The sequence below is a fragment of the Bifidobacterium simiiventris genome, assembly GCF_019331715.1.
GTDB lineage: Bacteria > Actinomycetota > Actinomycetes > Actinomycetales > Bifidobacteriaceae > Bifidobacterium > Bifidobacterium simiiventris.
Window position 1 is genome coordinate 1 of the sequence record NZ_JAHBBG010000018.1, and the last position, 42075, is coordinate 42075.

General features: G+C 62.6%; 26 protein-coding genes. 18 read left to right on the forward strand and 8 right to left on the reverse strand.

Annotation, left to right across the window (positions count from 1 at the left end; genetic code table 11):
* Window positions 1–582: 582 nt before the first annotated feature.
* A complete protein-coding gene (locus KIH76_RS10955) occupies window positions 583–2142 on the forward strand; it encodes an MFS transporter (protein ID WP_219070707.1) in 1560 nt (519 codons plus the stop codon).
* A 235-nt stretch (window positions 2143–2377) separates the two neighbouring features.
* Here the strand turns inward: KIH76_RS10955 and KIH76_RS10960 are convergent, their stop codons facing one another.
* Entirely contained in the window at window positions 2378–3016 is a 639-nt protein-coding gene (locus tag KIH76_RS10960) for an SGNH/GDSL hydrolase family protein (RefSeq protein WP_219070709.1), read from the reverse strand.
* Window positions 3017–3297: 281 nt separating this feature from the next.
* Between KIH76_RS10960 and KIH76_RS10965 the strand changes: the two genes are divergently transcribed.
* Entirely contained in the window at window positions 3298–4860 is a 1563-nt protein-coding gene (locus KIH76_RS10965; RefSeq protein WP_219070711.1) for an MFS transporter, read from the forward strand.
* 192 nt (window positions 4861–5052) lie between these two features.
* Here KIH76_RS10965 and KIH76_RS10970 read toward each other — a convergent pair whose 3' ends face one another.
* Entirely contained in the window at window positions 5053–5892 is an 840-nt protein-coding gene (locus tag KIH76_RS10970) for an alpha/beta hydrolase (RefSeq protein ID WP_219070713.1), read from the reverse strand.
* 53 nt (window positions 5893–5945) lie between these two features.
* Window positions 5946–8882 carry a glycosyl hydrolase 115 family protein gene (locus tag KIH76_RS10975; RefSeq protein WP_219070715.1) on the reverse strand — a complete coding sequence of 979 codons (2937 nt, stop codon included), beginning with the start codon at window positions 8880–8882 and terminating at the stop codon, window positions 5946–5948.
* Window positions 8883–9144: 262 nt separating this feature from the next.
* On the opposite strand from KIH76_RS10975, the gene KIH76_RS10980 reads away from it, so the two are divergent.
* The 7 genes from KIH76_RS10980 to KIH76_RS11655 all read left to right on the forward strand — a co-directional run bounded on the left by KIH76_RS10980 (window position 9145) and on the right by KIH76_RS11655 (window position 20774).
* Window positions 9145–9837 (forward strand): SGNH/GDSL hydrolase family protein, encoded by a 693-nt coding sequence (locus KIH76_RS10980; protein ID WP_219070717.1) that lies wholly within the window; start codon window positions 9145–9147, stop codon window positions 9835–9837.
* Between the two features lie 107 nt (window positions 9838–9944).
* Window positions 9945–10958, forward strand: coding sequence for a LacI family DNA-binding transcriptional regulator (locus tag KIH76_RS10985; RefSeq protein ID WP_236037004.1), 1014 nt, complete (start codon window positions 9945–9947; stop codon window positions 10956–10958).
* 328 nt (window positions 10959–11286) lie between these two features.
* On the forward strand, window positions 11287–12849 hold the full coding sequence (locus KIH76_RS10990) for an MFS transporter (protein ID WP_219070719.1): 1563 nt from the start codon (window positions 11287–11289) through the stop codon (window positions 12847–12849).
* A 247-nt stretch (window positions 12850–13096) separates the two neighbouring features.
* Window positions 13097–18190 (forward strand): Ig-like domain-containing protein, encoded by a 5094-nt coding sequence (locus tag KIH76_RS10995; protein ID WP_219070721.1) that lies wholly within the window; start codon window positions 13097–13099, stop codon window positions 18188–18190.
* Window positions 18191–18325: 135 nt separating this feature from the next.
* Window positions 18326–19330: a LacI family DNA-binding transcriptional regulator gene (locus KIH76_RS11000; RefSeq protein ID WP_219070723.1), complete on the forward strand. Its 1005-nt coding sequence runs from the start codon at window positions 18326–18328 to the stop codon at window positions 19328–19330.
* 113 nt (window positions 19331–19443) lie between these two features.
* Window positions 19444–20130 (forward strand): AlbA family DNA-binding domain-containing protein, encoded by a 687-nt coding sequence (locus tag KIH76_RS11005; protein WP_219070725.1) that lies wholly within the window; start codon window positions 19444–19446, stop codon window positions 20128–20130.
* Entirely contained in the window at window positions 20031–20774 is a 744-nt protein-coding gene (locus KIH76_RS11655) for an ATP-binding protein (protein WP_219070727.1), read from the forward strand. The genes KIH76_RS11005 and KIH76_RS11655 overlap by 100 nt, the downstream gene beginning before the upstream one ends.
* Window positions 20775–21011: 237 nt before the next feature.
* On the opposite strand, the gene KIH76_RS11015 is transcribed toward KIH76_RS11655, so the two are convergent.
* Window positions 21012–23765, reverse strand: coding sequence for a phosphoenolpyruvate carboxylase (locus KIH76_RS11015; protein WP_214374880.1), 2754 nt, complete (start codon window positions 23763–23765; stop codon window positions 21012–21014).
* A 351-nt stretch (window positions 23766–24116) separates the two neighbouring features.
* Between KIH76_RS11015 and KIH76_RS11020 the strand changes: the two genes are divergently transcribed.
* Window positions 24117–26036 carry a threonine/serine exporter family protein gene (locus KIH76_RS11020; RefSeq protein WP_214374893.1) on the forward strand — a complete coding sequence of 640 codons (1920 nt, stop codon included), beginning with the start codon at window positions 24117–24119 and terminating at the stop codon, window positions 26034–26036.
* Between the two features lie 397 nt (window positions 26037–26433).
* Entirely contained in the window at window positions 26434–28044 is a 1611-nt protein-coding gene (locus tag KIH76_RS11025; RefSeq protein WP_214374881.1) for a sodium/proline symporter, read from the forward strand.
* A 304-nt stretch (window positions 28045–28348) separates the two neighbouring features.
* Here KIH76_RS11025 and trpS read toward each other — a convergent pair whose 3' ends face one another.
* The gene (gene trpS / locus KIH76_RS11030) at window positions 28349–29449 is read right to left on the reverse strand and encodes a tryptophan--tRNA ligase (protein ID WP_214374882.1); all 1101 of its coding nucleotides are present in this window, start codon (window positions 29447–29449) and stop codon (window positions 28349–28351) included.
* Window positions 29450–29590: 141 nt separating this feature from the next.
* Between trpS and KIH76_RS11035 the strand changes: the two genes are divergently transcribed.
* Entirely contained in the window at window positions 29591–29977 is a 387-nt protein-coding gene (locus KIH76_RS11035) for a DUF3073 domain-containing protein (RefSeq protein ID WP_214374883.1), read from the forward strand.
* A 205-nt stretch (window positions 29978–30182) separates the two neighbouring features.
* Here the strand turns inward: KIH76_RS11035 and KIH76_RS11040 are convergent, their stop codons facing one another.
* Window positions 30183–30722, reverse strand: coding sequence for a sterol carrier family protein (locus KIH76_RS11040; RefSeq protein ID WP_214374884.1), 540 nt, complete (start codon window positions 30720–30722; stop codon window positions 30183–30185).
* A gap of 454 nt (window positions 30723–31176) precedes the next feature.
* On the opposite strand from KIH76_RS11040, the gene KIH76_RS11045 reads away from it, so the two are divergent.
* Window positions 31177–33624, forward strand: coding sequence for a glycogen/starch/alpha-glucan phosphorylase (locus KIH76_RS11045; protein ID WP_214374885.1), 2448 nt, complete (start codon window positions 31177–31179; stop codon window positions 33622–33624).
* A 1126-nt stretch (window positions 33625–34750) separates the two neighbouring features.
* Here KIH76_RS11045 and KIH76_RS11050 read toward each other — a convergent pair.
* Window positions 34751–34987 (reverse strand): hypothetical protein, encoded by a 237-nt coding sequence (locus KIH76_RS11050; protein ID WP_214374886.1) that lies wholly within the window; start codon window positions 34985–34987, stop codon window positions 34751–34753.
* Window positions 34988–35139: 152 nt separating this feature from the next.
* Between KIH76_RS11050 and KIH76_RS11055 the strand changes: the two genes are divergently transcribed.
* From KIH76_RS11055 to ilvA, 5 genes are all read left to right on the forward strand, one after another.
* Window positions 35140–35934, forward strand: a complete 795-nt coding sequence (locus tag KIH76_RS11055) for a rhomboid family intramembrane serine protease (RefSeq protein ID WP_214374887.1) — start codon at window positions 35140–35142, stop codon at window positions 35932–35934.
* An 824-nt stretch (window positions 35935–36758) separates the two neighbouring features.
* Complete coding sequence (locus KIH76_RS11060; RefSeq protein ID WP_214374888.1) at window positions 36759–37880, forward strand: hypothetical protein; 1122 nt, start codon at window positions 36759–36761, stop codon at window positions 37878–37880.
* 100 nt (window positions 37881–37980) lie between these two features.
* Complete coding sequence (locus tag KIH76_RS11065; protein WP_338023679.1) at window positions 37981–38277, forward strand: transcriptional regulator; 297 nt, start codon at window positions 37981–37983, stop codon at window positions 38275–38277.
* A 112-nt stretch (window positions 38278–38389) separates the two neighbouring features.
* Complete coding sequence (locus KIH76_RS11070; RefSeq protein WP_214374889.1) at window positions 38390–39355, forward strand: CPBP family intramembrane glutamic endopeptidase; 966 nt, start codon at window positions 38390–38392, stop codon at window positions 39353–39355.
* A 169-nt stretch (window positions 39356–39524) separates the two neighbouring features.
* A complete protein-coding gene (gene ilvA / locus KIH76_RS11075) occupies window positions 39525–40790 on the forward strand; it encodes a threonine ammonia-lyase (RefSeq protein ID WP_214374890.1) in 1266 nt (421 codons plus the stop codon).
* 86 nt (window positions 40791–40876) lie between these two features.
* Here ilvA and KIH76_RS11080 read toward each other — a convergent pair whose 3' ends face one another.
* On the reverse strand, window positions 40877–41632 hold the full coding sequence (locus KIH76_RS11080; RefSeq protein WP_214374895.1) for an SIR2 family NAD-dependent protein deacylase: 756 nt from the start codon (window positions 41630–41632) through the stop codon (window positions 40877–40879).
* Between the last annotated feature and the right edge of the window lie 443 nt (window positions 41633–42075).

The window sequence follows — 42075 nt, forward strand, 5'->3', positions numbered from 1 at the left end:
CACACTAACACTGCTACCCTTGACCACGGAGGCTCCTTCGCTAGAACGGTTAGGTTTAAGGCACCACCCATTCTGCCTAGAAGCCTCTCGTCATACCAACCCATCCATCAAAACAACAAACACGGTCGCGGTCGGTTGCGCATGTGAAAAATGGGAGGAACTGTGTCATAATAAGAGCGGTGACAGGCTGTACCACCACGGGTATTTATGGTGCGCAACATAGACTTTTTCTCGTGGAGCATGTCGCCGGGGTATTCACTGCCCTGATTTTTGATGAATGAGGCTCGGCGTCATAAGGCGTCGAGCCTCATTGTGTAGAAGCGACTTCTGCAGCTGCAGACGTATCGGTAACGTTTGCGACACGCCGAAATCGTAAAAATAATCTTATCGATGAGATTTGTGGTAAGGTAGGTTTTGCAAACATCAAGTAAGGGAAATCGAACCGTAGAATCTCAACGATAAGACTCTGCGGGGAACGTGGAAACGGACGGAGCAGTCTTCCACCCGCAACCAAGATCACACCGCAAACAGTGACCTTGCCGCGCGATTTCGATCTTCCATAGAGAAACAGGAGAACACGAAATGTCCAGCTCGACTCCCGCGGTCGGCCGCAAACTGTCGTGGGTGACCAAGTTCACCTACGCGCTGCTGCCGCTGTCGTTCACCATGAGCACCATGGTCATGACCTGGCAGATGATCTACTACACCCAGCCGCTCGCCATCTCCATCGGCATCGTCACCACGATGCTTGCGGTCGGCAAAGCCATCGGCGGCTTCATCACGCCGATCTGGGGCTACATCTCCGACCGTATGTACTCCACCTCCTTCGGTCGCAAGGTCGGCCGCCGCAAGGGCACGCTGCTCATCGCCGCACCGCTGAACCTCATCTTCTACGTGCTGCTGTGGGTGCCGAACATGCCGGTGTGGTACTACCTGCTCATCAACGTCATCTACTACGGCGTCTACCCGGGCATCAACACCGTCGTCTACTCCCTGCCGTCCGAAATGACCGATGATTCCAAGGATCGCGCCCAGCTCGTGGCCGTCCAGCAGATCGGTGGCGGCGTCGGCGGCTTCGCCCTCTCCATGGTCAACGCCTACCTGTTCAAGATCTGGGGTGCCGACGGTTGGCAGCCGTACTTCAAGATCGCCATGATCTACGCCGTGCTCGGCACCGTGCTGCTCGTCATCGGCGCGCTGTGCATCAAGGAACGCCCGTACGACGAGACCACCGACATCTCCTCCGCCGATAAGGGCAACGCCGAGAAGGTCGGCTTCTTCGGCCGCCTCGTCTCCGTCTTCTGGAACTTCCTGTCCGTGCTGCGCATCAAGACCTTCCGCAACTACCTCGGCATCTTCCTGTCGCAGATGACCTTCCGTACTGTCCGCGGCCAGATCAACGCCTACTTCATCATGTTCGTGCTGCTGCTGACCCCGGCCGAGGTCTCCCTGTCCACCGGCTTCAGCTTCCTGTTCGGCATGGTCTGCGTCGTCATCTGGGCGACGATCATCACCAAGCTCGGCGGCATGCGCGCCTACCGCATCGGCTCCTGGTTCACCATCGCGCTGTTCATCGGCATCTACATCCTCGCGCTGAACGTCTCCTCCCTGCCGAAGGGCACCGTCACCCTGGTCTTCACCGTCCTGATCACGCTGTTCACGCTCGGCAACTCCGGCATCGTGAACGCGCAGACCTACGTGCAGTCCTTCGTGCCGGACGTCGACGAGCTGGTCACCGGCAAGCGTCGTGAAGGCCAGTACGCCGGCATCCAGTCCACGCTCGAGGTCATCGTCAACACCGTGGTCACCATCCTCGTGGGCGTCATCCTGCAGGCCGTCGGCTTCCAGTCTGGCGCCGACGTCAAGACCCAGTCCGCGACCGTCGTCAACGTGCTGCTCTACATGTACTGCGGCACCGTGGTCGTGCTCGCCCTCGTCGGCATCCTGCTGACCTACCGCATGCACCTCAACGAGAAGACCCACGACATCCTCGTCGCCGAGTCCGCCCGCCTGCGCAACGGCGGCAAGATGTCCGACGTGACCGAGGAGACCCGCAAGGTCGTCGAGGATCTCGCCGGCATCCCGTACGAGCAGTGCTGGGGCCACAACAACGTGATCAACGCCATGCATAAGGCGGCGTGACACAGACCCGCTGCGTGGCTCGGGTTCTCCTTTCCCGGGCCACGCAGCACCACCGACTTGCTGCGGGAGTGGTCTTTCTTCCATCACATCTCTCCTGCTTCCGCAGCTCCTTTCATAACTGAACAACCAAACAACGCACAAGGCCTCGTTCCGGGAAAACGCCCGTCCGGAACGAGGCCTTGTGCGTTGCGCTGTTGTCTGGTTGTTCGCCGTGCGGTACGAGGTGTGATGCGGCTCAGTGCCGGGCCGCCCAGTCGTCGCGCAGCAGCGCGGCCATCGCGTCGGCGAATTTGGCGTGGTTCTCGCCGTCCATGTGCAGACTATCGAGGTCGCTCGGCTCGGCGACCTGCGCGGCGTCGAAGAACAGGCATCCCTGCCGTTCGGCCACGCGCCGGTACTCCCCCGCCAGCTGGTGCGACAGTTCGACCGCGCCCTCGTCGAACCCGATGAACCCGCTGGTCGAGATGCCTGGCTTGATATAAATCGGCGAGACGACGACGATGCGCGGCGCCGGTGCCCCGCGGTTGTCGGTGATCTTCACCTCGTGCACGAGCATGTCGAGTCCGGCGGCGATCACGCGCGCGTCCGCATGGAACATGGCCTTCATGTCGTTCGTGCCGAGACTGATGATGACGTAGTCGAGCGGCCGGTGCGTGATGAGCGCGCCCGGCAACGCCGCAAGTCCGTTGCGATGCGGTTCGATCGGATTGTCGAACACGGTGGTGCGCCCGCCGAGCCCCTCCTCGATCACGTACCAGTCGTCGCCGAGCAGCCGCTGCAGCCGGCCGGTCCAGCGCACGTCGCGCGGGTGACGTCCGCCCGCGGGGTTCGAACCGTTGGTATTGGAATCGCCGAAGCACAGCACGTTGATCATGACCGTTTTGCCTCCTTGTACGCTCGTCCATCGAGCTTATGGCCGTGGTGATCGCCCCGCGTCGCCATGCCATGTTTTGCCGCCGGTGCGAGCACTGTAATGTGACCGGCGATGACATGGATATGACGGCTGATATATATCGGAACGTTCCTGATTGAAATACAGATTACCATAGTTTTTGCGGTATGAAAGTTCGTTAATTAACTGGAATGTAGACGATTTGTAAATCCGGAACGAACCGGATATTGTGGAGTGTATCGAGTATTCAGGAAAGGACAAGGATGTCTCAACGCAGTCATCGGCAGGATGCGCTGCCGCCACTGTCGTGGAAAGCCAAGCTCGGCTACTCCACGTTCTCGCTGTCATACGTCATGCAGACCATGATCGGTACGTGGCAGCTGTTCTACTTCACCACATTCCTCGGCATCCCGGTCGCCGCCACCACGGCGCTCATCGCCGCTGGCAAGATCATCGCCTCGGTGATCGGCCCGGTCTGGGGATATCTGTCCGACCGCATGTACGCCACCAGGATTGGCCGCCGCATCGGCCGCCGCCGGTCCATCATGCTGATCGCCGTGCCGCTCAACGCGCTGTTCTACGCCATCATGTGGATTCCGGGGCTGCCGGTCGCCGCATACTTCACCTCCAGTCTGCTGTACTGGGTCTTCCTCGCCGGCCTGACTACGATCCAGTACGGTCTGCCGTCCGAAATGACCGAGGACTCCGGTCAACGCGCGCAGCTCGTCGGCATCAACCAGATCGCCGGCGCGATCGGCAGCACGTTCCTGTCGTTGTTCAACGTGTACCTGTTCATCCTCTGGGGCAAGGACACGTGGACCTCGTACTTCAAGATGGCCATGATCTACGGTGCTATCGGTGTGGGCGTGCTCGTCGTCGGCTTCTTCACCATCAAGGAGCGGCCATACGACGAGTCGACCGACGTGTCCGAAGCCGATGGCGGGACGACGGGTGACAAACTGCCGATCTGGCAGCGCATCGTCTCGATGATCTGGAATTTCGTGTCCGTGATGCGGGTGCGGGAATTCCGCAACTATCTCGGCCTGTATCTGTCCGAACAGTGTTTTCGCGCCATCCGTGGCACCATCAACACGTATTTCGTGATCTTCGTGCTGCTGCTCGATCCGCAGACCGTCTCGCTCGCCACCGGCGTGAACACCATGTTCGGCATCGCGTGCCTCACGTTCTTCATGTGGCTTACCGCGAAAGTCGGCGGCCCGCGCGCCTACCGGATCGGCGGCTTCGAGGTGATCGGCGTGTTCCTGTCGCTGTTCGTGCTGGCCATGTTCTCGTCCCAACTGTCGTCCGGCGCCAAGGCCGTCGCGTTCATCGTGCTCGGCCTGTTCATGAACTTCGGCATCACCGGCGTGGTGAACGCTACGCAGTACACGTACACGTTCATCCCCGACGTGGATGAAATCATCACATCCAAGCGGCGTGAAGGACAGTACGCGTCCGTCAACGCAACCATTGACGACATCTTCGCCGCGGTCGAGACGGTGCTCATCGGCTGGGTCTTGCAGGCGACCGGTTTCATCGAGGGCGCACAGACACAGCCGGCCGGCACGATGACGGCCATCGCGGTCATGTACTGCCTTGCTCCGATCATGCTGTGTCTGCTCGGCATATTCTTCACCTACCGGCTCAAGCTCAACAAGGAGAACCACGGGCTGCTGCTGGCCGAGATCGCGCGGTTGCGCGAGGGCGGTTCGATGGCCGACGTGACGGACGAGACGCGCGCCTTGGTCGAGAGCCTGACCGGCATGCCCTATGAGCAGTGCTGGGGCCACAACAACGTGATCAATGCCCTGCACAAGGCGGCGTGACCGCATCCGGACACCGTGTGAGAGCAGTGCGAGACCGTGTTTCGGCAAACGATTGTCCGGAACGCGGCTCACGCTGCTCCGATGGACGGGATGTCCCAATGTCGCTGAGTGCGCGCTCGTGATCGCGCGCACATGGTGACGGTTTGCGGTTTGCGGCAGGGGCGGCGGAAAGTATTCGTGGTGGCTCGACGGCTACCGCAGGTGACGGTCGCAGAAGTCGATGAACCGGTCGGTGGCTTCCGGTGCGCGCCAGACGCGCGGATCGCCGTGGCCGCCGGTGTGCGGATACCAGGTCTCGATACGGTCCGCAAGTCCGGCCTCGTGGATCGCGGCCTCCAGCCAATGTGTCTGGTCGCACGGCACGAGCGCATCGTCGTCGGCGTGTGCGAGCAGCATCGGCGCCATGCCGGCGTGCACGTGGTCGATCGGACTGGCGTCGTGCGCGGCCTCCTGCGTATACCCGGCGCCGAGCAGCTTCGTCTTGTAGTCCTCGACCTCGTCATAACGCGGCCCGGGCAGCACCCACCGGTTGATATCACTGATGCCGAACGCCGCGATCACGAGATTCACGGTGCTGGACACGCCGGATGCGGCCGATGCCGGGTCGTCGTACCGCGCATCGCCGTTCGTGAATCCGAGGAACTGTGCGAGATGCGCTCCAGCCGACGCGCCCCACGCCACGATCCGATCTGGATCGATGCCGTACTCCCCCGCGTGCGCTCGCAGGAAGCGCACCGCGGCCTTGCAGTCATGGATCTGCGCCGGCCATCGCGCCTCGGTCGAGAGTCGATAGTTGATGACCGCGACCGCATATCCGGCTTCGAGGAACGCGTTCGTGTCGTCGCGGCCGGTCGCCAGTCCGGTGGAACCGGGTGCGAAGGTGCCGCCGATCCAGCCTCCGCCATGGATGTAGATCACGACGGGAACGGGATGGGCGGCTGACGCGCCGGCCGGTACGGCAAGATACAGTTTCTGTGATTGCCGGCCGTTGCCGGCGTAGTCCTGATCGATATATTCGGTGATGTCAGTCATGATTGGTTCGTCCTTGAACGAGACGGGATGGAATCGTTGTGATGTAGTGTATCTCATCGATAAGATACGGAGATGCGACGGGATTCGTCAGGACCGTAGAAGGATCGCGGCAGCGGTTTGGCGGCGAGCACGATGCGGTCGATGACGACGGATGCGTCGACGCGTTCGATAGCGAACGTGTTCCAGCCGGCATGCACCGTGGCTTCGAACTGCAGCGGCTCGTAGCCACGGATGATGTTGCGCTCCCACACGGTGGTCAGCGAATGGCGGTTGCGCGACTCGCCCCACGCATTGTTGCCAGCCAGCATGATCGGGTCGTCACCGTTGACGCGCACGGCCAGACGGCAACCGCGCGGCGTGCCGTCGTCCTCGACTCCCTCGTTGAACGTAGGCAGACGGTTGATGGTGCCGCGCACGGTGCCGGACCGCTCGAACCATACCTGATATTCGAGCGTCGCGCCTTCGCCGGGGCGGCTGATGCCACGGTCCGGGAACGCCTTCATCGTGTCGCCATGCTGGCCCTCGTTCGCAATCGGCGCCCAATACGAGCCGTCCATGCCGGGGATGATGCGGGTCGGATGCTCGGCCTCGCATGCGACGATGCCGTCGGTCGCGACGAATCCGAGCGGTGCGGATTCGGACGGTGCCGCGCCGCCTGGCTCGGTCGGGATACCGGCTGGCCTGGCTGAGTCGTTGCTTGTCGCAGTGATCCCGCCGATGGTGTCCTCGGCACCGTCGGAATCACCGTCGTCCATCTCGGCATTCGGATACTGGTCATCCTCGATCAGATCATGATCGTCGCCCAAGTGCGTGTCGTACTTGATGAATCCCGCCCATTTGCCATCGTTGATCGCATCCAGCTCGTCGTTGCGCGCGACGATCGCATCGCGGGCCGCCTTCGACAATGCGATGTACCGCCGTGCATCGCCAATTCGTCCGTCGTGGAACGCGGCCCACGCCTCCCAAAAGTTCACGTACTCGGCTGCTGTATCGGACTGCGACAGCACCGCGTAATACCACTGCTCGAAGAACGCCGTGCGTCGCGCGTCCGGCAGCGCGTCGGCCACGCGTCGCACGCGCGAGGTCAGCGCGGCACACCGATCGAGCCAGCGTTGCGCCTCGTCACCGAAGGCGGACGGATTGAACGCGAACTCGTCCAGATCGATTCCGGCGGCCACGCCTTCCGGATTCAGACTGGCGAGATTGAACCCGGGCTGTCGAATCGCGATCAGTCGGCTGAACTCGTCGAAGCAGTCGGCCAGTTCCGCCGCGGTCGCCTCGTCCATGCCCCAGTCGCGCCGCGCGAACGTTCGCACGAAATCGGAACCGATCGACTCGGCCGTGCATGCGTCCGGATTCCAGCCGAGCCGCAGAAAATACTCGGTCGACATGTCGCTCAGCTTGGTGTCGCCCACGTTGATGACCCACTGCCTGCGCATGCCGGTGTTCCACGCGCGGCGCATCTGCTCGGCCATCAGCGGCAGCTGCGAACTGTTGAGCCAGGTGTTGTTCGTCGGCCGGCCCACATACGAATTGTGGTAGTACACGCCCGCGCCGCCCTCGCGCGCCGCCTCCGCAACGGTCGGCACCTGCCGCAGAAACCCGTAGTCGTCGTCCGGCCACATCAGCGTGATGTTGCGGTATTCCGGCTGTTCCAGCACCCGACTCAGACCGTGGTTGTACACGTCGTTCATCTCCTTGTAGGTGATGAGCACTTGCGGGATGCGCGCGGCCTCAGCCGGCCCGTACACCTCCTCGATGAGCGCGCGTTGGGCCGCGATCACGTCCTTCATGAACGCGACCTCCTTCTCCTCGGTCGTATCTCCCGGGTAGCGGTCGAGCTCGGCCACGTTGAAGCGGCCGTCGTGCACGCCGCGGATGCCCACGGTCAGTGAGCACTCGCATGACTTGTTCGTCTCCAGCCGCTCGCGCCAGTAGGCGAGCAGCGCCTCGCGGTTGAGCGTGAAATCGTACGATTCGCGCACGGACGCGCCGCGCATGTGGTACTGCTCGTGGTGCTCGGCGTACCACTGGTCCCACTCGCCCTCGTTGTTGCGCAGCAGGATCTCGCAGTGGTGCGTGCCCATGATGACGCCGTACCGTTCCGCTTCGCGCGCGTTGACCGGCACGCCGTCTTCTCCTGTTGCCGTGTTGAACGCGACCGATTCGGGGTGCATGGCCGGCCACAGCAGGTTGCCGCGCAGCCGTAGCAGCAGTTCGAAGACGTGGCGGTAGTAGTTGACTTCGGGCGCGATCTGCGGGTTCGGGAACTTCTTGCGGTTCCAGCGGACCATTGACCAGTCCTCGTCGTTGATGAAGAATCCGCGGTACGGTACGGCCGGGCCGAGTTCAACGCAGGCGTGCGTGTAGTTCGCGTCGATGATCGGGCGTACGTCGACCGGTACGTCGCCCCACCAGAACCACGGGGAGATGCCGATGCGTTCGGACAGTGCGTAGATGCCGTAGATCGTGCCGCGGGCGTCGCTGCCGGCGATGACGATCGCGTGCGCGACGCCGGGGATCGGATCATCGATTTCCTTGAGCGCGAACGCTTCCTGCCGGTCGGCGATCTGTTCGGATTCGTCGAGTCGACCGTTGGCGGTGATCGTGTCGATGATCGCGCTGCGGCCGATGGTGCCGACGATGATGGCGCGGTCGATCGGGGCGTCGCCTCCGAATTGGCGCAGTGCCGATTCTGGCGAGTCGAGCCGGATCAGGGCCGGTGTCGCGGACGGATCGGCTGCGGTGAGACGATCGGCTTGGGCCTGTGGATCGTCGGCGAACAGCTGCTGCACCGTATGCCAGTCGATTGAGCCGGTGGTCATGGCGATGTCCTGCCGCAGATCCTGTACGGCTCGGGTGACCTGCCGCCAGGTGCGTTCGGCGTGCGGGTCGCGTTCGGACGGCCGGTAGGCGCTGTCGACGATGACGGGCGCGGCGGGCGTGATCGCGCGATGGCCTGGTGTGTTCAGATTTGCGTAGATCTTCATTGATGCTGTTCCTTCATTGGATGAGGTGTTTTGGTTGATTGAGAATCATACGAAACGCGGAACGTTCCGGATAGATTTTGAAAACAATAATACTTCGTTTTACAATGATTTACGCATCGGCGTGTATGGAAATCATCACAGATTATCCGTCACGTTCCGAATCGCTTGGGATCGCACTGCCCGCAGCTGGCGTTCCACAGACGGGACGTTGGCTGTCGGCCGTCGATCATCGATCGGTCACCAATCATCAGAAAGGTCGGCAATGGACAACGACATCAGCGAAGGCGCATTCAGGGGCAAACTCATGTTCTCTTTCGGAGACAGCATCTGTCACGGCCACTACTATCCCAAGTTCACGTTCCCCAAGCGCGTGGCCGAGCTGGAGGGCATGGACTACGTGTGTCATGCGGTCAACGGATCGACCATCATCGACTTCACCGAACCGGACTCCCCCCACCATGACACCACGCACCACATCCTGCGCCAGGTCAAGAACGCCGCAGCCGGGCACGTCGATCCGGACGTGATCATCTTCGACGGCGGCGTCAACGACGCGGTGCATACTGACATCGATCTCGCCGAGTTCGGTCGCATGTTCCGTATGACCGCAGAGCTGCTGCGCAAGCGTTGGCCGGACGCGCTGGTCGTGTACGTGACCGTGCACCGCCTGTGGAAGCGCGACTGGGACGTGCAGGTCGCCGTCTACGGCACGGCCGTGCGTATCTGCGGCGAACTCGGCATCCCGGTGGCGAACATGTTCGAGGATTCGCCGCTCGATACGCGCGACCGCGAGATCGGCAAGACGCTGAGCTTTGACGAGGTGGACGCCGACGGCGAGCCGATCGTTGCCGGCAACGGCACGCATCCCAGCCCGCAGGCCGTGGAACGGTACTACGTGCCGCTCGTGCGCGAGACGCTGCACCATCCCGCCGCGCACATCCCGGCTGTGCGCTGACGCCGTCGCCGGCCGGCTGCGCAGGTCCGTCGCCGGCCTTGTCCGATTGGCGCCCGGAACGATTCGAACATATGCGTTGCACCGGGTAATATGCGAGGAAGATCGTGATGTACAGGAAAGGTGTGTATGCGATGGTGACGATCAAGGATGTGGCCGCCAAGGCCGGTGTGTCGAAAACGACCGCGTCCGACGCGTTGCGCGGCGGAGGCGACGTGAGTGCCAAGACCATGCAGCGCGTGCGCGCCATCGCCGAGCAGATGGGCTACAAGCCCAATGTGTCCGCGCGCTCGTTGCGTTCAGGGCGCAGCAACACCATCACGTTTCTGACGTCGGGCATCCAGGGCAGCTACTTTGCGGAAGTCGCCACATACTTCGCCGAGGAGATCAACCGTCGCGGCATGTACATGTTGATCGAGCTGACGAAGTTCGTGCGCGACGACGCGAAGCAGAAGATCCCGTTCCCGATGTCGGACGGCATCATCGCCACCAACGCGCTGCACGTCGACCGGCTGTTGCGCGAGCATCCCACCGTAGTGTTGGAAAATTACGACGATGAGTGCCCGTACGACACCGTGAACGCGTCCAGCGCCGCCGGTTCGCGTGCTGCGATCCGGCATTTGGCCGAACGCGGCTGCACGCGCATCGCCGTGGTCGGTGACAACAGCGGACCGGGGGTGTACCCCGGTTCGCGCGACTTACGCTACGAATCGGCTCGGGACGAGTGCCGCAAGCTCGGATTGCGGTTCGATGACGACTCGTTTGTGCGGTCACAGTGGTCGCGGCAGGGAGGCATCGAGACCGGGCATGCGCTGGCCGATGCCGGTATGCCGTTCGATGGCCTGTACTGCTTGAGCGACGGCATCGCGCTCGGCGTGATCCGCGGGCTGAACGAGCGTGGCGTGCGGGTGCCGGACGACGTGGCGGTGATGGGTTTCGACGGTGTGCTGGAAGGCCGGTACTACAGCCCGTCGCTTACGTCGGTGCGTACCGACTTCTCGACGATGGCGCGTGTGGCGATGGATCTGCTCATGCGCCGCATCGAGCATCCCGACGACAAGGCTGCGCGTCAGTGCATGACCGTCGGGTATGAGCTTGTGGAGGGCGAGTCCACCGCCCGCTGACGATCTAATCGTCTCGGTACCTGATCGTAGGGCCTGCGATACCACGGTATCGCGGGCCTTTTTCGTGTCTCGTCGTCTTTCGGGCCTTGTCATCTTATCGATGAGACACGCCGAACGATCCGGATGATTTCCGGAAGGTTCCGGATTGTGCTACATTAAGTCTTGCAACAATTCAAACCGTCTCAATCGAATTACTTATTCGGAACGATACGGGCAGTGATGCCGGCATCGTTCGGTCACCGGCGCAACGCCTGCACTCGTCATACGGGCGAAGCCATGCCGGTTTCCATTGGATGGAAAGCAACGGAGAAAAAGAAAGAGGTCAGCAATGACTAGCACCTCAATAGCGAGCGGTGCGACCAAGACCGGTCGCCTGTCCTCGTGGGCGAAAATCGCATACGCGTTCTTCGGCCTGTCGTTCACTATGTCCACGATGGTCAACACGTGGCAGATGTTCTACTACACGTCCTTCATGGCCATCGGCGTCGGCGTCGTGACCACCATGCTCGCGTTCGGCAAGTGGGCCGGCGCGGTCATCTCCCCGATCTGGGGATGGCTGTCCGACCGCATGTACTCCACCGCCATCGGCCGCAAGCTTGGCCGCCGCCGCGCCATGCTGCTCATCCTCGCCCCGCTGAACCTCGTGTTCTACATCCTGCTGTGGCTGCCGAACATGCCGGTGTGGGCCTACATCCTGTTCAACGTCGGCTACTTCGCCGTCTGGCCGGGCGTCACCACCATCGACTACGCCCTGCCGTCCGAAATGACCGATGATTCCAAGGATCGCGCCCAGCTCGTCGTCGGCGGCCAGATCGGCGGCGCCATCGGCTCCTTCGGCCTGTCCATGCTCAACGCCTACCTGTTCCAGATCTGGGGCACCAAGACCTGGGATCCGTACTTCAAGATCGCCATGATCTACGCGGTCGCCGGCACCATCCTGCTCATCCTCGCCGCGTTCGCCATCAAGGAACGCCCGTACGACCCGTCCACTGACGTCGCCGCCGCCGACAAGGACGCCAAGGGCAAGACGAACTTCTTCAAGCAGATCGTCTCCGTCTTCTGGAACTTCGTCTCCGTCGTCCGCATCCGTACGTTCCGCAACTACCTGTGGATCTTCCTCACCCAGATCATCTTCCGCAACGTGCGCGGCGTTCTGAACTCCTACTTCATCATCTTCGTGCTGCTGCTCAACCCGCAGGCCGTGTCCGTCTCCACCGGCATCAGCTTCGTCTTCGGCATCGCGTTCGTCACCTTCTGGGGCTGGGCCACCAGCAAGGTCGGCGGCCTGAAGACCTACCGCGCCGGCGGCTATATCACCACCATAATCTTCGGTGCCATCCTCGTGATGGGCCTGACCAAGGGCAACTTCAACGCCACCCAGCTGGCCATCGGCTTCACCGTGCTCATCACCGCGTTCGGTCTGGGCAACTCCGGCATCGTCAACGCGCAGCAGTACATCCAGGCCTTCGTGCCGGACGTCGACGAGATCGTCACCGGCAAGCGCCGCGAAGGCCAGTACGCCGGCATCACCGAGACGCTGTCCACCGTCGTCCAGGCCCTCGCCGTGGCCGGTACCGGCATCGTCCTGCAGCTCGTCGGCTTCCAGTCCAACGCCGACAGCCAGCCCGCCGGCGCCGTGAACGCCCTGCTGTACATGTACTGCCTCACCCCGATGGCACTCGCCCTGCTCGGCAACTTCCTCACCTACCGCATGCACCTCAACGACGAGAACCATAAGGTGCTCGTGGCCGAGGCCAAGCGACTGCGCGAAGGCGGCTCGATGGCGGACGTCACCCCGGAGGCCCGCAAGGTCGTCGAGGATCTCGCCGGCATGAAGTACGAGGAGTGCTGGGGCCACAACAACATCATCAACATCTCCAACCGCGGCTGAACCGCTTCACCTTGGACTTCGGTTCGATGATGTGATCTAATTTTCCGTCAGGTGCAACTCCTGTTTCTCGCTTGACGGATGTTTGCAGCCGGCGGTTTCCGATCCGATTGCCGGGTCGGAAACCGCCGGTTTTTCTATACCTGTTTTCTGGTGCGCCGGCGTTCTCTTTGCGGCGCACGGTATTGGTTCCCTCTACCCTTCCCTACTCGCTTTTTCATTCGTGTCCATACGCAAAGGAGCATTTCCCATGCAATTCACCACCTACGAACCGCCCGTCAGCAAGCCGCAGACGACGTTGACCGAGGCTGCGGACGGCCGCCAGATCATCGACTTCGACGGTGACTGGCGCTTCTTCCGCGGCTCGCCGTCCGGCGCGGAACGCCCCGATTTCGATGACTCGGCCTGGCGCGAAGTCACCGTGCCCCACGACTTCGGCGTGGAGGGGCGGTTCTCGCGCAACGCCCGCGCCACCGTCGGCTACCTTAAGGTCGGCGAGGGCTGGTACCGCAAGACCTTCACCGTGCCCGCGGCGCTCGCCGGCAAACGGTTCGTGCTCGACTTCGACGGCGTGATGGACCGTTCGGAGATCTGGCTCAACGGAGTCAAGGCCGGTGAACATCACTACGGCTACACCGCGTTCCAGATCGACGTGACCGACCATCTGTACCTCGGCGACGAACCCAACACCATCACCGTGCGCGCCGTCAACGAGGAGCCAAGCTCGCGCTGGTACGCGGGCGCCGGCCTGTACCGCGACATAACGCTCGTCGTCACCGATCCGATCCACGTCGCGCAGTACGGCACGCAGATCACCACGCCGACGTTGGCCGACGACGTTGCGCGCGGCGTCGCCGAAGTCCACGTCGCGACCACTATCGCCAACGAAACGACGTCCGCGGCGGCTGTCACGTTGCGCACGACCATCGTTGATGCGGATGGCAGCGTCGTCGCCGAAGACACGACAGACGTCACGGCGGTGCCGACTGACATGACTGGTCGTATCGTTGCCGCGCCGGCCAACGAATCCGTTGCGTCGGCCGACTTGCAGTACGCGCCCGCACCGACCGCCGAACAGATGCTCACCATTGCCGAGCCGCACCTGTGGAATACCGCCGACCCGTACCAATACCTCGCGCGCACCGCACTGCTTGCCGCCGACGGCACCGTGCTCGACACGTACGAGACACGCTTCGGACTGCGCTGGATCACGCTCGACCCGCAGCACGGCCTGTTCCTCAACGGCGTGAACATGCGCGCGCTCGGCATGTGCATGCACCACGACCAAGGTGCGCTCGGTGCGGCCGCATACCATCGTGCCGTCACGCGTCAGCTCGAAATCATGAAGGAAGGTGGGGTCAACGCGATCCGCACCAGCCACAATCCGGCATGCAAGACGCAGGTCGCCGAATGCAGCCGACTCGGACTGCTCGTGCTCGAGGAGCTGACCGACATGTGGACCGCGCCGAAGAACCGCAACGACTACTCCAACTATTTCGCCGCCGACTATCCGGAAGACCTCAAGGCCATGATCCTGCGCGATCGCAACGAGCCGTGCGTGTTCATGTGGGGCATGGGCAACGAAATCGCCTGGCAGGAATCCGAGCTGCCGATCGCGGCCGACCTCACGCGCCGCTGCCACCTGCTCGACCCGACCCGTCCGAACTCCGTCAACGACGCGTCGTATCTGTCCAAGGGCATCGACGGCATCGGCAACGACATCCATCACCGCATGGACGTGCGCGGCTACTCGTACATCAGCAAGGACAAGATGCTCGAAGTCCACGAGAAGAACCCGAACGATGTGATCGTCAACTCGGAAAGTGCGAACATCTGCTCCAACCGCGGCTACTATGTCTACCCCACCGAAGTGAGCGAGTGCCCGGCCGTGCTGCCGCCGATCGACACCAGCAAGTACGAGTTCGAGCCGGGCCGCAAGCCGTGGGATGACACGACCTATGAGCTGAGCGCCTACAACATCCGCGGCAAGCGAGGCAATTACATCGACGTCGCGTTCGAGCGACTCATCCACATCCCGTTCAACGTGGGCGAGTTCGGCTGGACCGGCTTCGACTACATCGGCGAACCTGCGCCGTACATCTCCAACTCATACTGGACCAAGCCCGACATGGCCGAATCCGACGGCACGGTACTTGCGCCGCTGCGCTCCTACTACGGCATGGTCGACACGGCCGGCATCCCGAAGGATCAGTGGTACATCTACAAATCGCTGTGGACCGACCCGGACGATGCGCCGATGGTGCATCTGCTGCCGCACTGGAACTGGAGCGTCGGCGAGGCGGTGAGCGTGTGGGCGTACACGAACGCGGCGTCGGCCGAGCTGTTCCTCAACGGGCGATCGCTCGGCGTGCGCGAATTCGACAGCTTCGATACGGACTTCCATCTGGATGCGTCCCATGCGGACAAGCCGTTCCAGTACCGCTACGCGAAGGCGAATCCGAGTCGCCGCAAGCTCAGCCTCGACTGGGAAGTGCCGTTCGAGCCGGGCGTGATCGAGGTCGTGGCGCGCGATGCCGCGGGCCGTATCGTAGCGCGTGACAGCAAGGCCACGCCGGGTTCGCCGGCGGCTCTGCGGCTATCCGCCGACCGTCACGTGATCGCCGGTGACGGCAAGGATCTGAGCTACGTCACTGCCGCCGTGACCGACGACATCGGCGTGACCGTGCCGCGTGCCGACGACGAGGTGACGTTCAGCGTGGAGCATGGCCGGCTGCTCGGTACCGACAACGGCAGCCAGACGAACACCGAGCCGCTGCAATCCGCCACGCATCGCGCGTACAGCGGTCTGGTGGTGGCGATCGTCGCATCCGACGGGTCCGGGTTGCCGATTCGCGTGACCGCGCGTGGCAAGGGATTGAAGAAGGCGTCGTGCGTGATTGCGGTTGCCGGAAACGTGGCGGCCGGTGACGTGGTCGATGTCGAGCCGGTGGCCGTGCGTACGGTTGCGGGCGTCGCGCCGACGTTGCCGGAGACTGTGACCGTGCGGTTCGGTGACGGATCGCGGCGGGCGGTGCCGGTGACGTGGGATGCGGTCGATGATGGTTGCGGTTCGGCGACCGGTGCGTTCCGCGTGTGCGGTGTGATCGACTGCGGCGATGGCGTTTCACGTGAAACCTTCGCTGATGTGGTCGTGGTGACCGTGGATGACGTAGTGCCGGTCGCGTTGACCGTTGCCGGCGATGGTGGCGCTGATCGCCCGGTGGAGTTGCCGGATGCCGTAACCGCGATCGCCAGTGATGGCGGATTCGTGCGGTTGCCGGTGACGTGGGATGCGTTGCCCAATGGTGTCGATGCTGCGAGCGGTGGCGTTGTCGCGGTATCCGGAACCGTTGCAGTGCCCGGCGGCGTGTCCGGCCCGTCGCGCTCGCTGACCGCGCATGCGTCCGTTCGCATCCTTGCCGACGGCGAGCGGCCGATCAACGAACCTGCGCTTCGCTCGCTGCGCATCAACGGCAAGCCGGTTGCCGATTTCGATCCCGAACGCACCGAATACACGCTCGCCCAGCGTTACGACCAGCCCAAGCCGGTCATCGAGGCGGAAGCCGAAGGCAACGACCTCGTCTACGTGCTGCCGCCGGCCAACTGGCCGAACGGCGCGTACCGCGTACACGTCACTTCCGAAGACGGCAAGCGAGGCCGCACGTACACGATCGGTCTCGATATCGCCCCCGCTCCGGTCGGCAACGTGAGCATCGCTGCGACCGTTGCCAATCCGGTCGAAGACACGATCGTGCCGGTCGTCGTTTCCGCGACCGATACCAACGGCCTGCCGATCGACCTCGATGACGCACACGTTGTCATCGACAGCTCCAATCATGCCGTGCTCGCCGCCGATGATCCTGCCTACGGTCGGACCGAGTCCGCGACCGGCGGGGCTGATCATGCCCTCGTCGCAGTGCTCGCCGGAACCGCGAACGTCACCGCGACCGTCGCCTACGGCGGCGCAGTAGTCGCCAGCGCTCCCCTGCCGCTCACCGTGACGCACGGTACGCATGCCAAGCGACCGACTGCCGTGCGTGACGTCACGTTGCGTACCATCGTGGGTGAGACACCCGAACTGCCGTCCGCGGCGACCGTCTCGTTCGACCACGGATTCGATGCCGAGATTCCGGTCGACTGGCAGCCGGTCCCGGGCGATGCGTTGGCCAAACCTGGTCGCGTGACCGTCACCGGAACCGTCGGCGACACCGGACTGGCCGCACACGCCACGATCGTCGTCGTTGCGGTATCCGCGGTGGCCAACGTATCCATCGCGACCATCACGCATATCGTGCCCGATCTGGCCGAGACCTTCCCGACCGTCGCGGTCTACTGGAGCGACGGACTCAAGGAAGACCTGCCGGTCGTGTGGGATGCGATCGACGCGACGGCTGTCGCCGCACCGGGCGAGTTCACGGTCGAAGGCGCGGTCGCCGGGGTGACCGGTCGCCGTGCCGTCGCGCATGTTCGCGTGACCGACGAGCATGTGCAGAACCGCGACCTGTTCTCGTTCCGCAACGACGTGTACCCGCAGGTACGCGCCTCCTACACCAACACCGACCCGAAGGCGCAGGAGGACGTGGCTGACCTGATGGACGGTACCGTCTCGTACACCGCCCGCCTTGGCTACAACCTGAAAAACCGTTGGTCGACGGCCGGAGATCCGTCGAACACGGCGTGGCTGGAATACCGCTTCGGCTACGGCGAGGAGACGCCGTTCATCCTCGGCGCGTTCACGGTGTACTACTGCCTTGACGGCGAGAACGTGGTGCTGCCGGAGCGCGTGGATGTCGAGTATCTCGATGTGGACGGTTCCGTGGGTGCGGGGTCGGATGACGCGGTTTCATGGAAGCCGGTGCGTGATCTGTCCGTGACCCATCATCCGGTCGAGCAGAAAAACGACGCGGCGTGGGCGTACGCGACCGTCGGCGACAAGCCGGGCAACGAGATGGTCTCGAACGGCGACGAAACGACGTACTCGTTCGAGATGGTGCGCACCTCGCGCATTCGTATCACCTTCCATACGGATGACGGCGAAGTCGTGGCGATCACCGAGGTACGGGGCGACGCGCAGATTCCGGCGGCGCATGGCGACGCCGATCTGGCGGGGATTCTCGTCGACGGCGAGCCGGTCGCGTTCGATCCGGACGTGGAGACGTATACGTCGGGGGCATCCGGCATGTCTGGTGACGGTTCGCAACCGGCCGTCGAACCGGTGCCGGTGGCTGGCTCCAATGTCGCGATCACCGTGGTGCCGCCGGCTGTGGGATCGGATGAGACGCGCATCATCGTCACGTCCGAGGACCGCGTCACCACGCGTACCTACCTGGTGGCGAGCCGGTAATCCGGCGGTTCCGTCCCAAGTGTCGTGGGGCGAAACGTCGTTGTAGGCCCGGTATCCGCGAGTCGCCGCGGATACCGGGCCTACAATCAATCTTAACGATAAAGCGCTGTAATCGCAGGGAAAGAAAGGGATCGTATGGCAACGCTCAAGGATGTCGGCAAACTGGCAGGGGTCACGGCCACGACCGCATCCGCCGCGCTGCGCGGCAAGGACTACGTGCGCCCCGAAACCATCCAGCGCGTGCGCGAGGCCGCCAAAAAACTCGGCTACAAAACCAACCTGTCCGGCCGTTCCCTGCGCTCCGGCCGCAGCGACACGATCACGTTCCTCACGTCCGGTCTCGAAGGCGACTACTTCTCCCATCTGTCGATGTGCGTCGCCGACGAAGTCAACCGCCGTGGCTCGCACATGCTCATCGAACTGTCACGCTACCTCAACGGCAGCAACGATCTGTCGTACACGTTCTCGGACGGCATCATCGCGATCAATGCACCGCGCGCGCTCGACATCCTGCACGAGCACCCGTCCGTCATGCTCGAAAACTACGACACCGGCACCGGCATCGACACCGTGAACGCGCCGAGTGCGGAAGGCTCGCGCGCCGCCATCGAACATCTCGTCGCGCGCGGCTGCACGCGCATCGGCATCGTGGGCGACAACCGCGACCCCGGCAACCCGAACGTCATCCCCGGTTCTCGCGACCTGCGCATGCACTCCGCGAAAGCCGCGATCCTGGCCGCCGGACTGCCGTTCGACGAGACGCGCGACTTCATCAAGTCCGCATGGTCGATCGACGGCGGCATCGAATCCGGCCGTGCGATCGCACAGACGTTGCGCGAGACCGGCTACGACGGACTGTATTGCCTGAACGACGGCATCGCGATCGGCGTGCTGCGCGGCCTGGCCGACGCCGGCGTGAAGGTGCCGGACGACGTGATGGTGATCGGCTTCGACGGCATCACGTCCGGCCAGTACACCGTGCCGTCGCTGACGACCGTCGCCACGGATTTCAAGGGCATGGCGAACACGGCCGTCTCGCTGCTCATGCGCCGCATCGAGCACCCGGACGAGGAGTATTTCCCGCAGACCGTGAACGTGGGGTACAAGCTCATCGAGCGCGAGTCCACCGCGCGGCGGTAGAGGGCGTTCGCGCAACGGCGTGGTGATCTTTTGATCTTACTGTTATCTTACATAAGGTATAAGATGACATGTAAGATCAAGTGTAAGATATGCATGCAGGGGGTGCCATAACCATGCTTGCAGAAGGCTCGTCAGTTGAATTCAAACGTGATTGGGTGGACGGCGCCAAACGGACCGCGGTGGCATTTGCCAACACCGGTGGTGGCGTCATCTACCTAGGCATAGAAGACGATGGTCTTATCGTGGGCGTGAACGATGCGGATGCGTCCATGCGTAAGGCGACTCAGGCGATATCGGATGGCATCCGGCCTGATCTTATGAGCTTCGTCAGCGTGGAATTAGAGATGCGTGACGAGAAAACCGTGGTGGCCGTACGGATCCAGCGGGGCGCAAACAGGCCGTATTACCTAACGGATAAAGGCATTCGTCCGTCCGGTGTGTATGTTCGATCGGGTGCCGCATCCATCCCCGCGTCGGAATCTGCGATTTTGGACATGATCCGGCAGAGTTCGGGCGACGCATATGAAGATGCGCTGTCGTTACGGCAGGATCTGACATTTATCGCAACTTCGACGGCATTTCAAGACGCCGGCGTGGAATTTACGGACGCATCACGCAGAACGCTCGGCATGGTCAACGCAGACGGCCAATATACGAATCTTGCTGGTTGCTGTCGGATCAGTGCGAGGCAACGACCAAAGTGGCGGTATTCGCCGATCCGGATAAGGAAGTATTCCTTAATCGTCAGGAATTCTCCGGTTCGCTGCTGCTGCAGTTCAGTCAGATCGCTGAATTTCTGAAGCGAAATAATCGTGTGATCTCGTATACGGGACAGGACATGCGTCGCGTTGATCGGTACGACTATTCGCCATCAGTGATGCGTGAGGCGTTGCTCAACATGATTGTGCATCGTGACTACGGTCTATCCGGGCCGGGATTGGTCAGCATATTCGATGATCGTATGGAATTCCTCAATCTCGGTGGACTGCCGGATGGTCTCAATCGGCGGGATATGATGAACGGTATATCGTTCCAGCGTAACCCGCGATTGGCGAACGTGTTCTACCGGCTGCGACTGATCGAAGCGTACGGCACCGGCATACGCAGAATCATGGGCGACTACCGCCATGCGGGGCGGCAGCCGGAGTTCGGTATCAGTGATCATTCGTTCCGTTTGATGTTGCCGAAGCATGTATCTGATATGTCTCACGGTGCGTCAGGTAGGGATGGGTTGTCTGTCGCAACCGAGGGTGGTGACAGACAACGGATAGTGCTTGATTATGCGGAACGTGTCGGCTGTGTCACGCGTAGGCAAGTGCAGGAACTTACCGGATTGTCGCAATCGGCGGCGGCGAACATGCTGAGGATGATGACGGCACAGGGGTTGCTGCGACGAGTGGGTAAGGGGCCTGCTACGGAGTATCGATTGCCAGAGGGGCTTTGATGCGTTGAAGCGGATTGGGGGTGTGCTGCCCCTCAGTCAGCTTTGCTGACAGCTCCCCTGAAGGGGAGCGGAAAAGGAAAGGTCTCCGCTGAGGGAGCGGAGACCTTGCTGTGCTGGAGGTTTTTCGCGTGCGCTTCGCTATAACGCGAAAAACCTCCTACGTTTGCGTGTTGGGAAGCCCGCAGGGCTTCCCAACCGGTGTATCGCAACGCGAGTTGCGATACACCGACGCAAACGTCAGCCTGTGTTCTGCAGGCCGGCGGCGACGCCCGAAACGGTGCACAGGATCAGGTAGATGTAACCTGCCTGCTGGCTTTGGCTGAGCTCTTCCTTGTCCACCTTCTTGCGCAGCGAACGCAGGGCGAGGAACTGCGTGACAGACAGCGCGTCCACATACGGGGAACGCACACGGATCGCCTGACCGAGCACGTGACGGTGCTGCAGCGGCCACTTGTCGTTGACGATCTTGAGCACCCACTTCGTGGTCAGCTCCATCTCGTCGAGCACCTTCTTCGACAGCTCCGGATCATCGCCCAGCGCGAGGTACATCTTCGCGATGCGCTCGTCGGTCTTGGCCAGCGACATCTCGATGTTGTCGATGAACGTCGAGAACAGCGGCCACTCCTCGTACGCCGCACGCAGCGTATCGAGATCGCCGAACTGCTCGCACGCGGTGCCCAGACCGTACCAGGCGGCCAGGTTGATGCGCGCCTGCGCCCACGAGAACACCCACGGGATCGTACGCAGATCGTCGAGCGACTTCGCACCCAGACCACGCTTGGCCGGACGCGAGCCGATCGGCAGCAGGCCGACCTCGGTCAGCGGCGTGACGGTCGAGAACCACGGCGCGAAGTCCGGGGTCTGCAGCAGGTCGAGGAAGCGGTTGTGCGCGGCCTCGTCCAACTTCGCCGTCATGTCCGCGTACTTCGCGGTCATCTCGGTGTTCGTCTTCTCGACGCTCGGCGCGGACTGCAGCAGCGTCGCGGCGGCGACGGACTCGATGTGGCGCACGGCCAGAATCGGGTTGCCGTAGCGGGCGAAGATCACCTCGCCTTGCTCGGTCAGCTTGAAGCGGCAGTTCACGGAACCCTTCGGCTGGGCCAGCACCGCGCGGTTCGCGGGGCCGCCGCCACGACCGACGGCGCCGCCACGGCCGTGGAACAGCGTCAGGTCGATCTTGTGGCCCTCGGCCCACGCGACGATCCGCTGTTCGGCGGAGTGCAGCGCGAGCGTCGCGGTGGTCGGGCCGGCGTCCTTCGAGGAATCGGAGTAGCCGAGCATGACCTCCATCTTGTTGCCGGTGGCCTTCAGGCGAGCCTGCACCTCGGGGATCTTGACGATCTCCTCGAGCACGTCCACCGAATGCTCCAGATCCTCGAGCTGCTCGAACAGCGGGATCACGTCGATGGTCGGCACGTCCTCGGGATGCGCGAACGCGAGACGGTTCAGCTCGTACACGTCACGCACGTTCTGCGCGGACTTCGTGAACGAGATGATATAGCGGCGGGCGGCCTTGATGCCGTTGCGCTTCTGGATCGAGCCGAGCGCGCGGAACGTGTCGAGCACCTCGTGCGTCATCGGCTGCAGCGGGCCGCGCTCGCCGTGCAGACCGTGCTCGCGGATGTCCTCGAGCGCACGCGCGTGCACGACGGAATGCTGGCGGAACTCCATCTCGACCATGTGGAAGCCGAACGTCTCGGTCTGCCAGATCAGATCCTGCAGCGGGCCGTACGCGGAACGCTTCGCGCCCGCCGCGGCCAGCGAACGCTGGACGACCTTGAGGTCGGCGAGGAAATCGTCGGCCGAATGGTACATGAGATCGGCGTCGCGCTCGATCGTGTAGTGCAGGCGATCGGCCATGACCAGCATGACGGCGCGGTGCATCTCCTTGGTGGAGATCAGCGCGGCCTTGTCGGTCAGGCGCTCGCTCATCTCCTTCTGGTGGTTCCAGAGGTTGAGCAGCTCGGCGCTCGGCGGGGTGGTGCCGGATTCCATCGTCAGGTTGCGGCCGACCGTGCGTGTGGCCTCCTCAAGCGCGGCGAGCACGTGATCGGAGAACTTGCGGGCGACTTGGCGGCTGACCTTCGCGGTGACGTTCGGGTTGCCGTCGCGGTCGGAGCCGATCCAGCTTCCCGGATGGAAGAACGCGGGGCACACCGGTTCGACGAGGCCGGCCTTGTCGCCGAGGACCCAGTCGTCGAAACGACGGTAGACGGCCGGAATCGTGTGGAACAGCGTGTTGTCGAAGATGTCGAGGATCGTGTCCGCCTCCTCGACCGGGGTCGGCTTCTTGAGCGCGATCGGCGAGGTACGGAACAGGGCGTCGATCTCGTTGTACAGACGACGGCTGTTCTCCTTGCGGTCGGAGCCGCCGAGTGTGCGGTGCTCCTCGAGCAGTTCGGCGATGCGGCGGATCTTGCCTTCGACCGCCTTGCGGCGGGCCTCGGTCGGGTGGGCGGTGAACACCGGATGGAACTCGAGCTTTTCGAGCAGGTCCTTCGCCTTGGCCGGTCCCATCTCGTTGATGAGCTGGTGGTAGGCGGAGGTCATCTCGTTCACCGGATCGTACGCCTGATCGCCGGAGACCTCGTTCTCGCGCTGGCGCAGCACGGAGACGCGGTAGTTCTCCTCGCTCAGGTTCGCCAGGTGGAAGTACGTGGTGAACGCGCGGGCGAGCAGCTGCGCGTCGTGCAGCGACATGTTGTCGATGGTCTCCACGGCCTTCTTGAGCCCGTCCTGATCGGGATTCGGGTCAAGCATGCCTTCGAAATGCTCGGCACTGGCCTCCACGGCGTAATTGCGCACCGTGTCGAATGTGGAGAGAAGTTCGGGATCGAATTCGCCCAAAACGTCGCGCAGAATGCGCAGACACAGATCCATGTCGTATTTGAGCGACTCGGGAAGATCACGCTCTTCGGGGCCCTTGGTCCCCAGACCGGACGTCACGATCGTGGCGTCGGCGGGCGTGATCTGCTGATCATTAGTTGTCATCAGACCTCCTTTGCTGAACTCCCGGTTGTTCGGTCTGCCGACCATCCGCGGCTCCTCCGCGGTTGTGTTAGTCGGTCGTTGCGAACCCAAAGCCGTTGGTTCAACGGTTGTGGGGCTATTGTATGACCCGGTTATCGACACTTGCGTTACGGAGTTCGGGTTTCGATATGCGCGGTATTTTGTGAGATGTGACAGTCCATAATTTGGACTCCTATATGGTCGCTCAGGCGTAAGCCCACGGCGGGCGGTAAACCTGAAAGCGTGAGTCAAGGGCATCAATACGAACGAGAGGACGGCGAAAGCAGCGCCGCCGCAGTACAGCATTTCCACACGCACTCCATCCCGCTCGACATGGAAGACATCGAGCGTGACTGGGACAAACCCATCACCGAAGCGGGCATCGCCGCCAAGGCCAGCGTCATCGTGCGCGTCGGCCTGCTCGACCTGTCGGCCGGCACCGGATCGTTCCGCGTGCGCGAGATGATGCACCGCATCGCCTACCCGCTCGGCGTGCACGTTCGCGCCGACGTCAACCTCACCGACATCGAGGCCGCCTGCACCGACGGCAAGGACCGCATCACCGAGGTCATCGACCTGCCCTCCACCGGCGTCAACACCGAACGCATCTGGCTGCTCGAACACTTCGCCGACTGGTTCAGCGTCAACCTTGGCGAGGACTCCATGTACCACAGCCGGCCCGAGGTGTCGAAAGGGCTCATGCAGCACCTCGACACCAAGGACGCCTCGCAGGTGTCGGCCGAACTGGCCAAGCAGCTGCGCGAGGAGGAGAAGCACGACAAGGGCGCGGGCGCCGGAGCTGAGGACGGAAGCGACGCCAAGCCTGGGCAGGACGCCGTGCTTGACGCGCTCGAAGCCGCCAGCCGGCATGCGGATCCGGGCGATCCGCGCGCGCATCAGCTGCACGTGCACGAAACCGACTGGTCGCAGTCCGCGATGACGCAGTCGCTCGCCGCGCGGGCAGCCGTCGAACGCGAGGAGGAAGCCGAGGCTGCCCAGTCCGGCAGCGAGCCCGAGGCGTACCGAATCTCCGGCGATGCGCGGCCCGACATCGGCGACGCGGATACGGTCGCCGGCGATCCGGCACCGGCCCAATCCGGCGCATCCCCCCAATCGATCAGCGATCATGTCCGGCATCGTCCGGCCCCGCGCAGCGGATTCCTCCCCAGCGAAGCCGACGCCCGCAAGCACTCGCACAAGCCGCCGAAAGGCCAGTATGCCGAGCACTTCGACCACGTCGGCAAGGAGCGCGTCTCAGGCCGCCCCGGCATCACCGTGCGGCAGGCCCACCAGCGGCTCGACATGATCGAACGCCGCAAGCCGCTCTACTCCCCCGCCTTTGCCGGCCTCGCCTCCGCGATCGCCTGCGCATCCTTCGTGTTCCTGCTCGGCGGCGGCCCCTACGACATGATCGGCGCGTTCGTCGGCGCCGGACTCGGTCACTGGCTGCGCCGCGTGCTGTTCAAGCGTCATCTCAACCAGTTCTTCGTCACGTTCGTGTGCGTGGCGGTCGCGGCGCTCGCGTGTACGGGCACGCTGCGTCTGATCGGCCTGTTCGATCCGGTCGCGCTGCAGCACGATACCGCGTACATCGGCGCGATGCTGTTCGTCATCCCCGGATTCCCGCTCATCACGGGCGGGCTTGACATGGCGAAGATCGACTTCCCGTCCGGCGTGCAGCGCGTGACCTACGTGCTGTGCATCATCCTCATGGCCACGCTCGCCGGGTGGATGGTTGCCACGATCGTGCACCTCAACCCGCAGGGCTTCGAGCCGCTCGGGCTGAACCCGTGGGTCAATATGCTGCTGCGCGCGGTGTTCGCGTTCCTTGGTGTGTGGGGCTTCTCCGTGATGTTCAATTCCCCGCAGCGCATGTGCCTGACGGCCGCGGTGATCGGCATGATCACCGACACGTTGCGTCTCGAGATCGTGGACATGGGCGTGCCGGCCGAGGCGGGCGCGTTCATCGGCGCGTTCCTGGCCGGCATTCTGGCCACCGTGTGGCGCTCGTCGGTGCGCAAGGGGTGGCTGCCGCCGCACCTCGGCTACCCGCGCATCTGCCTGACCGTGCCGTCGATCGTCATCATGGTGCCGGGCATGTATATGTACCGCGCGATGTGGTATCTCGGCAGCTTCGAGACGCTGAGCGCGCTCGACTGGGCGTTCCGCGCGTTCATGGTCATCATCTGCCTGCCGATCGGTCTGGCGATGGCCCGCGTCATCACCGACAAGTCCTGGCGCTACGACATCTGATCTGGGGAGCCGGCGCGAATTCGTATGCCCGGGGCTGGCGCAATGCGTTGGCTCCGGGCATCGTGTTTTTTCGGTCATGCGAGGGCGCGGTGTGACGATTGAGAGGCTGGTTCTTGGGTTTGCCGAGACGGCTTGGCCTCTTGATCGTCAAACCGCTTCAGAATCTGCCCTGACGGGTGTGGATTCGCATGTAGGCCCGATGCCGCCGGCTCACAGCGTGAGACGTTGAACGGATAATACGGGCTTCGTGTCCACCCTCTCAGCGACCGTCGAATACACGAAGCAAAAAGGGAGCAGGGACGACGCGATCGATTCCCATTTCTCCCGATTCGCCATGTAATCCAACGCCGATCACGGCGACGCGAGCAACCGCGAAACCCGAGAGAACCGAGAACATATGGGACTGAACGATTTTTGGATCCTGCTCGCCATGGGCATTTATTTCGCCGCGATGCTGTCCGTCGGATTCGTGTTCTCCAAACGTTCCAACTCGTCGTCGCAAGAATATTTCGCGGGCGGCCGCGGCGTCGGCCCGTGGCTCACCGCCCTGTCCGCTGAAGCGTCCGATATGTCGGGCTGGCTGCTCATGGGTCTGCCCGGCCTCGCCTACTTCACCGGCGCGGCCGACCCGATGTGGACTGCGATCGGCCTCGCCGTCGGCACATACCTCAACTGGAAGCTCGTCGCCCGCCGTCTGCGCCGCTATTCGGTGGTCGCCGGCGACGCGATCACCATCCCCGATTTCTTCTCCAAGCGCTATCACGATCGCGAAAACATCCTCTCCACCATCGCCGCGTTCATTATCCTCGTGTTCTTCTGCGTATATGTGGGCAGCTGCTTCGTCACGGTCGGCAAGCTGTTCGCCACGCTGTTCGGCTTCGACTATCACCTCATGATGGTGCTCGGCGCGATGGTCGTGTTCGTGTACACCGTCGTGGGCGGCTACCTGTCGGTGGTGGTGACCGACTTCATCCAAGGCATGCTCATGTTCTTCGCTCTGGCCGTGGTGTTCATCGGATCGGTCGTATCGGCGGGCGGCATCGGCAATACGGTCGCGTTCCTGCGTGCCATTCCGGGCTTCCTGTCGGGCACCGAAGTCGCGGTGCCGACGCTCAACGACCTCGGCCAGCAGATCATCCGCGACGGTCAGGCCGTGTTCTCCTCGCCGCGCGACTACGGCATCATCACCATCGTGTCGATGATGGCGTGGGGCTTGGGCTATTTCGGCATGCCGCAGGTGCTGGTGCGGTTCCTGTCGATCCGCAGCGTGGAGGAGATCCGCAAGTCGCGCATCATTGCGACCTCGTGGTGCGTGCTGTCGCTGGCGTGCGGCGTGTGCATCGGCCTGGTGGGCCGCGCGATGATGCCGACCGAGTTCGCGACTCAGGCGGCGGCCGAGAACGTGTTCATCGTGATCGCGCAAACGCTGCTGCCGAGTTTCCTGTGCGGCGTGGTGGTGTCGGGCATTTTCGCCGCGTCGATGAGTTCGTCGTCGTCCTACATGATCATCGGCGCGTCCGCGATGGCGGAGAACCTGTTCCGCGGCGTGATGCATCGTCGCGCGACTGATCGTCAGGTGATGATGGTGGCGCGCGCCACGCTCGTGCTCATGTTCGTGTTCGGAGTGATCGTGGCTTACGACCAGAATTCCTCGATTTTCCAAGTCGTGTCGTACGCGTGGGCTGGCCTTGGGGCGTCGTTCGGACCGCTCATGCTGTGCTCTCTATACTGGCGGCGCACCAACCGCCCGGGTGCGATCGCGGGCATGCTCGTCGGCACGGCCGCCGTGCTGGTGTGGCACGAGTTCGTCAAGCCGCTCGGCGGCATATTCGCGATCTACGAGCTGCTGCCCGCGTTCCTGCTGTCGTTGGCCGCGATCGTGGTGGTGTCGCTCGTCACCGCCGCGCCGAGCGACGAGGTGCTCTACGAGTTCGACCACTACCTCGACCCGATCGGCACGATGGACGAGGACGGCCTCATCACTGCGGAGGTGGTGGACGAGCGCTGAGCTCCTCGGGGCGGTCCTCTCTTTTCGCCCGCCTCGTCTCTCCTTCCCCGGCCTGCGTTCTAGACGAAAACGGACGCTACGCGCCTTCCCGGAGGGCGTTTGTTCCCAGTAAACCCGGTTTCTTGCAGAAAGCGGACGCCCAATGGGTCGCCGGCGTCCGTTTTCCACCAGGATCCGCTGCCATCTCATGAAAAACGCCCTCTGGCCGAATCGTCAGAGGGCGTTTGCGTTTAATATGGCGCATATCCTGGCGAAAAACAGACGCCAGAACATCAGCCGTCGGATCGGGGCGGATCCGAAATGCTCAGTACTTCATGCCCATGGCCTCGCGCACCTGCTCGAGGGTCTCCTCGGCGATGGCGTTCGCGCGCTTGTTGCCGTCGTGCAGCACGTCGCGCACGTAGTCCATGTCCTTCGCCAGCTCGGCGCGGCGCTCGCGGTGCGGCGCGAGGAACGCGTTCACGGATTCGATCACATACGCCTTGAGCGCGCCGGCGCCCGCCTCGCCGATCTCTTCGGCGATCTCCTTCGGGTCGCGTCCGGTCACGAGACCTGCGGTGGTCAGCAGCGCGGACACCTGCGGGCGCGCGATCGGATCGAACGTGATGCGGCGCTCGGAATCGGTCGGGCTCTTCTTGATGAGCTTCGCGGTCTCCTCCGCGGTCGCGCCCAGCATGATCGAGTTGCCGTACGACTTGCTCATCTTGCGCCCGTCAAGGCCCGGGATCTCCGGCGCCTCCGACAGGATCGCGGCCGGCTCCGGGAACACCGGGTGCTTCTTCGCGTAGCGCTCGTTGAAGCGGCGCGCGATGGTGCGCGTGATCTCCACGTGCGGCAGGTTGTCCTTGCCGATCGGCACGACGTTCGCCTTGCAGAACAGGATGTCGCACGCCTGATGCACCGGGTAGGTCAGCAGCAGGCCGGTCAGCGCGTGGCCCGACGCCTCCATCTCGGACTTGACGGTCGGGTTGCGGTGCAGTTCGGCCTCGGTGACGAGCGAGAGGAACGGCAGCATGAGCTGGTTCTCGGCCGGCACGGCGGAGTGCGTGAAGATCATGGTCTTCTTCGGGTCGATGCCCGCGGCCATGTAGTCGAGCACGAGGTTGAGGACGTTGTCCTGGATGTGCTCGGTGGTGTCGCGGTCGGTGATGACCTGGTAGTCCGCGATGATGATGTTCGTGTTCACGCCGCGCTCCTGCATGGCGACGCGTTCGCGGATGGAACCGAAGTAGTGTCCGAGATGCAGACGGCCGGTCGGGCGGTCGCCGGTGAGCATGGTGAACTTGCCCGGGTTGGCTTCGAGCTTGGCGAGCGTTTCGTCCGAGCGCTTCTTCGCCGCGAGGAAGCTCGCGCTCATTTCGTTGCCGGCAGCGGTCAACTGCTGTTCCTGGGTTTCGTCCGTCATTATTCCCCGCCTTTGCGCGTGTGAAAACACCTGAAAATATCGCTTTTATCGTAAAAGTCCGAGCCGACAAGCCCAACCGTGCAAACAAGTGGTACTCTCTTATGTGATGATTCAACACGTACAGTAATTTCAGGGGGTCACATGGGCCGCGGACGTCAGAAAGCCAAGCAGCAGAAAATTGCCCGAAAGCTCAAGTATTTGACCACTGATACTGATTACGACGAGCTCGCCAAGGAGCTGAGCGAACAGGAGCCGGGAGTCGGTTCTCCGGATCCGTTCGCCGATATCGAAGCCCAGTATGCCCACCATGCGGACGCTGATTCGGACGATTCCGTCGAGTCGTCGGCAACGTCCGGCGCCGCGGTCGACGACGATCTCGACGAGTACGCGAAGTGGGCCGCCGAGGCCGCCGCGAAGGCGACCAGCGGCGAGTTCCCGGCCGCAAAGGCCAAGCCGGCCGCCATGCCGAAGCCGCACAAGCCGATTCCCATGCCGGTGCCGAGCGCGCTCAAGCCCAAGAAGGACTGAGCGGCCAATACGCCTGTTGCTGCGTGGCGGATGACGCTCACCGATGATCCGTCGGTGAGCGTCATCCGCCATTTTGATTATTCGGCGGCGTTTTTTTCTCTTGCTTGCGGCCTGTCGGTGAGCGTTTTCCGCCAGTGGTCGCAGATGCTCGCAGGATCCTGCGGACGGGATGATCGGCACTGCCGACCGTGGGTGCGCGGCCGTCTTATAGCGGCAGCAGATCGCTCAGATCGTCGCGCTCGCCCACTGCGGTGATATGGCCGGCGTCGCGCTCCTCGTCCCACGTGGTGATGCCGGCGGCGAGGCGCAGCCAGACATCCGGATCGAGTTCGATCACGTCGGGCGGGGTGAGGTTGTGCGGGTCGGACGCCGGACCGTCGAGAATCTTGATCGCGCCCCACGGGGCCACGCGTACCTCCACGCCGGGGCCGGGCGCGCGGCGCTCCAGCAGGAACAGCGTGTAGCGTACGGCCATCGCCCAGATCGGTCGAGGCAGTGCCGGATTGATTTCCAGCCGTGTGGCGATCGGGATGACAAGCATCGTCTCGTCGGCGGATCGCGTTGCATGATCGGCGCTGTTCGTCGAACCATCCAACTCCCGACGTGCCGCATGATCGGTCGGCGATCCAGCCGACGGGCCGGTCGCATCGCCGACGGACTGCGCCAGCTGTTCGTGCGCGGCGTCGCGCCATCGTGCCCACGCCAGTCGCCCTTTGTCCAAGTCCTGTTCTCGAATCACAGCCATGCCTCTACCCTACCCGCACTTCGCCGGACGCGCCGTGATTCCGTCGGCCGGTCGCGCGGGTCGGCTGTGCGGGTCGGCTGTATCAATCGGCCGTATCGGTCAGTTGTATCGATTGACCGTCGTCCGGCCGTCGTCCGGCTACGTTGGCGGCTCCCCCGATCGTGAGCGTGAACAGAGGTTGCCGCATACGCTGTCATTCGGTATCGTACCGGTTCGATAATGTAGCAATCGTTCGCGGTACCAACCGGTCGATCAGCCGCGTGTTGCGTGGCGTCTGGCCGGATCGGGCCATCGCGAAGCACCGCTACGTTGCGTGTCGCGCCCTGTGTTGTATGATTGCAACGTTGATGCAAACGATTGCAGGACGTAATGCAGCGTTCATCTTGACGTTTATGCGCCGTCACCGCGGCGGGGCATAATGACAAGGGACAACACAACGGAAAGAGAGTCAAATATGACTGAAATTACCGCACCCAAGTCGCCGGTCACGACCGCCGAGTTCGCCGACGAGATTCGTGAGCAGCTGAAGTACTCTCAGGGTGTCACCGTCGAGCAGGCCACCGCGGCTGATGTCTACGTCGCCGCCGCCAAGGCCGTGCGCAATCATCTTGCGGACGCGTGGTTCACCACGCAGGCCGATACCGTCAACGGCAACACCAAGGCCGTCGGCTACCTGTCCGCCGAATTCCTCATGGGCAAGCAGCTCGAGAACGCGCTGCTCAACGCCGGCCTGACCGACCAGTTCAACGAGGCCGTCGAATCCCTCGGCTTCAAGCCGAAGGACATCGTCGACGCCGAGTACGAGCCGGGCCTGGGCAACGGCGGCCTCGGACGTCTCGCCGCCTGCTTCATCGACTCGCTCGCCTCCCTCGGCGTGCCGGCGTTCGGCTACGGCATCCAGTACAAGTACGGCATCTTCAAGCAGAAGTTCGACGAGAACGGCAAGCAGGTCGAAACCCCGGACTACTGGCTGAGCAACGAGGAGCCGTGGGGCCACATCGACTACAACCGCGACCAGAAGGTCTCTTTCGGCGGCGAGGTCGTCGAGGAGAACGGCAAGAAGGTGTGGAAGCCGGCCTGGTCCGTGCGCGCCGTGCCGGTCGACTACCTGGTGCCGGGCTACAAGTCCCAGCGCGTGAACACGCTGCGCCTGTGGACCGCCAAGTCCTACGACGAGTTCGATCTGCTCGCGTTCAACCGCTCCGAGTACATGGAGGCCGTCGAGCCGCAGGTCAAGGCCGAGAACATCTCCAAGATCCTGTACCCGGAAGACTCCACCAAGGTCGGCAAGGAACTGCGCCTCGAGCAGCAGTACTTCTTCGTCTCCGCCTCGCTGCACGACGCGATCCGCGTCTTCTACCCGGGCCAGGACAAGCCGGATCTGACCACCTTCCCGAACAAGATCACGTTCCAGCTCAACGACACCCACCCGGTCATCGGCATCCCGGAGCTCATGCGCATCCTCATCGATGAGTACGGCTACGACTGGGATACCGCGTGGTCCATCACCCAGAAGACCTTCAACTACACCTGCCACACGCTGCTGCCGGAAGCCCTCGAGGTGTGGCCGGCCAGCCTGATCGGCGAGCTGCTGCCGCGTCACCTCGAGATCATCGAGAAGATCAACGAGCAGTTCGAGGCTGAGCTCAAGGCCAAGGGCGTGGACGAGGCGACCGCCAAGGACATGGCGATCTACACCGGCGATGCCGTGCGCATGGCCTACCTCGCCACCTACGGCGGCTCCCACGTCAACGGCGTGGCCGAGCTGCACTCCCAGCTGCTCAAGGACGTCACGCTGAAGAACTTCTCCGATGTGTACCCGGACAAGTTCACCAACGTGACCAACGGCGTGACCCCGCGTCGCTTCGTCAAGCTCGCCAACCCGGCGCTGTCCGACCTCATCACCGAGGGCCTCGGCACCGACAAGTGGGTTTCCGACCTTGAGATGCTCTCCGGCCTGGTCCCGCTGGCCCAGGACGACGAGTTCGTCAAGAAGTTCGCCGCCGTCAAGGCCGCCAACAAGCACGCGTTCGTCGGCTTCGCCAAGGATCACTACGGCCTCGACATCGACGAGAACACCATGTTCAACACGATGGTCAAGCGTCTGCACGAGTACAAGCGCCAGTCGCTGAAGATCCTCGCCGTCATCTCCAAGTACGCCGCCATCAAGAACGGCACCGTCTCGGCCGACGACATCCTGCCGCGCACCGTGTTCTTCGGCGCGAAGGCCGCCCCTGGCTACTACTTGGCCAAGATGACCATCGAGCTCATCAACAACGTCTCCAAGGTCGTCAACAACGATCCGGACGTCAAGGGCAAGCTGGCCGTCCACATGCTGCCGAACTACAACATCGAGATGGCCCAGAACCTCATCCCGGCCACCGAACTCGACGAGCAGATCTCGCAGGCCGGCAAGGAAGCGTCCGGCACCGGCAACATGAAGTTCGCCCTCAACGGCGCGCTCACCGTCGGCACGCTCGACGGCGCGAACGTCGAGATCCGCGAGCGTGTCGGCGCCGATAACTTCTTCCTCTTCGGCATGACCGTCGACGAGGTCGAGAAGCTGTACGCCGACGGCTACGATCCGGCCAAGTACTACGAGGCCGATCCGCGACTCAAGCAGGCCATCGACCTCGTCGCCGGCGGCACCTTCTCCAACGGCGACCGCAACGTCTACGCGCCGCTCGTCGCCGACTGGCTGACCAAGGACTGGTTCATGACGCTCGCGGACTTCTCCGCCTACGCCGACATCCAGTCCGAGATCGAGAAGCTCTACCGCGACCCGCTCGAGTGGAACCGCAAGGCCCTGCTCAACGTCGCGAACTCCGGTTTCTTCAGCTCCGACCGTTCGATGGAGGATTACCTCGAGCGCATCTGGCACACCGGTCCGCTCGCCGACTGACGGAGCGTATACCGCCTTTCCTCACCACTCGCTGTGCTGAGCACAGCTTCGGGTTCGGACGGCGGTTTCCGCACGCGTCAGTCGACTCGCTCCTCTGGCCTGAACATGGAGTGTCCGCGGCGCTGAGCCGTATAAGGAACAGTCCAGTGGGCTGTTCCTAGGCGAAGTGAGCAGCTATGCTGCGAAGGCTGCGTGTTACGCAGCTCCTCGGTCGACGTGCTGAGCACGCCTTCCCTCGGCGCGCCTAGAGGACACACGCATGCTCAGTCCATAGGACTGCGTCCGCTCGCCTGATCGGCGAAGAGGCCTGACTGTGGGAGGGGTGTCTCGGATCGAACATCATTTGACGTTCGATCCGAGACACCCCTCCTCTTTCGTAATGAATGCGTGAGGATGACCGGGTTGGTCAAACCTTCCCAGGCTTACGGCCGTTTTCGTGGGTGTAGCCGGCCGTATGCCCGGGAGGGTGACCGGTCATCGATGGTGGTTCCCGGGCTTACGGCCGTTTTGGGCCTTGGAACTGGCCGTATGCCCGGGAGAGATTGCCGTTGTTCCGTCACGGTTTGTCCGCTAGATCTATAAGTGGGTGGATTCGGATGCGGATACTTCCGTAAGTGGACGGATCGAACACGGATACTTCCGTAAGTGGGTGAATTCGGACGCTACTGCCGCGTAAGTGGGTAGAACTGGACCCGGATCGTGCCGATATCCCATAGGTGGGTAAATACGTACCGTGTAGACCCGATTTACCGCTCTAAATAGTACTGATTTACCCACTTTCCATTGTGGGCGTCCATATTTACCCACCTATGTGATCTGGGTGTCCGTAATCCCCCACTTATCCTGCTTCCCCATACAAGTGGGCATCGAGACGTACTCCCGCACCGCGGATGCTTCGGTTCTCATCGGTCATCATTGATTTTCGGGTCACGCGGGCAACAAAAAACCCGTACCGCAATCGATCACGGTACGGGATCATTCCATAGACTCGGCAACGGCGGCATATGTCATGCGTCGCCGTTATCGGTCAGCCGGACACAGACGAACCAATCGAAACCAGCCGATCAGACCGGTCAGCCGATCAGACCGGTCAGCCCCGGCCATCCGCCAGCCGACGGAATCGGTATCAGGCCTCAGCCGGAGCGGCGGTCTCGGACGGCTCGGCCTCAGCGGCGGCCGGCTCCTCGGCGGCCTCCTTGTTCAGGCCAAGATCGACCGGCGACGAGCTGTTCTCCCACGGCTCCTCCCACGGATCGTAATCCGGGTTCTGCTGCTTGTAGATGTACAGGCCCACCAAGCCGGCGAGCAGAGCGCCGAACAGCAGCGCAAAGAACTTCCAACCGTTAGAAGACTTGTTCTCCATGACGGCTCCTTTCCCAATCGTGCGGCCGGCTTGCCCATCCAAGCCAACTCTGCTCCCCATCTTAGAACGCCGAATGTGACGATTGGGTGGATTTACGCGCATCCCCGATCTGGCATGTCGTCCGATCCGCACCCGTCCGATACAGTGACTCTATGGCATATCACGGTTTCAGTTTGTTCCCCGGCTCCCCCAGCCTGCGCGACCTGTTCAACAAACGCGCGATCCGTTACCACTGGCGCGACGGCGGTCCGGTGTTCACCACCGCGATCCTGCTGATCTGCGTGGCCGTGTGGCTGATCGAGCTGCTGCTGTCGCTCGTGTGGCCGTCCGGACTGGTCGCGATGCTGAATGTCGGCGCGTTTCAGCCGATGCTCGCGACCCGCCATCCGTGGACGTTCCTTACGTCGATGTTCCTGCACCAGCCGACGTCGATTCTGCACATTCTGTTCAACATGCTGACATTGTGGTCGGTCGCACCGATGCTCGAACGGATGATGGGCCACTGGTCGTTCCTGACGCTGTACGTGCTGTCGGGCATCGGCGGCGGGTTCGGCATGATGGCGTGGGGCGTGCTTTGGCCGGGCGGTGCGGGCTGGCTGAACGCGGCGTATGGTGCGTCGGGCGCGCTGTTCGGGCTGTTTGCGGCAATGCTGGTCGTGTACCGGCGGATCGGTGCGGATATCAGTTCGATGATGGTGTGGATGGTGATCAATTTCGCGATGCCGGTGGTGGTGCCGAACATCGCGTGGCAGGCGCATGTGGGCGGGTTCCTGATCGGCGGACTGTTCACGTGGCTGCTGGTGACGCCGAAGTTGCAGTGGTCGCGCGGCAAGAGCCTGCAGTACCGGACGACGGTGTACGGCACGGCCGTGTTCGTGCTGATGCTGGTGCTGATCGCGGTGTGTGAGCTATTCAATCCGGGCAGCGTGTTGGGATTGCTGGGATAGATGCGGCTGGGCGTGCGGCGTCCGGACGGTGGACAGGGTGGTCAACTGGATGATTGCCTCGCGTGGAATTACACACGTGTAGTTTTCCACATTTGTGGAAAACCATGTGGATAACTTGGGTATAACTGTGTGGAATCGGTGGATAAGTCGTGGATAAACGACTTATCCACCGATTGTTATATGTGGGGATCGTTGGAATTCCAACGATTGTGGATTGTGGATAAGATAAGCGGCAAGTTGTCCACATTTCGCTGATATGAGTCGTTCGGCAGGAGTTTTCCACATGATGTGGATAACTATGGGGATAACTAGTGGATAAGTGGCGTATTTGAGTGGATAACTGCGTGCGTAACGGTGGATATCTTGTGGATAAGCTGTGGATAACTTTCGAAAGCCGTTGGAATCGTTGAGTTTTCGGGTGTGGATAACTTATATATACGCATGGCTTTGCGTATGTGGATAACTCAGGTGTCCATACAATGCGGCGCATGTGGATAACCGGCTCGTTTGTTCGCGTTTTTCCGTGTATGTGAATAACTGCCTGTCCGTGCGCGGAGTCGCCTGTGGATATCCTGCCTTGCGCCCACCGATCCGCGCCCCCGCTTGACTTTCCATATTGGAAAGCGTTATACTTTCCATAACGGAAACAATCATGGTGATGCGCAACCCGTGAACGCTTCCGGACCGGTCAATCAATCGCACGATCGCACCGCACGACATATATGGCACCGATCGTTTCTCGACAAACACAACCCGTCCAGTTCGCATCCAGTTCACCGTATTCGCCGTCGTTCATCGTCGGCGCTCAGCACAAGGAAGTCATCATGAACCGCAATCACCAATCGACAATCCCGACTCAGTCTGCACGGCAAACGCAACAATCTGAACCGCGGCAATCCAGTCGATCCGAGCAGTCCGACCGGCCCGGCCAGTCCCAGCTCTCCGCCGCGGACGCGCTCTCCTTCCTCGCTGCCGACCGCGAAGCCACAGCCGACCGATACACGCTCCCCTTCTCTTTCGACCTGATCATGTGTGTGTTCCTGGGCCTGATGCTCGCGGCGTTCTGGCTGCTAACCCGTGACATACTCACTCCCGGCAGTCCCGTATTCGCCGTCGCATGCGTGGGCTTCATCGCCGCACTGGTTGCGTCGGTGGCCGCGCTCATGAGCATATGGCGCAAACGCGGCATCCACGCCGTCATCTGGCCTCCGACCCGTCTGGCTGCGGTGTATATGGTACTTGAATTCATCTTGGGGATCGTCGTGACCGGCGTCCTCGTGATCGCGCCGCTCCCCCACTGGCAGGCCGCTCTCGTCATCGTCGCCACCGCACTCGCCGCGCTGCTGCTCGAACGGCTGACCTACCGCGACATCCGCCGCTACATCATCGCCGGCGGCTCCATGTCGCCATACGTGCTGGGACACAACCATCGCCGCTACGGTGCGAACGGCGAACTGTGGACGATGGCGCGATTCCGCGCGCTTCCTGACGACGAACGGCGTGAGGCCGCGCAACTGGTCGTCATGCCACTGTGGTTCTATCCGTTCGTGGCTGCAGGGGCGGTGGCTGTGATCTGGGCCGTCGGCGATGTTGCGGCAATGGTCTCGGCTGGAGCCTTCTCGTGGCATCGTGCGATTGACGCCACATTCCTGGCATCGTGCGCGGGCGTGATGTTCGAACGCGTCGTGCAATATGTGCGCGACAACAATATGGATACCCGTATGCGGCCGCCGACCCGCGTCTGCTGGGCGCTGATGATCGCCATGTGGGTGACGTGCCTTGTGCCGGTCTACCTTTCCGGATTCGCCATCGGATACGCGGCGCGTCATGCGGAGCCGCCCGTTGGGGAACTGTTCATCGGCGGCGCAGTGTTCGTGGTGCTGTTCTCGGCGCTCGGATGGATGTACGACCGCAAACAGCGCGATGCGATCGCGGCGGGAGCGTGATCGACATGGCCGGTATGATAAGGGTTCCATGCCTGGGATGTCTGGGATATCTGGGATGCCTGGGTGGGAATGACCGTGAACCGCGGAAAGGAGGCGCATCGTGGACGAACCGCAGTTCAACGAAGTGATCCACGCGCCGATGCGCCTGCGCATCTGCGGCATGCTGCACAGCGCCGGAGAGATCGAATTCGCCGCAATCCGCGATATGCTCGGCGTGAGCGACGCCGTATGCTCCAAACACCTGAAGGTCTTGGCGGAGAACGGCTATGTCTCGCTCGACAAGCGTCCGGGGCCGCGCAACGGACACGACATCACCTGGGTGTCGCTCACCGGTGAAGGGGCCAAGGCGTTCTCCGAGCATATCGCCGCCCTCCAGCTCATCGCCGGCATGGCGTAACGCATCTCTTTATCTTTATCGATTTCGTGATTTTCATGCTTTTCATGATCAGTCGAGTGATCAATGTCTCGCCCGATATCGTATGGGCGCATTCAGCAAAGGAGCCATCATCATGTCCACCGTAACGTTTGAACCCGTAGACGGCGCCGCTTCGCCGGTCGCCGCCCCGGTCAACCCCCGAACTCTCGTCGGCCGTGCCTCGATCCTGCTCATCGCCTACATGGCGCTGATGCAGGTGTTCGGCCTCCTCTCCGAACACGTGGCCCCGCTCGTCGGCATCCCTTCTGCCATCGCCCAGCCGGCCGCGCAAATCATCGGTCTCACCGGCGCCGCAGTCGTCCTTGCCGCAACCGCGATCCCCCTCATCCGCACCCGCACGTTCTGGCTCGGCGAGCCGTCCCCGCAGGCCCACAAGCGCATGACCCCGCGCCGTGCGCTCATGCTCGTCGCGACGATGCTGCTGATCCAATGCGTCAGCACCATCATCTCCTCGCTGCTGCAAACGGCGTTCGGCCTGGTGGGCGTCCAGCTGAAATCGGCATCGATGGAGGGCATCAACGGCATGGTCTCCGATTCATGGCTGATGGTGGTCGCCGTCGTGCTGGTCGGCCCGCTCGTGGAGGAGATCGTATGCCGTGGTCTGATACTGCGCTCGCTGGCTGGCCGCGGCAAGATGTTCGCGTTGACGACCAGCGCCGTGCTGTTCGGTCTGATGCATGGCGATGTACTGCAAGGCCTGTTCGCCGTGATGCTCGGCCTGTTGCTGGGCTATGTGGCGATGGAGTATTCGCTGTTGTGGGCAATCGTGCTGCACTGCGTGACGAATGCGTTCGCCACATTCATGGCGCAAGTGGCGGGCGGGCAGTCGCCGGAGGTGACTGTCGTAATCGGCCTGGCGCTGATCGTGGTCTATATCGTCTCCGCGGTGCTGCTGTTCCGTCGCCGTTCCGCGATCCGCGAATACATCGCCGCCAACCGTTCACTGCGCGGCAGTTACGTCGGCTGGGCGTCGCCGTGGTTCCTGCTCGTGGTGGCGTACTTCGCGGTGTGCGCTTTCGCCGGCTTCTCGCTGATGTGATGCCCGGGCGCCGGCGCCGTTCGATCCGCCGACGGACGCGAATCGGACGCAACCGATACCCGGTCGGAGCGCAGCCGAGGCGGCGTGGATACTGCGGATGCCGAAGCCGGACGCCGCGCACATGGAATCCGTGCCGTTTTCGCCCACCGCGGCGCATACAATAACGCACATGGAACAAAAAGACGTCCTCAAAGCACTGCAGCGTGACCATGCGGCCGAACTCAAGCTCGCCGCCGAACGGTTGAAGGGGACCGCTCGTCACACCGAAATCATCCCCTCGCCGATCCTGTCCGAGATGACCGGTCACAAGATTCTCCTCAAGCCCGAGAACCTGCAGGTCACCGGATCGTTCAAGATCCGCGGTGCATACAACAAGATCGCCTCCCTGTCCGACGAGGAACTCGCCCGCGGCATCGTCACCGCGTCTGCCGGCAACCACGCGCAGGGCGTCGCCTACGCGGCCCGCGAACGTGGCGCGAAAGCCACGATCTGCATGCCGACCATCACCCCGCCGCTCAAGGTCGACGCCACCAAGGCGTACGGCGCCGACGTGGTGCTCTACGGCGACGTGTTCGACGAGGCCGCCGCGCACGCGCTCGAGCTGAGCGAGCAGCAGGGCATGATCTATGTGCCGCCGTTCGACGATTACGAGGTTATCTGCGGCCAGGGCACGATCGGCCTGGAAATCCTCGAGGACGTGCCGGACGTGACCGATGTGGTCGTGCCGCTCGGCGGCGGCGGACTGGGCGCTGGCGTGGCGCTCGCGATCAAGACATTCAAACCGGATGTGCGCGTGATCGGCGCGATTCCTGAGGGCTCTCCGGCGTGGAAGGATTCGTTCGCGGCGGGCCGCGTGTCCCCCGCCGATCAGGTGGTCACCTCCGCGGAGGGCGTGGCCGTCAAGCACCCGGGCGACCTGCCGTTCGCTCTGCTCAACGAGTTCCTTGATGATCTCGTGACCGTGACCGAGCGCGATATCAACGAGATGATCCTGCTCATGCTCGAAAAGCACAAGCTGGTGGTCGAGGCGGCGGGCGCGGTGTCGCTGGCCGCGCTCGAGCATCTGAACCTGCGTTCGCGCAAGTTCGCGTCCGCACCGGGGCCGCATGTGGTGGTGCCGATCATGTCGGGCGGCAACATCGATACCGTTACGATCGGCGCGGTGATCCAGAAGGGCATGATCGCGCGAGGCCGCATCATGAACTTCGAGGTCGAGCTGCCGGACATCCCGGGCCAGCTGGTCAAGGTCGCCACGCTGCTCGCCAACGAGCGCGCGAACGTGATCGCGCTGGATCACGATCAGTTCAAGGCGTCCGGCCATTACACGAACGCGGTGTCGCTGAGCGTCACCGTTGAGACGAACGGCCCGGATCATATTGACCGTGTGCTTGCCGCTCTGCGCAACGCTGGCTTCCAGCCGAAGCGCATCTACTGATCGCTGATACGGTTCGGCCGATATAACGGATTGTCCCCGTCGATCATGTAATCGACGGGGACAATCCGTTAGCCATATTGTGTGCATTACTGTGCGGCCGCGATCGTCTCGTCCACGAGCTGCGGCAGCGCGACGGCGATATCCTCGCGGATGAGGCGCGTGGCGAGTCGGTCGTACTGCGTGCGTCCCATGTTCATGATTGTGATCGGCACTCCGGCCTGCGCGGCCACCGGCACCAACGATGCGGCCGGAAACACTTCGAGCGTCGAACCGATCACCCAGAACTCATCCGCTTCGGTGACGCGCTTCATCGACTTCTCCATCGCCCCGTCCGGCAGCTGCTCGCCAAAATACACGACGTCGGTTTTGATCAACCCGTTGCACGGCATGTTGCCGTTGTATGGCAGCTTGCGGTGGCAGTGCGGATCCGGTTCCTCGTCCAGCCGCGCCATGATGTCGGCCGTATCGTACTTCGCGTGGCACTTCATGCAGTGCGATGTGCCGATCGTGCCATGCAGGTTCACGATCACATCCGGCGAGTTGCCGGCCTTTTCATGCAGCGCGTCGAAGTTCTGCGTGGCAAGCAGCGTGAGCAGACCCGCCTTCTCCAGTTTGACGAGCGCCTGGTGTGCGGTGCCTGGCTGCGCGTTCCATACGGGCGACTCCTTTTGCCAGCGCCACGAATACTCGCGCTCTTTCTTATTGGTAAGAAACGCGTCGATGTCGTAGACGCTCATCTGCTCGGGGTGCTTGGTCCAGACGCCGTCCGGGCCGCGGAAGTCGGGGATGCCTGCGGACGTGGAGATGCCCGCGCCGGTTAATACTGCGATCTTTTTCGTCATATACATAGGTATACGCCGGTTGCGTGCGGAACGTGTATCGATGATGAACGACGGTTGGCGGGCGGTTGACTGGGGATTGAAATGTTGCGACACGCCGTTCGAGAGGTGGATTGGGATACGAAAACGGTGATTTTGGGGTTTAGGATAGTCTCAGAAGGCACGAAAAGCCTGTTTGCAACACGCCGAGGGAACCGTTTGTTTGCAACGGTTTTCGGCTTTGCTATGCCCGCCGGTTTGCGCGGATCGGGATGGTGGTGTAAGTTTATCTCTTGCTGCCGGTCAGCGACTGGTTCTCTTCCTGAGGATGAGGAACTGATCGTGTGGTGGTGGTTTGAGAACTCAAGAGCGTGTTTGTACTACTTCTTTATAGTCAATGATTGCCAGTTCATTCCTCGCTTCCTGTTTGGGGAGTCCATGAGAGTGGTTAATGAGGGGTGAGGTTT

Bases quoted from the DNA above. Each gene is read 5' to 3' on its own strand.
- KIH76_RS10955 (WP_219070707.1), top strand. From the start codon at position 583: ATGTCCAGCTCGACTCCCGCGGTCGGCCGCAAACTGTCGTGGGTGACC.
- ilvA (WP_214374890.1), top strand. From the start codon at position 39,525: ATGGAACAAAAAGACGTCCTCAAAGCACTGCAGCGTGACCATGCGGCC.
- KIH76_RS11025 (WP_214374881.1), top strand. From the start codon at position 26,434: ATGGGACTGAACGATTTTTGGATCCTGCTCGCCATGGGCATTTATTTC.
- trpS (WP_214374882.1), bottom strand. From the start codon at position 29,449: ATGACGGACGAAACCCAGGAACAGCAGTTGACCGCTGCCGGCAACGAA.
- KIH76_RS11000 (WP_219070723.1), top strand. From the start codon at position 18,326: ATGGCAACGCTCAAGGATGTCGGCAAACTGGCAGGGGTCACGGCCACG.
- KIH76_RS10980 (WP_219070717.1), top strand. From the start codon at position 9,145: ATGGACAACGACATCAGCGAAGGCGCATTCAGGGGCAAACTCATGTTC.
- KIH76_RS10995 (WP_219070721.1), top strand. From the start codon at position 13,097: ATGCAATTCACCACCTACGAACCGCCCGTCAGCAAGCCGCAGACGACG.
- KIH76_RS10985 (WP_236037004.1), top strand. From the start codon at position 9,945: ATGTACAGGAAAGGTGTGTATGCGATGGTGACGATCAAGGATGTGGCC.
- KIH76_RS11070 (WP_214374889.1), top strand. From the start codon at position 38,390: ATGTCCACCGTAACGTTTGAACCCGTAGACGGCGCCGCTTCGCCGGTC.
- KIH76_RS11020 (WP_214374893.1), top strand. From the start codon at position 24,117: ATGGAAGACATCGAGCGTGACTGGGACAAACCCATCACCGAAGCGGGC.
- KIH76_RS10965 (WP_219070711.1), top strand. From the start codon at position 3,298: ATGTCTCAACGCAGTCATCGGCAGGATGCGCTGCCGCCACTGTCGTGG.
- KIH76_RS11040 (WP_214374884.1), bottom strand. From the start codon at position 30,722: ATGGCTGTGATTCGAGAACAGGACTTGGACAAAGGGCGACTGGCGTGG.
- KIH76_RS10990 (WP_219070719.1), top strand. From the start codon at position 11,287: ATGACTAGCACCTCAATAGCGAGCGGTGCGACCAAGACCGGTCGCCTG.
- KIH76_RS10975 (WP_219070715.1), bottom strand. From the start codon at position 8,882: ATGAAGATCTACGCAAATCTGAACACACCAGGCCATCGCGCGATCACG.
- KIH76_RS10970 (WP_219070713.1), bottom strand. From the start codon at position 5,892: ATGACTGACATCACCGAATATATCGATCAGGACTACGCCGGCAACGGC.
- KIH76_RS11055 (WP_214374887.1), top strand. From the start codon at position 35,140: ATGGCATATCACGGTTTCAGTTTGTTCCCCGGCTCCCCCAGCCTGCGC.
- KIH76_RS11060 (WP_214374888.1), top strand. From the start codon at position 36,759: ATGAACCGCAATCACCAATCGACAATCCCGACTCAGTCTGCACGGCAA.
- KIH76_RS11005 (WP_219070725.1), top strand. From the start codon at position 19,444: ATGCTTGCAGAAGGCTCGTCAGTTGAATTCAAACGTGATTGGGTGGAC.
- KIH76_RS11035 (WP_214374883.1), top strand. From the start codon at position 29,591: ATGGGCCGCGGACGTCAGAAAGCCAAGCAGCAGAAAATTGCCCGAAAG.
- KIH76_RS11045 (WP_214374885.1), top strand. From the start codon at position 31,177: ATGACTGAAATTACCGCACCCAAGTCGCCGGTCACGACCGCCGAGTTC.
- KIH76_RS11080 (WP_214374895.1), bottom strand. From the start codon at position 41,632: ATGACGAAAAAGATCGCAGTATTAACCGGCGCGGGCATCTCCACGTCC.
- KIH76_RS11050 (WP_214374886.1), bottom strand. From the start codon at position 34,987: ATGGAGAACAAGTCTTCTAACGGTTGGAAGTTCTTTGCGCTGCTGTTC.
- KIH76_RS11015 (WP_214374880.1), bottom strand. From the start codon at position 23,765: ATGACAACTAATGATCAGCAGATCACGCCCGCCGACGCCACGATCGTG.
- KIH76_RS10960 (WP_219070709.1), bottom strand. From the start codon at position 3,016: ATGATCAACGTGCTGTGCTTCGGCGATTCCAATACCAACGGTTCGAAC.